General features: G+C 59.5%; 59 protein-coding genes and 1 pseudogene (1 of these 60 running past the window's edge). 31 read left to right on the forward strand and 29 right to left on the reverse strand.

The genetic code is table 11. The annotated features are described in order from the left end of the window. The 4 genes from ACQKP4_RS10015 to ACQKP4_RS10030 all read left to right on the forward strand — a co-directional run. Positions 1–678 (forward strand): ribonucleotide-diphosphate reductase subunit beta (locus tag ACQKP4_RS10015; protein WP_427632672.1); only part of this gene is annotated, 678 nt, incomplete at its 5' end. Between the two features lie 412 nt (positions 679–1,090). Beyond that, entirely contained in the window at positions 1,091–1,624 is a 534-nt protein-coding gene (locus ACQKP4_RS10020; RefSeq protein WP_427632674.1) for a BRO-N domain-containing protein, read from the forward strand. Between the two features lie 120 nt (positions 1,625–1,744). Then, on the forward strand, positions 1,745–2,458 hold the full coding sequence (locus ACQKP4_RS10025) for an HNH endonuclease (RefSeq protein ID WP_427632676.1): 714 nt from the start codon (positions 1,745–1,747) through the stop codon (positions 2,456–2,458). Between the two features lie 318 nt (positions 2,459–2,776). Further along, complete coding sequence (locus tag ACQKP4_RS10030) at positions 2,777–3,766, forward strand: hypothetical protein (RefSeq protein WP_427632678.1); 990 nt, start codon at positions 2,777–2,779, stop codon at positions 3,764–3,766. A gap of 6 nt (positions 3,767–3,772) precedes the next feature. On the opposite strand, the gene ACQKP4_RS10035 is transcribed toward ACQKP4_RS10030, so the two are convergent. Then, positions 3,773–4,588 (reverse strand): sulfite exporter TauE/SafE family protein, encoded by an 816-nt coding sequence (locus ACQKP4_RS10035; RefSeq protein ID WP_427632680.1) that lies wholly within the window; start codon positions 4,586–4,588, stop codon positions 3,773–3,775. Positions 4,589–4,700: 112 nt separating this feature from the next. Between ACQKP4_RS10035 and ACQKP4_RS10040 the strand changes: the two genes are divergently transcribed. The 3 genes from ACQKP4_RS10040 to ACQKP4_RS10050 all read left to right on the forward strand — a co-directional run bounded on the left by ACQKP4_RS10040 (position 4,701) and on the right by ACQKP4_RS10050 (position 6,115). Continuing rightward, positions 4,701–5,468 (forward strand): AraC family transcriptional regulator, encoded by a 768-nt coding sequence (locus ACQKP4_RS10040; RefSeq protein ID WP_427632682.1) that lies wholly within the window; start codon positions 4,701–4,703, stop codon positions 5,466–5,468. 93 nt (positions 5,469–5,561) lie between these two features. Beyond that, positions 5,562–5,879: a helix-turn-helix domain-containing protein gene (locus tag ACQKP4_RS10045; RefSeq protein ID WP_427632684.1), complete on the forward strand. Its 318-nt coding sequence runs from the start codon at positions 5,562–5,564 to the stop codon at positions 5,877–5,879. A gap of 11 nt (positions 5,880–5,890) precedes the next feature. Then, positions 5,891–6,115, forward strand: coding sequence for a hypothetical protein (locus tag ACQKP4_RS10050; RefSeq protein ID WP_427632686.1), 225 nt, complete (start codon positions 5,891–5,893; stop codon positions 6,113–6,115). Here the strand turns inward: ACQKP4_RS10050 and ACQKP4_RS10055 are convergent. Then, a complete protein-coding gene (locus ACQKP4_RS10055) occupies positions 6,103–7,161 on the reverse strand; it encodes an MBL fold metallo-hydrolase (RefSeq protein WP_427632687.1) in 1,059 nt (352 codons plus the stop codon). The genes ACQKP4_RS10050 and ACQKP4_RS10055 overlap by 13 nt on opposite strands. A 215-nt stretch (positions 7,162–7,376) precedes the next feature. On the opposite strand from ACQKP4_RS10055, the gene ACQKP4_RS10060 reads away from it, so the two are divergent. The 4 genes from ACQKP4_RS10060 (at position 7,377) to ACQKP4_RS10075 (ending at position 11,041) form a co-directional block, all read left to right on the forward strand. Then, positions 7,377–7,985, forward strand: a complete 609-nt coding sequence (locus ACQKP4_RS10060) for a TetR/AcrR family transcriptional regulator (RefSeq protein ID WP_427632689.1) — start codon at positions 7,377–7,379, stop codon at positions 7,983–7,985. Between the two features lie 374 nt (positions 7,986–8,359). After that, entirely contained in the window at positions 8,360–9,679 is a 1,320-nt protein-coding gene (locus ACQKP4_RS10065; RefSeq protein ID WP_427632690.1) for a methyl-accepting chemotaxis protein, read from the forward strand. A gap of 84 nt (positions 9,680–9,763) precedes the next feature. Next, the gene (locus ACQKP4_RS10070; protein WP_427632692.1) at positions 9,764–10,303 is read left to right on the forward strand and encodes a DUF1003 domain-containing protein; all 540 of its coding nucleotides are present in this window, start codon (positions 9,764–9,766) and stop codon (positions 10,301–10,303) included. 24 nt (positions 10,304–10,327) lie between these two features. Then, on the forward strand, positions 10,328–11,041 hold the full coding sequence (locus tag ACQKP4_RS10075) for a CTP synthase C-terminal region-related (seleno)protein (RefSeq protein ID WP_427632694.1): 714 nt from the start codon (positions 10,328–10,330) through the stop codon (positions 11,039–11,041). A 112-nt stretch (positions 11,042–11,153) separates the two neighbouring features. Here the strand turns inward: ACQKP4_RS10075 and ACQKP4_RS10080 are convergent, their stop codons facing one another. Beyond that, complete coding sequence (locus tag ACQKP4_RS10080) at positions 11,154–11,480, reverse strand: DUF2025 family protein (protein ID WP_427632696.1); 327 nt, start codon at positions 11,478–11,480, stop codon at positions 11,154–11,156. Between the two features lie 235 nt (positions 11,481–11,715). On the opposite strand from ACQKP4_RS10080, the gene ACQKP4_RS10085 reads away from it, so the two are divergent. The 3 genes from ACQKP4_RS10085 to ACQKP4_RS10095 all read left to right on the forward strand — a co-directional run bounded on the left by ACQKP4_RS10085 (position 11,716) and on the right by ACQKP4_RS10095 (position 14,651). After that, complete coding sequence (locus ACQKP4_RS10085; RefSeq protein WP_427632698.1) at positions 11,716–12,843, forward strand: glycerophosphodiester phosphodiesterase; 1,128 nt, start codon at positions 11,716–11,718, stop codon at positions 12,841–12,843. A 168-nt stretch (positions 12,844–13,011) separates the two neighbouring features. Further along, positions 13,012–13,317, forward strand: a complete 306-nt coding sequence (locus tag ACQKP4_RS10090; RefSeq protein ID WP_427632700.1) for a PepSY domain-containing protein — start codon at positions 13,012–13,014, stop codon at positions 13,315–13,317. A 155-nt stretch (positions 13,318–13,472) separates the two neighbouring features. Next, positions 13,473–14,651 carry a GAF domain-containing sensor histidine kinase gene (locus tag ACQKP4_RS10095; RefSeq protein WP_427632701.1) on the forward strand — a complete coding sequence of 393 codons (1,179 nt, stop codon included), beginning with the start codon at positions 13,473–13,475 and terminating at the stop codon, positions 14,649–14,651. Here the strand turns inward: ACQKP4_RS10095 and ACQKP4_RS10100 are convergent. Together ACQKP4_RS10100 and ACQKP4_RS10105 are read right to left on the reverse strand one after the other, a co-directional pair. Beyond that, on the reverse strand, positions 14,648–15,085 hold the full coding sequence (locus ACQKP4_RS10100) for a hypothetical protein (RefSeq protein WP_427632703.1): 438 nt from the start codon (positions 15,083–15,085) through the stop codon (positions 14,648–14,650). The genes ACQKP4_RS10095 and ACQKP4_RS10100 overlap by 4 nt on opposite strands. 110 nt (positions 15,086–15,195) lie before the next feature. Further along, positions 15,196–16,818, reverse strand: a complete 1,623-nt coding sequence (locus ACQKP4_RS10105) for a methyl-accepting chemotaxis protein (protein WP_427632705.1) — start codon at positions 16,816–16,818, stop codon at positions 15,196–15,198. A gap of 274 nt (positions 16,819–17,092) precedes the next feature. On the opposite strand from ACQKP4_RS10105, the gene ACQKP4_RS10110 reads away from it, so the two are divergent. Further along, the gene (locus ACQKP4_RS10110; RefSeq protein WP_427632707.1) at positions 17,093–18,115 is read left to right on the forward strand and encodes a transporter; all 1,023 of its coding nucleotides are present in this window, start codon (positions 17,093–17,095) and stop codon (positions 18,113–18,115) included. A 22-nt stretch (positions 18,116–18,137) separates the two neighbouring features. Here the strand turns inward: ACQKP4_RS10110 and ACQKP4_RS10115 are convergent, their stop codons facing one another. Beyond that, complete coding sequence (locus ACQKP4_RS10115; protein ID WP_427632709.1) at positions 18,138–18,500, reverse strand: hypothetical protein; 363 nt, start codon at positions 18,498–18,500, stop codon at positions 18,138–18,140. Positions 18,501–18,655: 155 nt separating this feature from the next. Here ACQKP4_RS10115 and ACQKP4_RS10120 point away from each other — a divergent pair, with 155 nt between their 5' ends. From ACQKP4_RS10120 to ACQKP4_RS10130, 3 genes are all read left to right on the forward strand, one after another. Beyond that, positions 18,656–20,272 carry an inorganic phosphate transporter gene (locus ACQKP4_RS10120; RefSeq protein WP_427632710.1) on the forward strand — a complete coding sequence of 539 codons (1,617 nt, stop codon included), beginning with the start codon at positions 18,656–18,658 and terminating at the stop codon, positions 20,270–20,272. Between the two features lie 251 nt (positions 20,273–20,523). Continuing rightward, positions 20,524–21,390, forward strand: a complete 867-nt coding sequence (locus ACQKP4_RS10125; protein ID WP_427632712.1) for a hypothetical protein — start codon at positions 20,524–20,526, stop codon at positions 21,388–21,390. After that, positions 21,387–22,109 (forward strand): TylF/MycF/NovP-related O-methyltransferase, encoded by a 723-nt coding sequence (locus ACQKP4_RS10130; protein WP_054044827.1) that lies wholly within the window; start codon positions 21,387–21,389, stop codon positions 22,107–22,109. Before ACQKP4_RS10125 ends, ACQKP4_RS10130 begins: the two co-directional genes overlap by 4 nt. 175 nt (positions 22,110–22,284) lie before the next feature. On the opposite strand, the gene ACQKP4_RS10135 is transcribed toward ACQKP4_RS10130, so the two are convergent. Then, the gene (locus tag ACQKP4_RS10135) at positions 22,285–22,722 is read right to left on the reverse strand and encodes a multidrug/biocide efflux PACE transporter (protein WP_427632714.1); all 438 of its coding nucleotides are present in this window, start codon (positions 22,720–22,722) and stop codon (positions 22,285–22,287) included. A 90-nt stretch (positions 22,723–22,812) separates the two neighbouring features. Here ACQKP4_RS10135 and ACQKP4_RS10140 point away from each other — a divergent pair, with 90 nt between their 5' ends. Then, entirely contained in the window at positions 22,813–23,667 is an 855-nt protein-coding gene (locus ACQKP4_RS10140; protein ID WP_427632716.1) for a LysR family transcriptional regulator, read from the forward strand. Between the two features lie 22 nt (positions 23,668–23,689). Here ACQKP4_RS10140 and ACQKP4_RS10145 read toward each other — a convergent pair whose 3' ends face one another. Further along, on the reverse strand, positions 23,690–24,532 hold the full coding sequence (locus tag ACQKP4_RS10145) for a LysR family transcriptional regulator (protein WP_427632717.1): 843 nt from the start codon (positions 24,530–24,532) through the stop codon (positions 23,690–23,692). A 111-nt stretch (positions 24,533–24,643) separates the two neighbouring features. Here ACQKP4_RS10145 and ACQKP4_RS10150 point away from each other — a divergent pair, with 111 nt between their 5' ends. Continuing rightward, complete coding sequence (locus ACQKP4_RS10150) at positions 24,644–25,369, forward strand: SDR family oxidoreductase (protein ID WP_427632718.1); 726 nt, start codon at positions 24,644–24,646, stop codon at positions 25,367–25,369. A 63-nt stretch (positions 25,370–25,432) separates the two neighbouring features. Here ACQKP4_RS10150 and ACQKP4_RS10155 read toward each other — a convergent pair whose 3' ends face one another. From ACQKP4_RS10155 to ACQKP4_RS10170, 4 genes are all read right to left on the reverse strand, one after another. Continuing rightward, positions 25,433–26,668, reverse strand: a complete 1,236-nt coding sequence (locus tag ACQKP4_RS10155) for an RNA polymerase sigma factor (protein WP_427632720.1) — start codon at positions 26,666–26,668, stop codon at positions 25,433–25,435. Next, on the reverse strand, positions 26,668–27,159 hold the full coding sequence (locus ACQKP4_RS10160) for an SRPBCC family protein (protein WP_427632722.1): 492 nt from the start codon (positions 27,157–27,159) through the stop codon (positions 26,668–26,670). The genes ACQKP4_RS10155 and ACQKP4_RS10160 overlap by 1 nt, the downstream gene beginning before the upstream one ends. 27 nt (positions 27,160–27,186) lie before the next feature. Then, on the reverse strand, positions 27,187–27,531 hold the full coding sequence (locus ACQKP4_RS10165) for a YciI family protein (protein ID WP_427632724.1): 345 nt from the start codon (positions 27,529–27,531) through the stop codon (positions 27,187–27,189). 79 nt (positions 27,532–27,610) lie between these two features. Next, complete coding sequence (locus ACQKP4_RS10170; RefSeq protein ID WP_427632726.1) at positions 27,611–28,036, reverse strand: YybH family protein; 426 nt, start codon at positions 28,034–28,036, stop codon at positions 27,611–27,613. A gap of 139 nt (positions 28,037–28,175) precedes the next feature. Between ACQKP4_RS10170 and ACQKP4_RS10175 the strand changes: the two genes are divergently transcribed. Further along, the gene (locus ACQKP4_RS10175; RefSeq protein WP_427632728.1) at positions 28,176–28,661 is read left to right on the forward strand and encodes a GNAT family N-acetyltransferase; all 486 of its coding nucleotides are present in this window, start codon (positions 28,176–28,178) and stop codon (positions 28,659–28,661) included. Between the two features lie 131 nt (positions 28,662–28,792). Here the strand turns inward: ACQKP4_RS10175 and ACQKP4_RS10180 are convergent, their stop codons facing one another. The 3 genes from ACQKP4_RS10180 to ACQKP4_RS10190 all read right to left on the reverse strand — a co-directional run bounded on the left by ACQKP4_RS10180 (position 28,793) and on the right by ACQKP4_RS10190 (position 30,814). Beyond that, positions 28,793–29,281, reverse strand: a complete 489-nt coding sequence (locus ACQKP4_RS10180) for a GNAT family N-acetyltransferase (RefSeq protein WP_427632730.1) — start codon at positions 29,279–29,281, stop codon at positions 28,793–28,795. A 316-nt stretch (positions 29,282–29,597) separates the two neighbouring features. Beyond that, positions 29,598–30,083, reverse strand: a complete 486-nt coding sequence (locus tag ACQKP4_RS10185; protein WP_427632732.1) for a GyrI-like domain-containing protein — start codon at positions 30,081–30,083, stop codon at positions 29,598–29,600. Between the two features lie 68 nt (positions 30,084–30,151). Continuing rightward, a complete protein-coding gene (locus ACQKP4_RS10190; RefSeq protein ID WP_427632734.1) occupies positions 30,152–30,814 on the reverse strand; it encodes a LysE family translocator in 663 nt (220 codons plus the stop codon). Between the two features lie 138 nt (positions 30,815–30,952). On the opposite strand from ACQKP4_RS10190, the gene alaC reads away from it, so the two are divergent. Continuing rightward, positions 30,953–32,164 (forward strand): alanine transaminase, encoded by a 1,212-nt coding sequence (gene alaC / locus ACQKP4_RS10195; protein ID WP_427632736.1) that lies wholly within the window; start codon positions 30,953–30,955, stop codon positions 32,162–32,164. A 169-nt stretch (positions 32,165–32,333) separates the two neighbouring features. On the opposite strand, the gene ACQKP4_RS10200 is transcribed toward alaC, so the two are convergent. Both ACQKP4_RS10200 and ACQKP4_RS10205 read right to left on the reverse strand, forming a co-directional pair. Then, positions 32,334–33,686: a GntP family permease gene (locus tag ACQKP4_RS10200; protein ID WP_427632738.1), complete on the reverse strand. Its 1,353-nt coding sequence runs from the start codon at positions 33,684–33,686 to the stop codon at positions 32,334–32,336. Between the two features lie 82 nt (positions 33,687–33,768). Next, the gene (locus ACQKP4_RS10205; protein ID WP_427632740.1) at positions 33,769–34,299 is read right to left on the reverse strand and encodes a gluconokinase; all 531 of its coding nucleotides are present in this window, start codon (positions 34,297–34,299) and stop codon (positions 33,769–33,771) included. A gap of 215 nt (positions 34,300–34,514) precedes the next feature. Between ACQKP4_RS10205 and ACQKP4_RS10210 the strand changes: the two genes are divergently transcribed. From ACQKP4_RS10210 to ACQKP4_RS10225, 4 genes are all read left to right on the forward strand, one after another. Further along, positions 34,515–35,546, forward strand: coding sequence for a LacI family DNA-binding transcriptional regulator (locus ACQKP4_RS10210; protein WP_427632742.1), 1,032 nt, complete (start codon positions 34,515–34,517; stop codon positions 35,544–35,546). Between the two features lie 153 nt (positions 35,547–35,699). Further along, positions 35,700–36,332: a glutathione S-transferase family protein gene (locus ACQKP4_RS10215; protein WP_427632744.1), complete on the forward strand. Its 633-nt coding sequence runs from the start codon at positions 35,700–35,702 to the stop codon at positions 36,330–36,332. Between the two features lie 141 nt (positions 36,333–36,473). After that, a complete protein-coding gene (locus ACQKP4_RS10220) occupies positions 36,474–37,898 on the forward strand; it encodes an MFS transporter (RefSeq protein ID WP_427632746.1) in 1,425 nt (474 codons plus the stop codon). Between the two features lie 149 nt (positions 37,899–38,047). After that, positions 38,048–38,608: a hypothetical protein gene (locus ACQKP4_RS10225; RefSeq protein ID WP_427632748.1), complete on the forward strand. Its 561-nt coding sequence runs from the start codon at positions 38,048–38,050 to the stop codon at positions 38,606–38,608. A gap of 156 nt (positions 38,609–38,764) precedes the next feature. Here the strand turns inward: ACQKP4_RS10225 and ACQKP4_RS10230 are convergent, their stop codons facing one another. From ACQKP4_RS10230 to ACQKP4_RS10255, 6 genes and pseudogenes are all read right to left on the reverse strand, one after another. Continuing rightward, positions 38,765–39,304 carry a methyl-accepting chemotaxis protein gene (locus ACQKP4_RS10230; protein ID WP_427632791.1) on the reverse strand — a complete coding sequence of 180 codons (540 nt, stop codon included), beginning with the start codon at positions 39,302–39,304 and terminating at the stop codon, positions 38,765–38,767. Positions 39,305–39,307: 3 nt separating this feature from the next. Continuing rightward, positions 39,308–40,084, reverse strand: a pseudogene (locus tag ACQKP4_RS10235) (PAS domain-containing protein); the annotation flags it as partial. Positions 40,085–40,745: 661 nt separating this feature from the next. Further along, positions 40,746–41,759, reverse strand: a complete 1,014-nt coding sequence (locus tag ACQKP4_RS10240) for an ABC transporter substrate-binding protein (RefSeq protein ID WP_427632750.1) — start codon at positions 41,757–41,759, stop codon at positions 40,746–40,748. After that, positions 41,756–42,289, reverse strand: a complete 534-nt coding sequence (locus ACQKP4_RS10245) for a sigma-70 family RNA polymerase sigma factor (RefSeq protein ID WP_427632752.1) — start codon at positions 42,287–42,289, stop codon at positions 41,756–41,758. The genes ACQKP4_RS10240 and ACQKP4_RS10245 overlap by 4 nt, the downstream gene beginning before the upstream one ends. Before the next feature lie 117 nt (positions 42,290–42,406). Next, complete coding sequence (locus ACQKP4_RS10250; protein WP_427632754.1) at positions 42,407–43,198, reverse strand: phosphate/phosphite/phosphonate ABC transporter substrate-binding protein; 792 nt, start codon at positions 43,196–43,198, stop codon at positions 42,407–42,409. Positions 43,199–43,244: 46 nt separating this feature from the next. Then, a complete protein-coding gene (locus ACQKP4_RS10255) occupies positions 43,245–44,186 on the reverse strand; it encodes a fatty acid desaturase (RefSeq protein WP_427632756.1) in 942 nt (313 codons plus the stop codon). A 337-nt stretch (positions 44,187–44,523) separates the two neighbouring features. Between ACQKP4_RS10255 and ACQKP4_RS10260 the strand changes: the two genes are divergently transcribed. After that, positions 44,524–44,961 carry a GNAT family N-acetyltransferase gene (locus ACQKP4_RS10260; protein WP_427632758.1) on the forward strand — a complete coding sequence of 146 codons (438 nt, stop codon included), beginning with the start codon at positions 44,524–44,526 and terminating at the stop codon, positions 44,959–44,961. A 60-nt stretch (positions 44,962–45,021) separates the two neighbouring features. Continuing rightward, complete coding sequence (locus tag ACQKP4_RS10265) at positions 45,022–45,843, forward strand: class I SAM-dependent methyltransferase (RefSeq protein ID WP_427632760.1); 822 nt, start codon at positions 45,022–45,024, stop codon at positions 45,841–45,843. A 151-nt stretch (positions 45,844–45,994) separates the two neighbouring features. Here ACQKP4_RS10265 and def read toward each other — a convergent pair whose 3' ends face one another. From def to ACQKP4_RS10280, 3 genes are all read right to left on the reverse strand, one after another. Next, positions 45,995–46,534: a peptide deformylase gene (def, locus tag ACQKP4_RS10270; RefSeq protein WP_427632762.1), complete on the reverse strand. Its 540-nt coding sequence runs from the start codon at positions 46,532–46,534 to the stop codon at positions 45,995–45,997. 2 nt (positions 46,535–46,536) lie between these two features. Then, the gene (locus ACQKP4_RS10275) at positions 46,537–47,487 is read right to left on the reverse strand and encodes a YihY/virulence factor BrkB family protein (RefSeq protein ID WP_427632764.1); all 951 of its coding nucleotides are present in this window, start codon (positions 47,485–47,487) and stop codon (positions 46,537–46,539) included. Positions 47,488–47,656: 169 nt separating this feature from the next. Beyond that, on the reverse strand, positions 47,657–47,848 hold the full coding sequence (locus ACQKP4_RS10280; protein WP_003227408.1) for a CsbD family protein: 192 nt from the start codon (positions 47,846–47,848) through the stop codon (positions 47,657–47,659). 200 nt (positions 47,849–48,048) lie between these two features. Here ACQKP4_RS10280 and ACQKP4_RS10285 point away from each other — a divergent pair, with 200 nt between their 5' ends. Then, positions 48,049–48,426 (forward strand): hypothetical protein, encoded by a 378-nt coding sequence (locus ACQKP4_RS10285; RefSeq protein ID WP_427632766.1) that lies wholly within the window; start codon positions 48,049–48,051, stop codon positions 48,424–48,426. A 170-nt stretch (positions 48,427–48,596) separates the two neighbouring features. Here the strand turns inward: ACQKP4_RS10285 and fadD1 are convergent, their stop codons facing one another. Together fadD1 and fadD2 are read right to left on the reverse strand one after the other, a co-directional pair. After that, positions 48,597–50,297 (reverse strand): long-chain-fatty-acid--CoA ligase FadD1, encoded by a 1,701-nt coding sequence (gene fadD1 / locus ACQKP4_RS10290; RefSeq protein WP_427632767.1) that lies wholly within the window; start codon positions 50,295–50,297, stop codon positions 48,597–48,599. A gap of 385 nt (positions 50,298–50,682) precedes the next feature. Continuing rightward, entirely contained in the window at positions 50,683–52,371 is a 1,689-nt protein-coding gene (fadD2, locus tag ACQKP4_RS10295) for a long-chain-fatty-acid--CoA ligase FadD2 (RefSeq protein ID WP_427632769.1), read from the reverse strand. A 245-nt stretch (positions 52,372–52,616) separates the two neighbouring features. On the opposite strand from fadD2, the gene ACQKP4_RS10300 reads away from it, so the two are divergent. Further along, positions 52,617–53,561, forward strand: a complete 945-nt coding sequence (locus tag ACQKP4_RS10300; protein WP_427632771.1) for a lysophospholipase — start codon at positions 52,617–52,619, stop codon at positions 53,559–53,561. A gap of 41 nt (positions 53,562–53,602) precedes the next feature. After that, a complete protein-coding gene (locus ACQKP4_RS10305) occupies positions 53,603–54,073 on the forward strand; it encodes a MaoC family dehydratase (RefSeq protein ID WP_008151121.1) in 471 nt (156 codons plus the stop codon). Positions 54,074–54,346: 273 nt separating this feature from the next. Here ACQKP4_RS10305 and ACQKP4_RS10310 read toward each other — a convergent pair whose 3' ends face one another. After that, positions 54,347–54,518, reverse strand: the end of a protein-coding gene (locus ACQKP4_RS10310; protein WP_427632773.1) for a PA2169 family four-helix-bundle protein. It continues 296 nt past the right edge of the window; only the last 172 of its 468 coding nucleotides appear in the window; its start codon lies off the right edge, out of view; it ends in the stop codon at positions 54,347–54,349.

Raw genomic sequence — 54,518 nt, forward strand, 5'->3', positions numbered from 1 at the left:
ATCCCTCATGATTACTATCTTAGATTCATTGATCCGGTCGCTTACGACGAGGTACTCGATTTTCACACAAAAGGTAATTTTCTGATTCATGAGGCCACCTGGGGCCTCAAATACACCCGTTCGATCTCCGATCCGAAGTTCGAAACCGGCACCGTCGAAACCGACAAAGAACTGCTGCGCAACCTGATCGCCTACTACTGCGTCCTGGAAGGCATCTTCTTCTACTGCGGCTTCACCCAGATCCTCTCCATGGGCCGCCGCAACAAAATGACCGGCGTCGCCGAGCAGTTCCAATACATCCTGCGCGACGAATCCATGCACCTGAACTTCGGCATCGACGTGATCAACCAGATCAAAATCGAAAACCCACACCTGTGGGATGCCGAGATGAAGGAAGAGGCTTCGCAGATGATTCTGCAAGGGACTCAGCTGGAGATTGAATACGCGCGTGACACCATGCCTCGTGGGGTGTTGGGGATGAATGCGGCGATGATGGAGGACTACCTCAAATTTATCGCTAACCGTCGTCTTTCGCAGATTGGGTTGAAGGAAGAGTATCCGGGGACTACGAATCCGTTCCCTTGGATGAGCGAGATTATGGACTTGAAGAAAGAGAAGAATTTCTTTGAGACGCGGGTTATTGAATACCAAACAGGCGGTGCGCTTAGCTGGGATTGATTTCCGAGTTCGCCGCGATTTAACGATTCCAATCTGAATCGACGAATCAAAAAAAGCCCCGATCTGATCGGGGCTTTTTTATTGGGCAATAAATATCCATTTTCCGTCCCTACGCCACAACGCAAAAGCTCCTACAGGACTTACAGAGGCTTCCACATTGATGCCCATCCAAAGCACCTCTAAGCTTCATTGCAGGTGCCTAAGAAACGCCCAACGTAGGAAGCTTGGCCAATCACACCGATGCGAAATCACCCTTGGGGGATTTGTCGTTGGAAGGTGGAGGGTTCGGCTCGTTGGGATTTCTTAGTCCACTCTACGTTGGGATCAGGCCCGCTAAATCTAAACGTAGAGGTAAAAATGGATATGACTGAACACAAACTGCACCGCCCGCTCGAGACTTCGGAGATCAGTGATGTCTGATCCCTTCGCTGCCACCGTATTTTCCCGCCATAACCTCGACCTTCATGCCCTACTTCTGGAAAACCAGCCATGGTTCTGCGCCCGCGATATGGGCCGCCTAATGGGTTTCCATTTGAGCGATCGCGTGGTGAGCAAACTAGACGAGGATCAGCGGCACACCCTTCTGATCGATTACCACGGTCAATCAGAGAAGCGACTGATGCTCAGCGAATCCGGCGTGTACGCATTGCTGGTCTATCACTACGCGCCTGGGAATCGCCTGTTGCGTGAATGGCTGACCCATCAAGTGGTCCCTGCCTTACGCGATGCGAAACATTCGAAGAACTCGGATCGGCCGATGTTGAGTTTGCTGGATTGGCCAGAAATGTCGTTAAGCCTGTTGCATTGGCAGGATGAGGGCTGGATTCGACTGCGGGACATGCCTTATCTGTTGCTCAATCGCACGCGTCGGCGAGTGCCGGTGGTTAAGCCTTGGTGGCGGAAGGTTGTGGAGGTGTTTCAGTCGTCAAAGCATTCCGTGGGTTAGTGTGGCGGCGCCTTTGTAGGACTGATCGAGCGAAACAGCGGCCTTTTCTGTAGGAATTTTCGTAGACAGTCGTAATGGCCACTCAGTATCGTCCGAGGGTTTTCAACCCTCGGCGATTGTATGGACACTGAAAAGAGCAACAGCGATTGGAGTGACGTGGAGATTCAGGCTGCGGTCGATGCCTATCTCAGCATGTTGTCCCGCGAACAAAGCGGTCAGAAAGTCGTTAAGACTGAAGAGAATCGCATCCTACGTGAAGGAGCCTTAGCCGGTCGGACTAAAGGGTCGGTTGAGTTTCGGATGCAGAACATCTCGACCGTACTAGTGGAACTGGGTCGAGATCGCATTGAAGGCTACAAACCCGCCAAGAATGTCGGTGCGAATGTTGCGCGCAGCATTCGTGAAGCGCTAAACGCGCCAAGCACTTTGACGCCCGAGGATTTCGCCCCGACGGCAGACGAGGCAACGCTGGAGCACCGAGCGGCCAAACTTGAGCGGCAACCGCTTAAAGACGAGCCGAAGGGGATTGAGCGGCCCGAGCAAACTCAGTCCAGCGGAAAGTCCTATGTTCGCGATCCTGAAGTGAGAGCGTGGGTTCGCCAGCAGGCTAACGGTAGATGCGAAGGTTGTGGCGAGCCTGCTCCGTTTGAAAAGGATGGCAGGCCGTTTCTTGAGGTCCATCACGTTAAGCATTTAGCGCAGGAAGGTTCGGATCGTCCGAGCAATGCCGTGGCGCTGTGCCCAAACTGTCATCGCCGTTGTCACCATTCGAGTGACCGGAATGAGTTCACAGCTTCGCTTTACAAGAAGGTGGAGCGGCTGGAAGCGGAATAGATGAGCCAAACTAAATCTGTGGCGAGGGGGTTTACCCCCGTTCGGCTGCGAAGCAGTCGCCAAGAGAACTCTTAGTTATATCTGGCATAACGCGTTTGCAGGTTTTGGGGCCGCTTCGCGACCCAACGGGGGTAAACCCCCTCGCCACAGATTCGAGCCTGGCTTGGTGGCTGTGTAGATGTTGGGAATCGCGAGCAAGCTCGCTCCCACAGGTTTGGCGTATTGCCACAGATTTTGCGGTATGTGGAAAACAGTCAGTGCAACCCGCCCCGCCTCCCGCTATTAATACCCTTCCCCACTCAAGGACCCGAGCCCGCCATGAAATTCGACCTCGCCTACTGCCGCAGCCTCGACGACAAGTTGTCGATCTATGACGTGCGCGATTTGAATTTCGACGAAACCATGGTCTTCGATTCCGCCAAGGAGCACTTCCAGTGCCCCAACGATGCTTGCCGCGCGGCATTCGATCCGGCGAATGTCCTGACAACCTTCAACGCCAAAAACGTGAATTACGTTCGCACCCCGCACTTCAAAAACACGCCGAGCACCCGACACGTTGCGGACTGCCCTTACGTCAGTCTCAAGACGCCGGCCTCAGGTGTAGACGCGGACGGTGCGGAAACGGATGACAGTCGCGAGGAACATTTCCCGTCGGAATTGCTGCTCACTCGGCGCGAGTATGTGCGTAAGCCATCGAGTCCGGACGCGGCGGCGGATGTCATGCGGGACGGGCCTAAGCCGATTTCAGCGGACAACCACTCAGAACAGGCGAGCCGCGAATCAGCGCCGGACAAGACCAGCGTCTTCGCCCACCCGGTAGAGTGCTTCGTGTCGAACTTCGAGGACAAGGACCTGCTCAAGCGCATGCCGCTGAAGGTTGGGGAGCACACGGCGCCTTATGGGTCGTTCTTCAAGAAGATTGAATACCTGACGGACAACAAGGGGCTGATTTACTGGGGCAAGATCAAGGAGATCAAGGATTACACACAGAGCTTTCGCATCGATTTCGAGCAGAAGGTCTGGTTTAAGCAAGCGGATGAGGCGAAGAAGAAGCCTTACTCTGTGAATGTTTATTTGAGCAAGAAATTGATCGAGAACTACCGCAAGCGCAAAGCGTTTCTGGAAGAGATCAAGCACGCCATCGACAGTGAGGCGCAGTTGTATTGCTTCTTTTATGGCGTGACGCCGGAGCTGAAGCAGGTGCCGAGCAAGAAAAACCCCGAGCAGACGTTCGGGGTGTTTAGCGCCAATATCGAAAACCTGGACCACTTCATTATTCGCGAGGCGCCGGGGTTGGCGGATAAGTGAAAGCGCTTAGCTCAGGCACAGACTCATCATCACCGACACCAGCAAACCGATATAAACCCGCGCATGCAGTTGATCCGGAATCCGTCCGATCCACGGCGTCGCCAGTCGTATTCCAACCACAGAACCCATGGTCAAAACGGCAAACGCCAATAGATCCACGTAACCGATAAACCACATCCCCAAATCAAATTCGGTGAACCTCGCCATTGTCATGTAAGTCAGCGTCCCGGCCACCGCCACCGGCAAGCTCAACGGATTAGCCATGGACGTCGCCTGGCTCATGCTCAACCCGCACCTTCGCAGCATCGGCACGGTCATGACGCTGCCGCCCACGCCGAGAAACGTGGCGATTGCTCCAATTCCTACTCCGCCACACGACGCTTCTACCCTGCCCAATCGCCGTGGGATTGCAGTGTCGGACGCTGTCAGAAAACCGCGTCGGAACAAGCAATCCGCAATGGTTACGCCCAGGTACGCGATGAAGGCACAACGAATCATGTCTCCACTTACCCGCATGGCGGCCACGGCGCCGACCATAGCGCCCAACCCGATGAACCCACCCAACGGCCACAGGTAATGGCGAATGAGATTGCCCGCGCGGTGGTGCTTTCCCGTGGCGACCAATGCGTTGACGATCATCACGCAGGTCGAAGTCGCCACGGCGATCTGCATCGCCGATTGGCCAATCGGGTCATCCGCGCCATGGCTGGCAGTGAGCATCCGGTAAAGCAATGGCACGACGACGAAACCGCCGCCGAAGCCGAACAACACCGTAGTGACGCCAGTCATGCAGCCGAAAAACACCAGCAAAAGATAAAACATCACGCATCGTCCATTGGTTGAGAGTGGTCGACGATAGAGCGATGCGGCTTGGCCTGCTTCAGCAAGTCAGCCAATAATGTTCGCGTTTACGCCAACTGCTGGAAGCCGCTCGATGCGCAATGTTTCGATCAATCTGCTGGATGACACGCCACGGCCCGTAGTGGCGATCGGAACGGATTATTCCCACGGCCATTTGTTGCCGTTTCATACACATCGGCGGGCGCAATTGCTGTACGGCGCCACCGGGGTGATGCAGGTCCGCACGCATGATGGCAATTGGGTGGTACCACCACAGCGGGCGGTGTGGATTCCGGCGGGGGTGGCGCATGAGGTGTTGATGCAGGGGGTGAGCACGCGCAGTTTGTACATCGAGCCCGATGCGGTTGATCTGGGGGCTCGCTGCCAGGTGATCAGTGTGTCGCCGTTGATGCGGCACTTGTTGATGGAGGCGGTGGAGATTCCGCTGACGTACGAAGAGACCGGGCGCGATGGTGTGCTGATCGACTTGCTCCTGCATGAAATGACCCGCAGCGCTCATCTGCCATTACATATTCCGTTGCCGGTGGAGTCGCGGTTGCTGGGGTTGTGTCAGACGTTTCTTCAACAACCAAACGCTCATCAATCGCCACAGCAATGGGCGGACCAATTGCACATCAGCCTGCGCACGTTCAATCGCCTGTTCCGCCAGCAAACCGACCTGAGTTTCAGCCAATGGCGGCAGCGCGCCTGCGTGGTCCTGGCCCTGGCGCGGTTGGCGGCGGGTACGCCGGTGACGCGCATCGCCCTCGATTTCGGTTATGACAGCCCCGCAGCATTCTCGACCATGTTTCGTCGTGTGCTGGGCCAACCACCGTCCGTCTGGATGCAGCCATCGAATTAGCAAAAATCAAAAATTGAGTTTGATCCGGGCCAAAAACAACTGTACAAAACAACAGTACTTTTTGGATTAGCACTCTCGAGCCCGGAGCACACCATGGCCTCTCTTGCGATGAAAATCACCCTGGAACGTATCGCCCTTTTCCAATTCACCCCGGCCCACTGCGCCCAGGCCCGAGCAATGCTGGGCTGGAGCGTGGAGGAGCTCTCCGAGGAATCGGGGGTCTCGGTGCAGGCCATCGAGCGATTCGAGGCCGAGCGCGACGTGCTGGATGTCACTCGGCTGACGTTGGCCTATCGGTTTGAATCGCAAGGTCTGGTGTTCTTCCCCGGGTTTGCGCCCGGTCGAGGGATGAATGTAAGAGGGTCCACGCCTAACCCGGTCGGGCGGGCGGATTTTGCGATGGTTGAGTGAGGGGTCAGCAGATGAATGGAATCGATGGGATGAGAGCCAGGGCCGGCTACCTGATGAAGATCGGGATGCTTCTGGACACGGGTCAATTGGGCAAGTCTGAAGCAGCGTACAAACTTGGGCTGTCGCCAGGGGAACTGGATGAAATTCTCGAAGGGAATTTCCGCGATTTGACGATAGCGAAGATTGCGGGTCGCTCCATGGCGAGCGGCCCGGCATCTGAGGGTCAAGCGTTCTGAGGCGCGCCCTGGTCGCTTTCGTTTTCCAGGCCCGACCACCAGGCACTGGCGCGCTGCGGGTATTTGACGTTGAACGCCTCGCCCATTTGCGGGGTGGTGATCGAGACGTTGCGTTCCCAGGCCAACGCCAGGATCCGGTCGAAGGGCTCGAACCAGGCGTGCATCGACAGGTCGAACGTGCCGTTGTGGATTGGCAGTAACCAGCGCCCCTTGAGATCGATGTGCGCTTGCAGGGTTTGTTCAGGCTGCATGTGAACGTGCGGCCACTCGACGTTGTAGGCGCCGGTTTCCATTAGCGTCAGGTCGAACGGGCCGTACTGTTCGCCGATGCGTTTGAAGCCATCGAAATAGCCGCTGTCGCCGCTGAAGAAGATCCGCGTGTCGCCGTCGATCATCACCCACGACGCCCAGAGCGTGCTGTTGCCGTCGAACAGGCCGCGACCGGAAAAGTGCTGTGAAGGCGTGGCGATGAACTGGATGCCGTCCACTTCGGTGCCCTGCCACCAATCCAGTTGGCGCACTTTACTGGCATCAACGCCCCACTTGATCAGGGTGTCGCCGACACCCAGCGGGGTCAGGAAGTATTTGGCCTTGTCCGCCAGCTTGAGCACCGCGTGGTAATCGAGGTGGTCGTAGTGATCGTGGGACAGGATCACCGCTTCAATCGGCGGCAATTCTTCGAGGCTGATCGGCGGCTGGTGGAAACGCTTGGGGCCGGCCCATTGCACGGGTGAAGCGCGCTCGGCGAAAACCGGGTCGGTGATCCAGAATTTGTCCCGCAGCTTCAGCAGCACGGTTGAATGGCCGAGGCGATAGACGCTGTGGTTCGGCGCGGCGATCAATGCCGCCTGGGTCAGGGCTTGCACCGGAACGGCAGCGGTCGGGCGAGTATTGCGTGGCTTGTTGAAGATCATGTTCCACATGATCCGCAGCATTTTACGAACGCCTTCGCGCTGTACGGGGGCATGGTTTCGAAAGTGCCCTTGTGCCTGACGTGAAGCTTCAGGCGTGGAGGCGGTGTCCGCAGGGGAAGTAGAAGTGGCCATGACTGAATGACTCCAGAAAAACCGCAAAGATTCCGGTTTTTCACGGTGGGACGATAAATGGCCAAAGCACGCACGCATCAGCCGGAGATTCTATTCTTCACGGTGCAGGGTTAACACAACATTACACTGCACAGTGTAGTTTCTAGGTTGCATCAAAGCCGATGACAAGTAAACTGCCGAGTGTAATTCTCCCTGCCCCTTGCCGAAGCGTATTTATGACAGCTCCACAGCGTCTCACCGACCGAAAACGCGAATCCATCATCCTGGCGGCGATTGCCGAATTCCGTGCCAACGGTTTCGACATCACCAGCATGGACAAGATTGCCGCCACTGCCGGCGTGTCGAAGCGCACGGTGTACAACCACTTTCCGAGCAAGGAAGAGTTGTTCGCCGAAATCCTCAATCAGTTGTGGGCGCGGGTGACAGCCGAACAGGAAACGCCTTACCGCCCTGACCTGCCGCTGCGCGACCAGATGCGCCCGGTGTTGCAGGCGAAGGTGCAAATACTGGGCGATAACAATTTTCTCGACCTGGCGCGGGTCGCCATTGCCGCCGCCATTCATTCCCCGGAAAGGGCTCAGAACATGGTGGCCCGCATGGGCGAACGTGAAGAAGGCCTGACCGCGTGGATTCGCGCTGCGCAGGCAGATGGCCGATTGAAACCGGTCGATTCCGAGTTTGCCGCGCAGCAAGTACAAGGGCTGATCAAGGCGTTTGCGTTCTGGCCGCAGATTTCCATGGGTCAGCCAGGCCTGTCGCCCGAGATGCAAAGCACGGTCGTTGAGTCGGCGCTGGATATGTTCCTGGCCTGCTATCAGCGTTAAACCCGTTGGCATAAATGACAACATCCAACGTTTGGGCGATGAACGGCAGCGGGTTAAATGCCTGCTGGGGATTTGTTTCAGGATGAATCCGAAAAGTTAGACAAACTGCATTTCTCAAAGCGCTAAAGTCGCTGCAACCGCAGTGCCCAGCGAGGCTGCGGTGGGCATACAACGCTTTTCCAACCGTTAAAACTTGTACAAACAGTCAAGAAAAGCCATCTCTTGTATAAGGTTATTAAGTTTTATATAAGTAACCCGCCACCCAGGGAATGCTGGCATTGAGCTACACGCCGAACGCATCCCTGTCTTCGGTCTGCAGACGCAGGAATAAGGACTGACTTCCCGTTTTTCCTAACTTCCAGAGCCTGACGACCATGCTATTCAACCGCGATAAATCCACGATCAAAGAGTTGCAACACACCCTCGCTTACCAAAACGGCCTGCTGGAAGCGATTGATCGCTCCATGGCGGTGATCGAGTTCGATCTGGATGGCGTCGTGCTGCGCGCCAATGACAACTTTCTCAAGACCATGGGTTATCAGCTCGAGCAAGTGCTGGGGCGAGCGCATCGTCAGTTCTGCTCGCCGCAGTTCGCCCGTAGCAGCCAGTACACAGAACTGTGGGCGCGGCTGAAAAACGGTCAATTTGAATCGGGCACGTTTGAACGGGTGAACAGCAAGGGCGAGCCGATCTGGCTGGAGGCCAGCTACAACCCGATCAAGGATGCGACCGGCCGAATCACCAAAGTGGTCAAGTACGCGATGGATGTGACGGCCAGAGTGCAAAAGGAAAGCGAAACCGCCGCCAAATTGCAGGCCATTGACCGAGCGATGGCGATGATCGAGTTCGATCTGGACGGCAGCATCCTCACCGCCAATCAGAACTTCCTGAACCGCATGGGCTACACCCTCGCCGAGCTCAAAGGTAAACATCACCGACTGTTTTGCACCGCCGAACTGGCCGACAGCAGCGCCTACCAGGATTTCTGGCGCCGACTCAATCAGGGCGAGTTTTTCCACGGCCAGTTCGAGCGCGTCGACAAGGCTGGGCGAACCGTGTGGCTGGAGGCCAACTACAACCCCGTGTACGACGCCGGTGGCCGGTTGTGCAAAGTGGTGAAGTTTGCCTCCGACGTGACGGAGCGGGTGGAGCAACACGAGCAGAATGCCCGCAGCGCCAGCGAGGCTTATCACATTTCGGTGGAGACCCGAAAAGTCGCCGAGCAAGGCACCCAGGTCATCCAGCAAGCGGCCAGCGAAATGCGTGAAATCGCGGCCAACATCGAGCAATCGTCGACCTTGATAGCGCAACTTGGCGAGCGCTCGGAACAGATCACCGCCATCGTGAACACCATCCGCGCCATTGCCGACCAGACCAACCTGTTGGCGCTGAACGCAGCGATTGAGGCGGCGCGGGCCGGCGAGCAGGGTCGTGGTTTTGCCGTGGTGGCCGATGAGGTGCGCCAACTGGCGGCGCGCACCAGCGGCTCGACCGCAGAAATTTCGACCATGATCGGGTTGATCCAGAGTGAAACCCGGCAGGCGATCAAGAGCATGGACGGCACCCGGGACCGGGCCGCAGAAGGCGTTGACCTGGCCAATCAGGCGGGCACGGTCATTCTGCAGATTCGTGACGGGGCGAGTAATGCGGTGCAGGCCGTGAGCATGTTCGCCAACGAGCGTACGCCGGGTTGATCGAAACCGTTCAACATTGATTCAGGGAGGTGTCGCCCTGGCGGGGCTATAGTGTCGGTCAGTCCCCGTCACCCCGAGTCCGTCATGACCACCTCGACCACTGACAAGAAAAAAGCCGCGCCTGTCGATCATCTGCGTTTTCATCGCCATCACGCGCATTTGGCGCCGACCTTCGGCAACGACAAATTTGCACTGCGCGCCGAAGCCTTTGCGCGGTTCTTCGGCACGCCCACTTTCCTCGGCGCCCAGACCCTGATTGTGGTGCTGTGGGTGTGTCTGAACGTTTTTGGCGTGGCCCACTTCGACATCTACCCGTTTATCCTGCTCAACCTGGCGTTCAGCCTGCAATCGGCTTACGCCGCGCCGTTGATTCTGCTGGCGCAGACGCGCCAGGCCGCGCGGGACAAAGCCCAGTCAGACGCCGATGCGCAACACCGCGAAGCCCTCGCCGTGGCCAACACCGAACGTCAGGCCCAGGCCGAGCTGAACACTACGCAACTGCTGGCGCTGCTGGAGCAAAACACCCGGCTCACGGAAATGACCAAGAGCCTGACCGAGCGCATCGAAAACCTCACCTCGGAAATGCATCAGCATTTTGTGCGCAAAGAACCGCCAAAAGCCTAAGCCTGCTAAACGTTGAGATCCCTCATGAAAAACCGCGCAATCCGTATTGCCCTGATCGGCGACTACGACCCGAAGATCACCGCCCACCAAGCCATCCCGGTCGCCCTCGGCTTGGCGGCCGAACAATTGAGCCTGGACGTGCAGTTCCACTGGCTGGCCACCGACCAGATCAACGCTGACACGCCGCTACAAGACTTCGACGGTTTATGGGGAGTGCCGGGCAGCCCTTATCGGGACATGGACGGTGCGCTACGAGCGATCCGTTTTGCGCGTGAACAGCAGCGCCCGTTTCTCGGCACTTGTGGCGGTTTTCAACATGCAGTGCTGGAGTTCGCCCGCAACGTATTGGGTTGGGCGGACGCGGAGCATGGCGAGACACACCCCGAGGCAGAACGAGCATTGCTCACGCCGTTGACCTGTTCATTGGTGGAAGCGGTCGGCGGCATTCACCTGGTTAAAGGCTCATTGATCGCCAAGGCGTACGAAAACACCGAGATTGTTGAAGGCTATCGCTGCCGTTACGGGGTGAATCCTGAGTTTGAAAGGGAGTTATTGACCCACCAGCTGTGCGCCGTCGGGCATGACTCAAACGGCGACTTGCGGGCGGTGGAGCTCAAGGGGCATCCGTTCTTTGTGGCCACGTTGTTTCAGCCGGAACGGGCGGCGCTGAAGGGGATTTTGCCGCCGCTGGTTCGGGCGTTCGTCGAGGCGTGTGCCAGAGGCCAGGAGAGTCGTTAGCTGTCAGGACGCCTTCGCGAGCAAGCCCGCTCCCACATTGGACCTGTGAACGACACAAAACCTTGTGGGAGCGGGCTTGCTCGCGAAGAGGCCGGCCCAATCACCGCAAAACTCAGCCCCGAACCAGACTCCGCACCGCCGCAATCTCCGGCACTTCCCGCTTGTTCATGTACACCCGCAACGGCTCGGTGATGTTGATCCGCTCGTCAATGTTCTGATTCATCAGCAATTGAATCAGCTCGCGCTTGAGCGTCATGGCCGGCGCCGGCCCGGGTGCCCAGACAAACTCGCTGAGCGCGATGATGCCGTCATCGGCCACGTCCATGCCGAACGCGTCTTCGCTGAAACGCACGATGTATTGTCCGGTTTTGCGATTGAGGCCGACGAAGCCTTTGAGTTGGTCGGCGGCCTGGCAGATAAGCTCGGAAGTGATGCGCATATAAACCTCACAAAAGGTCGAAACGACCGGTGATCGATGGTTTACACGCAAGGCGATACGACACGGGTTTCCCTCTGCCGGGGAAACTGCCGGACGCAAGAGTACTGCAAACAACGGCACAGTTGCGCTGAAAAAATCTGCTTTAAACACGTTTATGTCGGTCTGGCGATAGCGCTGGCGGCGCTCAGTTGTTAAAAGGGACGTCTTTGAAAATTCACTGCGAAAGGATCTCGACATGCCGGTTACCTTCACCAAAAGCGCCCTGCTGCTGAGCGTTCTGCTCGGCCTCGGCCAGGCACAGGCCGCCAGCGAACCCAGCCCGAGTGCGCTGGCCAACCATTTGGGCATCCCGCACCCGGCGGTGATCGCCCACCGTGGCGCCTCGTTCGATGCGCCGGAATCCACCGCCGCCGCCTACACGCTGGCCCGTGACCTGGGCGCCGACTACCTGGAAATGGATCTGCAACGCAGCAAGGACGGCGTGCTGTTTGCCCTGCACGACAACAACCTGCAACGCACCACCGACGTCGCCAGCAAGTTCCCGGAGCGCAAGGACAGCCCCGCCAACGAGTTCACCCTCGCCGAGCTGAAAACCCTCGATGCCGGCAGTTGGTTCAACACGGCTTACCCGGATCGCGCGCGCCCTTCCTACGTCGGGCTGAAAATTCTGACACTGGACGAAATCATCAACATCGCCCAGGGCAATCCGCTGCACAAGCCAGGCTTGTACATCGAGACCAAGGAGCCGAAGCAATTCCCCGGCATCGAGCGCGACCTCAAGGACAAGTTGCAAGACCGTGGCTGGCTCAGCCCCGCCGGTTCAAAACTGGCGAAGAGTGATCTGGCGGTCGGCCAGGGCAAAGGCAAAGTGGTACTGCAAACCTTCGAGAAGAGCAGCCTGGAATTGCTGCAAAAAGAAATGCCGCGCGTACCGAAAATTCTCTTGCTGTGGGTCGGCGAAGGCAGCATCGAGCCGCAATCCAAGGTGACGTTTGCCGAGTCCGGCGACAAGGACAAAGCCACCTACTACGCCGGGCTGGAGCCGAAGAGCAAAGCCGAATTCCAGCAATGGGTCGAGTACGCCAAGGCCCAAGGCGCGATCGGCACCGGCCCATCGGCCGCGCTGACCAAGGGCGGCGATCAGAGCTATTCGGATCTGGTGAAACCGTGGATGAACCAGTTCACCCACGATCAAGGCCTGTTGGTGCACGTCTACACCATCGACGACGCGGTGGATTACCAGAAAGTGACCGACGCCGGGGTCGACGGCATCTTCACCAACCGCGCCAGCGAATTGCTGAAGTTCTACAAGCGCCCGGCGGCGGGCACTGTCGCGCAATTGCTGCAGAACAACGGGTACTGATCGGTCGTTGCGCCGGCTGCTTCGCGAGCAGGCTGGCTCCCACAGGTTCAGCGCAAAACCTGTGGGTGCTCGCGAAGCTTTCACCCGCCCTGGGTGAATTAAGCGTGAGTTAAGTTGCCACAGATAATCTGGCACCACTTAAACGAATCACCCCAAGGAAAGAACCTCATGAAAACATTGACTGCCCTGTTCACCGCCGCTGCCCTGACCCTCACTGCTGGCCTGGCCCAGGCTGACGTTCGTGTCGACCAGATCCCTGAGCTGGTCAAGAGCGGCAAGATCAAGCCTCTGGAAGAAATGAACCAGGCGGCGTTGAAACTGCACCCAGGCGCGACCATTACCGATACCGACCTCGATAACCACTTCAATGGCTACGAGTACGAAGTGGAGCTGAAAACCGCTGACGGTAAAGAATTCGACGTGGACTTCGATGCCGCCACCGGCAAAGTCCTGAGCAACAAGCAAGACAAGTAATCACCCCGCAAAAAAAGCCGCACGATCTTCGGACCGTGCGGCTTTTTTGCGTTCAACGAGCAGACGAAACGCTTCAGCACTAAACCGTTAGCGCCAATACCGTTTCAGCCCGCTAGAATCCCTCCAAATCGACATTTACACAGAGATTGATCGAAATGGCGCAAACAGCGGCAGCAGATATAGCCACGATCGGTCGGATCAGCGCCGTACCTGCCATTCTCCAGGTGATCCGGGAAATGACCGGCCTGCGTTTTGCCGCAGTGGCCCGGGTCACCGAAGATTCGTGGACGGCCTGCGCCGTGCTTGATCAGCTGGATTTCGGCCTCAAGGTCGGCGGCGAACTCGACCTGGTCACCACGCTGTGCCATGAAATTCGCAGCGCCCATAAAACCGTGGTCATCGACAAGGCCAGTGAAGACCCGATTTACCACGACCACCACACGCCGCGCCTGTACAAGTTCGAAAGCTACATTTCGGTGCCGGTATTCCGCACCGACGGGCGTTTTTTCGGCACCATCTGCGCCCTCGATCCGAGCCCGAACGAACTCAAGGCCAGCCCGATCCAGACCACCATGGAATCCTTCGCCAGGGTGCTGTCGCTGCAGATCGAAGCCGAAGAGAACCTGCAGCAGACTGAAGCCGAGCTGATGCAGGAACGCGAAACTGCCGTACTGCGTGAACAATTCATCGCGGTGCTTGGTCACGACCTGCGCAACCCGCTGTTTGCGATCAACGCTTCGGCCGAAATGCTCCAGCGCAAATTCCCCAACCCGGCCAGCGACAAACTGGTGCGGCACATCCTGACCAGCGCCCGACGCGCCGCGCAACTGGTGGACGACGTGCTGGATTTTGCCCGTGGCCGGTTGGGCAATGGCATCCCGGTGAGCATTGCGCCCTGCCCCGACCTCAATGACGCGTTGCGGCATGTGATTTCAGAAATCCAGAGCGTGCACCCCGAGCGGCAGATTCGCGCTTCAATCGGCGACTTGCGCGGCGTGCATTGCGACCGCGAGCGCATTGCCCAGTTGCTGTCCAACCTGCTGGCCAATGCCATCGCCCACGGCGATCCCCAGGGTGACGTTGAAGTCACCGCGCTGGTGGATCAGGGCGCGTTGATGCTGGCGGTAAAAAACGACGGGCAAATCCCCGAGGACGTCTTGCCGCACCTGTTCCAGCCTTACTCGCGACCGACCCGCGATACGCCGCAGGCCGGTCTGGGGTTGGGCTTGTACATTGCCAGTCAGATTGCCCAGTCACACGGCGGTCGCTTGCACGTGGCATCCACCACGCAAAACAGCACGCTGTTTACGTTCAGCCTGCCCAAAACCGATTAAGCCGTGGTGCTGACCAGCGAACCCGAGGTGCTGGAATCGGAATCCTGCAACGCCTGCAACAACTCGGCGGTCGCCGTCTGCAACGACGCTGAGGTGCTCGCTATCTGCGACTGAGCGGCGGCGACATCGGCCGCTTTCGCATTAGCGTCTTCCTGCCTGGCCTGAGCCGCTTGCAGTTGCTGCTGTTGCTCCTGCATTTGCTTTTGCAGCTCGGCGATCTGCTTGCGCAGTTCTTTGACCGAATCCGATTCTTCACTGCTGCTGGAACTGCTGTCGCTCGACGCCGCCGCGCCACCGGCGGCTACTTTGCTGTCATCGGCAGGCGCAGCGGTGGTGGCCGCGACAGAGGTGTCTTCGGTCTTGTCGCTGATCGCGGTTTTGCTGGTGGGCGTGGCGAGGGTTTGGTTGATTGAAACGGAGGTGATGCTGACCATGGGAGTTATCCACTGTGGAGGTTGGGTATCTTCCTATCGACAGTGTTCAGCCCTGATTGAGATCGACTGTGTACCGACTCGGTAAGCGAACCGGTACACAGCCCTTTGCCTTACGCGCTCAAGCGCGCCGTCACTTCGTTCAACTGGCCCGACAACCCGTGCAGGTTGTGGCTGGCGGCCTCGGTGCGTTGCACGTTGTCCAGATTGGTACTGGCGATGCTGGTGATTTCGGTGAGGTTGCGCGAGATGTCTTCGGCGACCGACGTCTGCTCTTCAGCGGCGGTGGCGATCTGGCGGTTCATGTCGCGAATCGATTCCACGGCGTGGGTGATGCGCTCCAGCATCGCGCCGGCCTCGGTCACTTGCTGCACGCTTTCTTCGCTGCGCGACTGGCCGCTTTCAATCGCCTGGGCCGCATCCACCGCGCCGGTTTGCACGGTCTGAATAATCTGATTGATCTCGATGATCGACGCCGCCGTGCGCTGGGCCAGGCTGCGCACTTCATCGGCCACCACCGCAAAACCGCGCCCGGCTTCACCGGCACGAGCCGCTTCGATGGCCGCGTTGAGCGCCAGCAGGTTGGTCTGCTCGGCGATGCCGCGAATCACTTCCAGCACCTTGCCGATGCGGCCGCTGTCGGTTTCCAGTTGGCGAATGACCGTGGCGGTGTTGGCGATCTCGCCGCGCATCTGGGTGATGGTGTGGATGGTGCCCTGCATGACTTTTTCACCCTGCTGGGCGGATTGGTCGGCATCGTCGGCGGCACGTGCCGCGTCGGCCGCATGGCGTGCGACTTCCTGCGCGGTGGCGGACATTTCGTTCATCGCCGTGGCCACTTGATCGGTGCGGCTGAACTGTTCGGTGGTGCCGGTGGACATGAGGCTGGCAATCGAATTCAACTCGCCGCTGGCGCTGTCCAGGTCTTTGGCGCTGCGCTGCAAACGGCTGAAGGTTTCGGCGAGGAAATCACGCAGGGTGTTCGCTGCCGCCGCCAGTTTGCCCAGTTCATCCTGGCGGTTGCTGGTCACGCGTTCGGCGAATTTGCCCTGGCTCAATTGCGCGACGTATTCGATCAATGCGCGGATCGGCTCGACCAGTTTGCGGTTGACCAGCCACAGGCTCAGCAAGCCGATCAGCAAGCCCGAGGCGAGCATGACGAGGATGCCCAGCAACACGGTTTGGTCGGCACTGGCGTTGATCTGCGTCGATTGTTCACTGCCCTGTTTGCGCAGTTCGCTGACCAGTTCGCTCATCTGATCGCTGGTGGCCCGGTCCACGCCTTTGACCGCGCTGTCACCGGCCGTTGGGTCGGCACCCGCCGCCACGTAGGCATCACGGCCCTTCTGGTAGGCGGCGCCGAGCTGACGGTGTTCGTCACGCAGGCGTTCGATGCGGGTCTTGAGTTGCGGCTCGATACCTTTCTGCCCGGCCAATTCGCCGAGGATGCCCTGTACATCGCGCTGACGGTCTTCGAATTGCTTCCAGTATTTGTCGAGGTCTGCCGGCTGCTTGCCGCGCAGCAGAACGTTTTTCCACTCCTGCACCTGCACTTTGAATTGCAGGTTGGCTTCATCGATCAGTTGCGAGGTGTGCAACGGGCCATCGATCAGATTGGCGTAGCTCTGGACTCCGCTGGAAAGAAAGTGAAAGCAGGCCAGCGCGATCAGCAGCATGGCGACCAGGCTGCCGGTCAACAAGGCGAGGATTTGTGCTCTCAGGGATTTTTTCAGCATCGAGTGATACTCATGACAGGGGTGAGGCACGCCGGCCATGCGGCGTGAAAGGTGTCCCGACCTCCCTGTCTGCGACCATCGCCCAATAGACGAAGCCGCGCACGGTAACTTAAGTAAGATCGGCGAGCCAGAGCCGTTCTTGAGCGGGTTCCGACCGTCGGTAGCGCAATCGTTTGCGATTATTTTTCCGTCACAAAAATGTCATCGAGGCTTGCGATGATGCGGCTCGCGTGAACCTGTAACACCCGCGACAGGCGCCGCCAGAGCGACTTTCATGAACCACAGCATCGACCACAGCCATCGCGATCCGGACTTGTTCGGTCTGCTCTACGGGTTCAGTTTTCGCCCCGGTGAACGCGGGCGCGAGATCGATTCGGCCGAGGCGTTGCGTTGCCTGCAAGGGCCTGCCGACAGCGACGAATTCCTGTGGCTGCACCTCAACCTGGCGCACGCCGCGTGCGAGCGCTGGATGAAAAGCCATCTGCAACTGCCGGAGGAGTTTTTCGAAGCGCTGCACGAAGGTTCGCGCTCGACGCGTATCGAGCATGTCGATTCGGCGTTGCTGGCGGTGGTCAACGACGTGGTGTTCAACCTCAGCAGCATGGTCTCCTCCGATGTCTCGACGCTGTGGGTCTGCGCCCGTAGCCGTCTGATCATCAGCGCGCGCCTGCAACCGCTGCACTCGGTGGACAAGTTGCGTTCATCGGTGAAGGCCGGCGAATGCTTTCGTTCGCCGCTGGAATTGCTGGTGCATTTGCTGCGCGATCAGGGCGAAGTGCTGACGCAGATCGTGCGCAAAACCAGCCTCAGCGTCGATCAGATCGAAGATGAGTTGTTGTCGTCACGGCTGTCGACCAACCGCGCGGAATTGGGCGCCAATCGCCGGGTACTGGTGCGGTTGCAACGGCTGCTGGCGTTGGAGCCGGGTTCGTTGCTGCGCTTGCTCAATCGCCCGCCGCACTGGTTGCAGAAAGAGGATGTGAAGGAGCTGCGCAAATCCACCGAGGAGTTTGCGCTGATCATCAACGACCTGACCGCGCTCGGTGAGCGGATCAAGCTGTTGCAGGAAGAGATCGCCGCCAACCTCAACGAACAGAGCAACCGCACGCTGTTCACCCTGACGGTGGTGACGGTGCTGGCGCTGCCGATCAATATCATTGCCGGTTTCTTCGGCATGAACGTCGGCGGAGTGCCGCTTTCGGGCGACCCGGAAGGCTTCTGGATTCTGGTGGCGCTGGTGGTGACGTTTACCGTGATTGCCGGGCGCTGGGCGTTTCGCAAGCGGCAGGATTATTGATCCCGCCCAATCAGCATCAGGGTTACTGATCCACCCCAATCAGCATCAGGGTTACTGACCCACTCCAATCTTTGTGGCGAGGGGGCTTGCCCCCGTTGGGTTGCGAAGCGACCCCCGGCATTCTTCCAGTCACATCACACCAGCAGGTATTGCGCCTGCTTCGCAGTCGAACGGGGGCAAGCCCCCTCGCCACAGGTATCTCTTTCTTTACAGGTATCTCTTTCTCCACAGGTAATCCCTTTCTCCATAGGTAATCCCTTTCTCCACAGGTATCTCTTTCTCCACAGGTAATCCCTTTCTCCACAGGTATCTCTTTCTCCATAGGTAATCCCTTTCTCCACAGGTAATCCCTTTCTCCACAGGCAAGTCCCATCTCCACAAGCAACTCCCCTCTCCACAGGCAAGCCGCCCTCTCCACCGGTTGCAGCAGATTCTGATCAACGGATAAGCAAAAACCACAAACCCTGACCCAACGCAGTCTCTCTGTAACATTCTGCAACGATCATGACCGACACCCCTACCGCCTCAGGATTGTCCGTCATGGCTACTCCTTCCTACACCGCTCCCGCTCAGGCGCCCGCCAGCAGCGGCAAACCCCGGTTCGATAAAAAGCCCGGCGTGTTCACGCTGGTGATTTTCTTCGGCGTGCTGGCCATTGGGCTGCTATTCACGGCCTACAGCCTGATGCACGACATGCACGAACTCGGCACGGTGGTGACCACCTGGACCCCGTTTCTGCTGCTGGGCGTGGCGCTGCTGATCGCTTTGGGCTTTGAGTTCGTCAACGGTTTCCACGACACCGCCAACGCCGTGGCGACGGTGATTTACACCAACTCGATGCCGCCGAATTTCGCGGTGGCGTGGTCCGGTTTCTTCAATTTCCTCGGCGTGCTGCTCTCGAGTGGCGCGGTGGCGTTCGGCATCATCGCCCTGCTACCGGTGGAGCTGATTCTGCAAGTCGGTTCGTCCGCCGGGTTCGCGATGATCTTCGCCCTGTTGATCGCCGCGATCCTGTGGAACCTCGGCACCTGGTGGCTGGGGTTGCCGGCGTCGTCGTCGCACACCCTGATCGGCTCGATCATCGGCGTCGGCGTGGCCAATGCCCTGATGCACGGCCGCGATGGCACCAGCGGCGTGGACTGGGCGCAAGCGACCAAGATCGGTTATGCGTTGCTGCTGTCGCCGCTGGTCGGCTTCGGTTTTGCCGCGCTGTTGCTGCTGGCCTTGCGCGTATTCGTCAAGAATCGCGCGTTGTACAAGGCGCCGGAAGGCAACACGCCGCCACCGTGGTGGATTCGCGGCATGCTGATCGTGACCTGCACCGGCGTCTCGTTCGCCCACGGCTCCAACGACGGCCAGAAAGGCATGGGCCTGATCATGTTGATTCTGGTCGGCACCTTGCCGATGGCCTACGCGCTGAACCGCACAATGCCGGCCGATCAGGCGTTGCAGTTCGCCGCCGTCGCCGAAGTCACCCAGCAAGCGCTGGTGAAAGCGTCGCCGCAGCCGTCGCCGGCCGACCCGCGCCCGGTGTTGTCCGAGTATGTGCGCAGCAAGGAAGCCACGCCGCAACTGGTCCCGGCGCTCGCCGCGCTCACGGGCAGCATCGGTGCGCAGGTCAAGGGTTACGGCTCGCTGTCGAAAGTGCCGGCCGAGGCCGTGGGCAACGTGCGCAATGACATGTACCTGACCAGCGAAACCATTCGCCTGATGGACAAGAACAAAGTCGGCAACTTCGACGCCGACACCAGCGGCAAGCTGCAACTGTTCAAGCAGCAGATCGACAACTCGACGCGGTTCATTCCGCTGTGGGTGAAGATCGCGGTGGCGATTGCCCTCGGGCTGGGCACCATGGTCGGTTGGAAACGGATCGTGGTGACGGTCGGCGAGAAGATCGGCAAGACCCACCTGACCTACGCCCAAGGCGCCTCGGCGGAAACCGTCGCGATGCTGACCATCGGCGCGGCCGACATGTTTGGGCTGCCGGTGTCGACCACCCATGTGTTGTCGTCGGGTGTGGCCGGGACCATGGTCGCCAACGGTGGCGGGTTGCAGATGAAGACCATCCGCAACCTGCTGATGGCCTGGGTGCTGACCTTGCCGGCGGCGATTTTGTTGTCGGGCAGCCTGTACTGGCTGTTCACCAAACTGTTCTAACCCCAACACATCCCCCCTGTGGGAGCGGGCTTGCTCGCGAAAGCGCTGTGTCAGGCAACATTGATATCGACTGACACGCCGCCTCCGCGAGCAAGCCCGCTCCCACAGGGGGATTTTTTTGCCTGGGGAAAGCATTTCGTCGCAAATTCAGGGGATTGCGCTTTTATTGATCCACCACCCGCCTGATTGCACTTCAGTTTGCTAACGTGTGGCCGACTCTTAAGAGACTCGATGCATTCAGGAGTGGAATCGTGAATCTGTACATCAATCAGCTGCAACACAAAGCTGACTTCAAAGAAGCCATCTACGCCGGCGACATTTTCCTGAACACTCAGTTGCGCGCCGCCAAAGAGCTGTGTGCGTTCGCTCAGGAAAGCATCACCGCCGCGTTCGACGGCGAAACCAATCACCAGGCGCTGCACACGCTGATGCCGGTGGAAGAATTCGTGGTACTGGTGACGCGCCTCAAGGGCCAGTTCACCAACAGCCTGCGCGCCAAGGAGTTGATCCTGTCGTTCATCGACGAGATCGGCGTCGACCCGCGTGACTACATTTTCGACGTGCCGCGCATTCGCGTGGTGCCGAACTATGACTACCTGCACGCCGGTGTCAGCTACGCCTACAAACCGCATCGCGACACGTGGTACGGCAGTGTCGATTGCCAGATCAACACCTGGATGCCGGTGCACACCATCCGCCCCGACCAGACGATGATGATCAACGCCGGCTACTTCGACGTGCCGGTGAAGAACACCTCCAGCGAATGGAGCCTCAACGACTGGATCAGCAACCAGCGGCACAAGGCCAAGGACAACCTCAAAGAGGAAGTCCGCGTGCACCCGGTGCCGATGGAGGCGATCAACACCGCGTCCGAAGTGCGCATTGCCGGCAACACCGGCGAGATGCTGATTTTCTCCGGTTCGCACCTGCACGGCACGGTCGCCAACCACACCGAACAAACCCGCTTCAGCGTGGATTTTCGCCTGATGCACCTCGACGACCTCAAGCACAAGCGCGGCGCGATCAACGTCGACAGCGCCTGCCCTGACGTCGGCGCCGGTTTCAAAGACTATTTCCACGCCCACGACTTCTCGAATTTCCAAGGAATACAGCAATGACCAAGCGTCGCATCACGCCTGCCGAGGCCCAGTACAACGAAACCCGTGCCAACGTCCTGAAACGGGTCGATGCCGAGTACGTGGCCGACGCGCCGTTCGTCTTCGCCAACCGCATCGGCGTGACCGCTGCGCTGTCGCGCATGGAGCTGTTCAAGAAAGTCGCTGAAGTACCGGGCGCGATCATCGAGTGCGGCGTGTACAAGGGCAACTCGCTGATGCTGTACATGCACTTGTCGATGATTCTGGAACCGTACGCGATCAACCGTTCGATCGTCGGCTTCGACACTTTCGAAGGCTTCCAGAGCATCGACAAGAAAGAAGACCCGGCTGACGTCAACGAGACCATGTTCTCCGACACCGACCAGTCGCTGATCCAGGACATGATCGACGCCAACGACCTGCTGCGCCCGGTCAACCGCATCCCGCGTTGCGAGCTGGTGAAAGGCGACATCGTCAAGACCGTGCCGGAGTGGGTCAAGACCCGTCCGGACCTGGTCGTGGCCATGCTGATCCTCGATACCGACCTGTACGAATCGACCAAAGTGGCGCTGGAAACCTTCCTGCCGTACATGCCCAAAGGCGCGGTGGTGGTGCTGGACGAAGTCGCCTACCGCAACTTCCCGGGCGAAACCAAAGCCCTGCGCGAAGTGCTGGACCTGAACAAGATCGAACTGAAACGCTTGCCGTTCGATTCGTGCGTGGGCTACTTCCACGTTTGATGCATAAGCCTGCTCTTCCCCTCGGACAGAGCAGGCAGTGAAACAAAACCATCTCCCAATGTGGGAGCGGGCTTGCTCGCGAAAGCGGTATATCAGCCAACGATGATGTCGACTGGAATACCGCTTTCGCGAGCAAGCCCGCTCCCACATTTTGATTGTGTGATGCGGTCTCTCGTCATCCCGAGACAGCCTGGCGCATGACCACCCGCTTGCGCACCACGTCGTACACCCAGTGATAAACATAGGTGTAGGGCAGGAAAAACAACAACACCCCCGCGTCCAGCAGAAACGCCTGCCACAGGCTGACGTTCAGCCACCAGGCAATCAGCGGCACACCGACCGCGACCAGCCCGCCTTCAAACAGCAGCGCATGGACCACCCGGACCCAGGCGTTGTGCGCAATCTCGAAACGCTTGAGCACACGGTCGAACAGGCCGTTGAACACGACGTTCCAGGCCAAGGCCAGCGCCGCAATGAGCACCGTGACGACGCCCATTTCAAGCATCGGTTTGTCCATGATCCACGCCAGCAGCGGCGTACAGATCAGGATGGCCAGCAGTTCGAAACCGATGGCCTGGAAAATACGTTCAGTAATGGATTTGTTGACGCTCATGGTCAGGCTCCGTTGAGTGACTGTGGTTGCCATGATCCAGCCTCGCACCGATACTTCCTAACCATTAACCATCGATCAAGGCGATAGTTCATGGCGTCTCAAGAAGTGTTGCAGGCATTTGTGCAGGCGGCGACGCAAGGCTCGTTTTCGGCGGCGGCACGCAAACTCGGGCGCAGCCAATCGACGATCAGTGCGGCGGTGGCCAGCCTGGAGATTGATCTGAACCTGACGTTGTTCGACCGCAGCAGCCGCAAGCCGAGCCTGACCCCGGCCGGGTACGTGATGCTGCAACGGGCCGAGGAGATTCTGGCGGCGACCAGCCGCCTGGAGATGAGCGCCAGCCAGTTGTCGCAAGGGGTCGAGCCGAAGCTGACGGTGGCGATTTCCGATACCTATCAATCCGACCGCTTCGAAGCGGCGCTCAGTGCGTTCGAGCAGCGTTACCCGGACCTGGAACTCGAATGCCTGATCGCCGAATGCGATGACTTGATTGCGCTGCTGCAAAGCGGTCGGGCACATGTGGCCTTTGCCGAAATGCAAGCGGTGTACCCACCGGATCTGGTCAGTTCGACGGTTGAGGAAAAAACCGAGATTGCTTTGTTTGTCTCGCGCGAGCATCCGCTGGCGAACCTGAATGGCATTGATCAAGACATGCTGCAACAGCATCGGGAGCTGCGGCTGGCGACCATCGTCAACCCGTATGACAGCCGCGCCAAAGGTCGCGTCTGGTCGGCGCCCAGTTACTTGATGCTGCTGGAAATGGCCCAGGGCGGGTTTGGCTGGGCGCCATTGCCGCGCTGGCTGGTGGACCGCTTTGATAGCGGCACGCTGGTGGAATTGACAGTGCGCGGCTGGCCGAAACCGGTGTTTGTCGATGCGCTGTGGTCACGGCTGCATCCACCGGGGCCGGCAGGGAGTTGGTTGCTCAGCAAAATGTTGGAGTAGCGATGTGCCTGCCCGAGCAGGCTCAAGCCGCCGCCATCGCCATCGGCCGATTCACTTGAAAATACTCATACAAACCCCGCAGCGTCGGCAACTCCAGCGCCTGCGCCGCATAACACAGGCCCACCCGCCGCGTCGGTGCCGGCAGGTGCAACGCCCGCGTCACCACGCGTTCATGGCCATTGACCAACGACTGCGGCAACATCGCCACGCCCACCCCGGCCGCGACCATGTGCAGCGCCTGTTTCAACGAGCCGGCATGCCCCGCCACCGCTTGCGGCGAGCGCCCGTACAACGCCATCAAGCGCTGATGCGACGGATGCTGCGGGCAGGTAATCCAGTCATCAATCGGCGTCCACGCGGGCCCCGCCTCACCCTTGGCCATCGGGTGCTTGAGAGGCAGCGCCATCACATAGGGTTCTTCCCACAGCGGCAGGAACAATTCGTCCTCGCAGCACATTTCTTCCACCGCCAGACGCGCATCGCCGTGACAGCCTTCTTCCAGGGTCAGTAACAAATTGGGCAGCGCCTGATGCGCCATGCGCAAGAACGCCTCGATCTGACTGTCGGCGATGTCGCCTTCGATGCCCAAGGTCAGCGGCGCACGGTTTTCCCGGCCACGAAACAGTTGGGCCAAGGCATCGGCTTCAGCCACCATCCGCCGCGCCTGCGGGTACAACACCCGCGCCTCGTCGCTGACATCGACGCCGCGTGGTTGACGAACAAACAGCGTGGCGCCCAGCTCTTCTTCGAGTTGCTTGATGGTCACGGACAACGTTGGCTGACTGATGAACAGCCGCTGCGCCGCCGCCGTGATGTTGCGCTCCTCGAACACCGCGAGGAAGGCTTTGAGATGACGGATATCCATAGGAAATTCCGATAGCAGACAGAGAAATAAGGCATTTTTCAGCCTGTGCGGCGCAAAATATACTCCGCCGCACGTTTAGTTATTTGTTTTTCTTATTTCAGGAGTCTAGCCATGAGCAAGCCATTGATCATCATCACCGGGGCCAGTTCCGGCATTGGCGAAGCGACTGCGCGCCTGCTGAGCGCGGCCGGCCATCCACTGTTGCTGCTGGCCCGTCGGGTTGATCGCCTGCACGCACTGGAGCTGCCCGACACCCTCAGCCGTGGCGTCGACATCACTGACCGCACCGCGCTGCTGGCCGCTGTAGCCGAGGCTGAAGCGAAGTTCGGCCCGGCGGATGCGCTGATCAACAACGCCGGCGTGATGCTGCTGGGCGAGATGACCAAGCAGGACCCGGCGCAGTGGGACCAGATGCTCGACGTCAACGTGAAGGGTTTGCTCAACGGTGTGCACGCCGTGGTGGCAGGCATGGTCGAGCGCAAACGCGGCACGATCATCAACGTCAGCTCGGTGGCGGGTCGCAAGACCTTCCCGAATCATGTGGCCTATGTCGGGACCAAATTCGCGGTGCACGGTTTGTCGGAAAACCTGCGCGAAGAACTGTCGCCGCATAACGTGCGGGTGATCACGATTGCGCCGGGCGCGACCGAAACCGAATTGCTCAGCCACACCACCGATGATGCGATCAAGACCGGCTATCAGGCCTGGAAACAGGACATGGGCGGCACGGTATTGAGCGCCGACGATGTGGCGTCGGCGATTGGCTATGCGTATCAGCAACCGCAGAATGTGTGCATTCGCGAAATCGTATTGGCGGCTACTCGCCAGCAAAGCTGATCCGCAACCGCTGGTCCTTCGGACCTTTCGTCGCAACGCCGACGAAAGGTCCGAGAAATTACCTCAATTCAACGCCTTGATCCGAGCCTCAAGAAACCGCCGCTCCGGCTCTTGCCGGGTCAACTCCAGTGACCGCTCATACGCCGCGCGCGCCTCTTCTACCCTGCCCAACTGCCGACAAAAATCCGCCCGCGCCGAATGCGCCAAGTGGTAATCGAGCAAATCCCCCCGCGCCAGAATGCCTTCAACCAGCACCAGCCCCGCCAACGGCCCATCGCGCCGAGAGATCGCCGCCGCTCGGTTCAACTCGATCACCGGCGAAGGCACGGCCGCCAGCAGCACGTCATATAAACCCACGATTTGCAGCCAGTCGGTTTCCGCCGCCGAAGGCGCTTCGGCATGCACCGCCGCAATCGCCGCTTGCAGGCCATACGGCCCGATCTGCCCGGTGGTCAGCGCCGCTTCAACCAGCGCACACCCTTCGGCGATCATCGCGGCGTCCCACAACGAGCGGTCCTGTTCATCCAGCACGATCAACTCACCTTGCGCCGAGGTGCGCGCCGGACGCCGCGACTCATGCAACAGTATCAACGCCAGCAGGCCGATCACTTCCGATTCCGGCAACAATTCCATCAACAGACGCCCGAGCCGAATCGCTTCGCGCGTCAGGTCTTCGCGGGTCACTTCAGCACCGACGGAGGCCGAGTAACCTTCGTTGAACACCAGGTAAATCACGCGCAATACGCTGTCGAGACGCTCGGGCAATTCGGCGAGTGTCGGTACTTGATAGGGGATTTTCGCATCACGGATCTTCGCCTTCGCCCGCACGATCCGCTGGGCGATGGCGGCCGGCGCCGAGAGGAACGCCCGGGCGATTTCTTCCGTGGTCAGGTCGCAGACTTCGCGCAGGGTCAGCGGCACTTGCGCGTCAGCCGCCAGCGCCGGGTGGCAACAGGTGAAGATCAGCCGCAAGCGATCGTCTTCCACGTCTTCGTCACTCCAGTCGGCTTGCTCCAGCGCCTCCAGTTGCGCGATCAACAGCGGTCGCGAGGCGGCAAACCGCGCGCGCCGACGCAACACATCGATGGCTTTGAAACGCCCGGTGGACACCAGCCAGGTGCGCGGATTGTCCGGCACACCGTCGCGCTGCCAGCGCTCGACCGCGACGAAAAAGGCTTCGTGCAAGGCCTCCTCCGCAAGGTCGAAATCCCCCAGCAAGCGAATCAGCGTCGCCAGAATCCGCCGCGACTCTTCGCGGTAAACCTGCTCGACCCGCGCCTTGACCGACTCGCCGGGCATCAGTCCGGCATGCCTGCGGTCACCAGCGTCACCAAACGCTCCAGACTCTGCCCCCAGCCATCGTGAAACCCCATGGCCTCGTGCGCCTGGCGATCTTCTTCGTTCCAGTGCATGGCGCGGGCGGTGTAAAGGGTTTTGCCGTCGCGGTCTTCGAGTGTCACTTCGGCCGACATGAACGGTTTGCCCGAGGGGATCCAGCCGGGAACAAAGGCGTCGGTAAACACCAGCCGCTCAGGCGCGACGATTTCCAGAAACACGCCCATGGTTGGGTACTCGCTGCCGTCCGGCGCGCGCATCAGGGTGCGAAACTGGCCGCCGACCCACAGGTCCATTTCGCATTCCGGGGTGGTCATGCCGTGCGGCCCCCACCACTGGGCGAGCAACGCAGGCTCGGTCCAGGCGCGGAAGATTTTCTGGCGGGGCGCGTCGATCAGGCGGCTGATCGACAACTCGAACGGGGCAGGCTTTCGTTGCAGGGTTTGCGGGCTCATAACGGAACTCCTGTTTGTATTTTTTATTCAGGGATTCAACTGCCGAACGGGGCGTACCTCGACACACCCGACCCGGGCCGCCGGAATGTTGCCGGCAACCTGGATCGCTTCATTGAGGTCTTTGGCATCGATCAGGTAGAAACCGGCCAACTGCTCCTTGGTTTCAGCGAACGGGCCGTCGGTGATCGACATCTTGCCGTTGCGCATCCGCACGGTGGTGGCGGTCTGCACCGACTCCAGCGCTTCGGCCGCGAGCATGCGGCCGCCGCTCTGGATCGCGTCGGCATACGCCATGCACTCGGCATCGTTCGGGCTCTCGGGCAGCGAATGCAGCTCGTGTTCGTTGCTGTAGACCAGGCATAGGTATTTCATGGGGCACTCCGTGATCGGCTGATCAACTATGGCTGCAGATTGACGCGTTCGCGATATTCCCGACGAATCGGCCCGGCGCTCAGGGTTGAAGTTCGAACAAAGCGCTGCCGCTTTGCATGTCGAACGGCGCCGACCAATGCTCGTGAACGATGCGCCACAGCCCCGCGTCACGCCGATAGCACGCGGTACCGCGCATCCAGCAGGCCTGGGTTTCGCCCTGCTCGTTGGTGCCGCCGCAATGGGCCAGCCAATGGGCGAAGGCGACGTGTTCGCCGGCTTCGATTTTTACCTGGTCGAAGTCGAACAGGTGCGGCCCCGGGCACATTTCCATGCATTCGAGCCAATGCGCGCGGTAGGCGGGCTTGCCCTTGAATTGCAACGCCTTGACCGCGTCGAAGGAGACGATGTCATCGGCGTACAAGGTCATGACTTTTTCCACGTCCTTGGCCATCACGGCCTGGCGATAGGTGTCGATCAGGGTCTGGATTTCGTTTTGAGCGGTCATGGGCAACTCCGTATTTTTTGTTGTAAGACACCCTTAGTCGTCTGGCGAAACGCCCAATCGACAGCCGAAATAAAAATAATCCCGGCACGCAAACTCGCTAGAATCCGAAGCTCATTTTTTTTGGAAAAAGGACACTCCAGTGACAGCCCGACTCGTGCCTTACGACAGCCTAAACGCGCGCCAGCGCCAGCAGGTCGAGGCTATCGAAGTTCATCAGGAACAAATCAAATTCAGCGGCGACATCCACGGCGCGTTGCACTCCCTGCTGTCCAGACCCGGCCCCGGCGTCAAAGGATTTGCCTTGCTGGCTGAAGAAATCCCCGTGGCCTTCCTGCTGCTCAAACGCCCGCCGGTGTTGCCGGACTGGGCCGACGAGCACAGCGCCACGTTGCATGCCCTGCAAGTCGATCAGCGCGCTCAGGGCAAGGGGTTTGGCAAGGCCTGCCTGCAAGCGCTACCCGAGGTGGCGCGTGAGGCGTTTCCGGAAATCAAAGCGCTGGAGTTGTCGGTGGATGCGGACAATGAAGTGGCCATCGCGCTCTACGCCAAATTCGGCTGGGTCGACAGTGGCGAGGCCTACAAGGGCCGGATCGGTTATGAACGGCGCATGAGCCTGATTTTTTGATCAACGTGGTAGCGGACTTGCTGCGGGCGGCGTTCCGACGAATGCGGTTGCACATTCAACAGAGAGGCTGACTGGCACTCGGTCTTCGCGAGCAAGCCCGCTCCCACAAGGGTTCTGCGGTGTTTCAGGATTTACAGTTCGAGCACCATCTCATGCCACGCCATCCCGCCATGGTCGGAGTCTGAAGGTTTGATGTAAGCGAACCCGAAACCGGCATACAGCGGGATGTGCCGCTCCTTGCACATCAAATGAATGGTCGCCTTGCCCTGCCCGTGCATCCGCTCGATGAATTCGCCCATCAAACGCTTCGCCAGGCCCTGCCCCTGATAATCCGGATGCACCACCACCGACATGATCACCACGTGCGGGCCGGCCGGGTCGTGGCCGATCAGTTCCTTGAAGGCTTCGTCGGACATCTCGACCTCAAACGCCGCGCCGGAATTGATGAAACCGGCGACGACGCCGTCCACCTCGGCCACGATGAAGCCCTCGGGCCAGGTGGCGATGCGGGTGGCGATTTTTTCGCGGGTGGCGGCTTCGTCGCCTTCGTAGGCCACGGTTTCGATGGCGAAGCAGCGGTCCAGGTCAGACGGTTGGACGTTGCGAATGACAGGGTTCATGGCAGCTCGAAATCAGTGAAAAGAAGGCCGGCGATCATAAATTAATAAGCTGTTCATATCGATCACCGCCGGGGCCGTAAAGCCTGCGTATAGGCGCTGTCATTGCGCGAGTGTTCGGTTTATTGATGGGCCTGTCTCTGGCCATCCATAGGGGGAACACACCATGAGCAGCGTTCAGATCGGCCTTCTTATGCTGTTGGGCATCAGCACGTTCGGCTTTGTCACGTTGTCCATCGACCTGTTGCGGGCGCGACGGATGAAGCAGGGAAAATGAGAGTCGAGAGGCGGACCGGCGCTCCGCCTCTCGCCTGGGTCATCAGGCTTTGATCGGCAGCCAGATTTCCAGCTTGCCGGTGTTGAGCTTCGGGTTGAAGTCTTCGCTATAGCGCTCGAACTCCGGCGCATCCGCGAGCTCTCGCCCGGACTGCGGCAGCCAGGTTTTCCAGATGTACTGAAACACCTCGGGCAACTGGTCCAGCGTGCCCTTGTGCTCGAACACCGCGTAGTGCTGGGGTTGAATTTCGACCCAACGGTAGGTTTCGGGCAGGTCGTCGAGTTTGTCGATCTCGACCCCGGCGATGTATTCGAATTCGCCTTTGCCATCCGGATTGCAGCAGATGCCGTAGGTCATTTCGTTCTTTTGCCCAGGAATCTTGCCGATATGGGGGATGAATTTCTCCCACAGCAGCGGTATTCCCTGGTTCGTCTCTTGGGTAAACCGGCCACCCAGCCCCGCAATCAGCAGGAAGTGTCCGTTTTCGAAGCGTGGTTCGGCCAGTTTCAAGCGTGATTGTTCATCCATGACTCAACTCCTGAGACGAAAAAAGTGGGTTCGGCTGGGAGTATAGAAGCCAAACCCGATCCGCAACATTACAGCGTGTGCAACGGCTCCAAAGCGCCTGTACCGACAAACTCGTTGTAGCCGGAAAGGATCACGTAGACCGCGAAATAGCAGAAGATCGCCGCCGATGCCATGTAGGAATAGCGCAGCAACTTGTCGCCCAGCAACTTGCCGCCATGGCTCGCGGCAAAGCACAGACCGGCGCTCCAGAGCAGACCGGCGAAGAAGAAACCACTGAGAAACAATGCCGAGCTGACCGGGCCGGCAGCACCGGAGCGCGCGATCAAGGTGCCGCCGACTGCCGCGAACCAGAGAATGGCGCTGGGCGAGGACATGGCGAGGAATATGCCGCGAAAGAACTCTTTGCGGTGCGAGTTTTGGCCGACTTCGGCGGTCTGCGCCAACACCGCTTCATGATGAATCGCCGAATAGATCATCTTCGCCGCAAAGTAGATGAGCAACGCCGAACCGCCAATCCACAGCACCCAGCGCACGGTTTCGTATTGCAGCAACACGGTCATGCCGGCCAGCGCCAACACCGCGTAGATCAAGTCGCCGACACAGGTGCCCAGCCCCAGCGCAAAGCCCTGGAAATAGCCGCGTTGCATGGCCAATGTGATCATCGCGATATTGGCCACGCCGATATCCAGGCACAACGAAAGGCTCAGCAAGAAGCCGCTGCTAAATTCCATCAACCGATTTCCTTCGGAAAAATTTGTTTACACACTGGCTGGACAGTTTGCCATACCACCCCTTACATTCCGCAACAGGCCACCGCAGTGGCCAGCGTCGCTCGGACGGTTCCGGGCGCTTACGTTTCCGAGGCAACAATGGCCGAACAAGGTTCGCCGCGCCGCTTTGCGCGCATAGATCGACTCCCCCCCTACGTGTTCAACATCACGGCCGAGCTGAAAATGGCCGCCCGTCGCCGTGGCGAAGACATCATCGACTTGAGCATGGGCAACCCCGACGGCCCGACGCCGCCGCACATTGTCGAGAAACTGGTCACCGTCGCCCAACGCGAAGACACCCACGGCTACTCCACGTCCAGAGGCATTCCGCGTCTGCGCCGGGCGATTTCCAACTGGTACAAGGAGCGCTACGAGGTCGATATCGACCCGGAGACCGAAGCCATTGTCACCATCGGTTCCAAGGAAGGCCTGGCGCATTTGATGCTGGCCACCCTGGACCAGGGCGACACCGTACTGGTGCCGAACCCGAGCTACCCGATTCACATCTACGGTGCCGTGATTGCCGGCGCCCAGGTGCGGTCGGTGCCGCTGGTTCCGGGCGTGGATTTCTTCGCTGAACTGGAACGGGCGATTCGCGGCTCGATCCCGAAACCGAAAATGATGATTCTCGGCTTTCCGTCCAACCCGACCGCGCAATGCGTGGAGCTGGATTTCTTCGAGCGGGTCATCGCCCTCGCCAAGCAATACGACGTGCTGGTGGTGCACGATCTGGCCTACGCCGACATCGTCTACGACGGCTGGAAAGCCCCGTCGATCATGCAGGTGCCGGGCGCCAAGGACATTGCGGTGGAGTTTTTCACCTTATCCAAGAGCTACAACATGGCGGGCTGGCGCATCGGTTTCATGGTCGGCAACGCCGAGCTGGTCAATGCCCTGGCGCGGATCAAGAGTTACCACGACTACGGCACGTTCACCCCGCTGCAAGTCGCGGCGATTGCGGCGCTGGAAGGCGATCAGCAGTGCGTGAAAGATATCGCCGAGCAGTATCGGCAGCGCCGCAACGTGCTGGTCAAAGGCCTGCATGAACTGGGCTGGATGGTCGAAAATCCAAAAGCGTCGATGTACGTCTGGGCCAAAATCCCTGAGGCGTATGCGCATTTGGGGTCGCTGGAGTTCGCCAAGAAGCTGCTGGCCGAGGCCAAGGTCTGCGTCTCGCCGGGGGTAGGGTTTGGGGAATATGGCGATGATCACGTGCGCTTCGCGCTGATCGAAAACCAGGACCGGATTCGTCAGGCCGTGCGCGGGATTCGCGGAATGTTTCGCGCGGATGGGTTGGTCAGCAAGTCTTAACGCCTGACTCATAACCGTGTGGGAGCGGGCTTGCTCGCGAAAGCGGTTTGACAGTCAACATCGTCGTTGAATGTCAGGCACCCTTCGCGAGCAAGCCCGCTCCCACATTGATTTTTTCACCCACAAAAAAAACCGCATCGCTGCGGTTTTTTTGTGTCTGCGGTGTTGCTTAAACCACCAGCGACAGCAGCAGGATGAAGCCCAGCGCCACCACGGACAGGATGGTTTCCATCGCAGTCCAGGTCTTGAAGGTTTCCGCCACGGTCATGTTGAAGTACTGCTTCACCAGCCAGAAACCCGCGTCGTTGACGTGCGACAAGACCAGCGAACCGGCACCGGTGGCCAGCACCAGCAGCTCGCGGTTGACCCCTGGAATCATCCCCACCACCGGCACCACAATGCCCGCGCCAGTAATGGTCGCCACGGTGGCCGAACCGGTCGCCACACGAATCACCGCCGCCACCAGCCACGCCAGCAAAATCGGCGAGATCTGCGCGTTCACCGCCATGTGGCCGATCACGTCACCCACACCGCTGGTGACCAGCATCTGTTTGAAGCCACCACCGGCACCGATGATCAGGATGATCGCGGCGGTCGGCGCGAGGCTCGCGTCGAGCAATTTGAGAATGCGCTTGGAGTCGATGCCCTGACGATGACCGAAGGTGTACAGCGACAGCAGCAACGCCAGCAGCAGCGCCGAGATCGGGTGGCCGATCAGATCCATGAAGGTGCGGAAGAAGTTGCCGTCCGGCAATGCCACATCGGCGAACGTCTTGAGCAGCATCAGGAATACCGGCAACAGCACGGTAATCAAGGTGATGCCAAAGCTCGGCAGATTAGTCGCTTCAGGCTCGCGAGCCAGTTGATCGACCAGTTCCTGATTGGCATGACCCGGAATGTACTTGGCAATGAACGTACCGAAAATCGGCCCGGCAATGATGGCCGTCGGCAGTGCGACGATCAGGCCGTACAGAATGGTTTTACCGATGTCGGCACCGAACACGCCGATGGCCAGCAACGGGCCCGGGTGTGGCGGCACCAGGCCGTGCACCGCCGACAGGCCGGCCAGCAGCGGGATACCGATCTTGATGATCGACACGCCGGTGCGGCGCGCCACGATGAACACCAGCGGGATCAGCAGCACGAAGCCGATTTCGAAGAACAGCGGAATGCCGACCAGGAAGGCCGCGAACATCATCGCCCACTGCACCTTGTCCTTGCCGAACGCGCGAATCAGCGTCTGGGCGATCTGATCCGCCCCACCCGATTCGGCCATCATTTTGCCGAGCATGGTGCCCAGCGCGAGGATGATCCCGACAAAACCGAGCACGCCACCGAAGCCGTCCTGGAACGCCTTGATGATGGTGCCGATCGGCATGCCGGAGGTCAGGCCGAGGAAGGCTGCGGCGATGATCAGGGCAATGAACGGGTGCAGTTTGAACTTGGTGATCAGGACGATGAGTCCGATCACCGTGACCACTGCGTCTAGCAGCAGGAACGACTCGTGGGACATGCCAAACATTAGGGGTGTCTCCTGGTTGTTGTTGTTATTAAAGCGGGTAATTCGCCTGCCATCAGGACAGCGCTATCTTTTTCAGCAAAACTCATTTGGCGTGCAGGCCATGCGCCAGCCACCAGACGTGCGCCTGCTGCGCCAATTGGTCGACGCTGTGGTTGGACGCGTCCAGAGCCAGGGTCAGGGGCTCGCCAACCGGGGATTCAAGGGTTGCGAACTGGCTGTCGATCAACGTGGACGGCATGAAGTGCCCCGGCCGGTGCGACACGCGCTCGGCGGCGACTTCCGGGGTCAACTCGAGGAATACGAAGCCCAAGCCCGGCAAGGCACTGCGCAACACTTCGCGGTAACTGTGTTTGAGGGCCGAGCAGGTCAGCACCGGGCGTTCGCCGGTGGCGTCGACGCGGCGCAGTTCATCGCACAGGCTGTCCAGCCAGCCGGCACGGTCGTCGTCGTTCAGGGGAATACCCGCGCTCATCTTTTCGATATTGGCGGCGGGGTGGAAAGTATCGCCTTCAATGGCGGTTGCGCCGCTGAGCGCACACAGGGCTTCGCTGACGCAAGTTTTGCCACAACCGGCAACACCCATGATGACCAGGGCGGTGATGGGATGATTCATGTAACACCTCAGCGCGCAGACAGCGCTACCTTTGTCAGCTGTGACACTGGAACAAAAGCAGAAGTTGCCGACGCCTTCTTGTCATTTTTGTGGGTTGCAGCATGTTCGTTCCCAACGCCGAAAAGCGAGGTTCAGGCAAAACTCGCTTACGCATTTGCAGCTGCTTCGGGACAGCGCTACCTTAGTGCCTTGAATTTTGTTTGGCAAGCCGCCCGATGACCGCCCCTAAAAACGATAAAAATACCCGAACCACTGGACGCCCCACCCTTAATGAAGTTGCCCGACTGGCCGGCGTCAGTCCGATTACCGCCTCCCGCGCGTTGCGTGGCGTCAGCACCGTGGCCACCGAACTGGCGGAAAAAGTCCAGAAAGCCGCCCTTGAACTCAACTACGTGGTCAACCCCGCCGCCCGCGCGCTGGCCTCGGCGCAGAGCCATTCCGTGGTGGTGCTGGTGCCGTCGCTGTCCAACCTGTTGTTCATCGACACGCTGGAAGCCATTCACCAGGTGCTGCGCCCCAAGGGCTTCGAAGTGCTGATCGGCAACTTCCATTACTCGCGCGATGAAGAAGAAAACCTGCTGCGCAACTACATGGCCTATCAGCCTCGCGGCTTGCTGCTGACCGGTTTCGACCGCACCGAAAGTTCGCGACGGATGATCGAGGCCAGCAACATCCCGTGCGTGTACATGATGGAACTGGACAGCGCGGCCGGCGTGAATTGCGTGGGTTTCTCGCAACTGGCGGCCGGCGAAACAGCGGCGCAGCATTTGTTGTCGCGCGGACGAAAACGCCTGGCCTACATCGGAGCGCAACTGGATCAACGCACCTTGCTGCGCGGCGAAGGTTTCCGCAAAGCCTTGCAGCAGGCCGGATTGTACGACCCGGCCCTGGAAGTGCTGACCCCACGCGCCTCTTCCGTCGGACTGGGCGGTGAGTTGTTTCTGCAATTGCTGGCCAGCCATCCCGATGTCGATGCGATTTTCTTCGGCAACGACGACCTGGCCCAGGGCGCTTTGCTCGAAGCCATGCGCTGCGGGATCAAAATCCCCGAACAAGTGGCGATCCTCGGCTTCAACGACCTGCCGGCCTCGGCGCACATGGTGCCGCGCCTGAGCAGCATCAACACACCCCGCGAGGCGATTGGCCGACGTTCGGCGGAGTTGATGTTGACCTTGCTCGCAGGGAATTCGGTGGGCAAACCGGTGCAGGACATGGGGTTTGAATTAAGAATCCGGGAAAGCACCTGATCCCTGTGCAAGCTCGCTCCCACAGGAATCATCATCAGCGCCCCATCAACTCGACAAACGCCACCCCGCCCGTAAAGCGGCCCGGCGCCCATGCCGTGGGTTTTCAACTAACCTTAAATTCCTGACGCGACGAATCGCTAACGGAGTAGCTCAATGGAACATGCACTGAAAATTCTCGGTAAGGCGTCGTCCATCAACGTCAGAAAAGTCCTGTGGACCTGCGATGAACTGGGCGTTTCCTACGAGCGTGAAGACTGGGGCAGCGGCTATGCGTCCACTCACACGCCGGAATTTCTCCGGCTCAACCCCAACGCGCAGGTGCCGGTGATCATCGACGACGCCGGCGTGTTGTGGGAATCCAACACCATCTGCCGCTACCTTGCGGCCAGGCACCAAAACACCGACCTGCTGCCACACGAACCGGCCGCGCGTGCTCGCGTGGAGCAGTGGATGGATTGGCAAGCCACCGAACTCAATCGGTCCTGGGGCTATGCGTTTACCGCGCTGGTGCGCAAAGACCCGGAATGCCAGGACCCGCACCGGATTGCCGTGGGCGTGCGCGGCTGGAACCAGAAAATGGCGATCCTCGAACACCAACTCCTGGCGACCAAGGCCTACGTCGCCGGGCCGCGATTCACCCTGGCTGACATCGTGCTCGGGCTGTCAGTCAACCGCTGGCTGATGACGCCGATGGAGCGTCCCGATTACCCGGCCATCGACGAATACTTCCAGCGCCTGGCGCAACGTCCGGGCTTTTTGAAACACGGCTGCAACGGCCTGCCTTGAGCGGCTCGCGGCACAAATCAGCAAAATGTAAGCGTTCATTGCAATAATTGGCTAAATCCCGGCACTGACACGCCGAGATTCACAATCCTTTATTTCCGATAGCCGGCTAAGCTTCTCCATCAATAAGAATTGGATCAGCCCATGCCTGTTCACACTCCCGCCGTCACTCAAGCGGGCGGTATCGACCCCGTCCGCGCCGCACAGATTTCCGCCCGTATTGACCGACTTCCAGCCGTTTCGACGATCTGGCGCGTGGTCGCGCTGCTGTCGATTGGCGGTTTCTTCGAACTCTATGACTTGTTCCAGACGGCCTACATCAGTCCTGGCCTGATCCGCGACGGTATCTTCGCCACCGGCAGTCAGGGGGTGTTCGGTTTCTCTGATCAGGCTGCGTTCGCGTCGGCAACGTTTCTCGGGCTGTTCCTCGGTGCCAGTCTGCTGAGCCCGTTGGCTGACCGCTTCGGCCGCCGCGCAATATTTACCTTCGCCCTGATCTGGTACACCGTCGCGACGGTGGCGATGGGCGTGCAGAGCTCAGCGCTGGGCATTATCTGCATGCGTTTTCTGGTGGGCATCGGGCTCGGGATCGAACTGGTGACCATTGACGCCTACCTCTCGGAACTGGTGCCCAAACGCATGCGCAGTTCGGCGTTTGCCTTCGCGTTTTTCGTGCAGTTTCTGTCGGTGCCGGCGGTGGCGTTGATGTCGTGGTGGCTGGTACCGCAAGCGCCATTCGGTGTCTCCGGCTGGCGTTGGGTGGTGTTGGCGAGTGCGGTGTTTGCGCTGTTTATCTGGTGGCTGCGCAAACGCCTGCCCGAGTCGCCGCGCTGGTTGGCGCAACACGGTCGATTCGACGAAGCGAGCCAGATTCTCGACAGCATCGAGGCCCGTTGCGTGAAGGATCAAGGCAAGCCGCTGGATGCGCCGGAACCCGCCGAAGTCGACGTGCAAGGCCCCGGGCGCTTTGCCGACATCTGGCAGCCGCCGTATCGCCGTCGAGCCCTGATGCTGATTGTGTTTCATGTATTCCAGGCCATCGGTTTCTTCGGCTTCGGCAACTGGTTGCCGGCGCTGCTGTCCGGGCAAGGCGTGAGCGTCACCCACAGCTTGATGTACGCGTTCATCATCACCCTCGCCTACCCGCTCGGGCCGCTGCTGTTCGTGAGGTTCGCCAACCGCTTCGAGAACAAATGGCAGATCGTCGGTTCGGCATTGGGCGCCATGACCTTCGGCACGTTGTTCGCCCTGCAAACCAGCGCCTTCGGCCTGATTTTCTGCGGGGTGATGATCACCTTCTGCAACGCCTGGCTGAGCTTCGCTTATCACTCGTATCAAAGTGAACTGTTCCCCACCAACATCCGTGCCCGGGCGGTGGGTTTCTGCTATTCGTTCAGTCGCTTGTCGACGGTATTCAGCAGTTTGCTGATCGGGATTTTCCTCGAGCATTTCGGCACGCCCGGCGTATTGGCGTTCATTGTCAGCAGCATGTTGATCGTGATGATCACCATCGGCGGGTTCGGGCCACGCACGCGCAACCTGGCACTGGAAAACATCGCGCATCGCTGAGGGTCGGCGGACCACTGCCGCCCAGCGGCAAGCGTTGACCGCCGCGCCCGCCGCCGCTGTCTGCCGGAGCCCGTAAACCCGGGCTGTGGGCGGCGGCACGCTAATTGCTCCCGACCTGTGGTCAGCCATTACCCACAGGTCTATCCATCATGCTGGTCAGTGCAAAACAACTGGAAATGATGCCCCTGCCCAAGCGGCCCGGCGATGATCCAACCACCGACGCCGCCGCCGGTTTGCAGAGCGGCATCCAGGGCACGATGTTGCAGGTGTTGCAGAGCAACGCCCAGGCGCAAAACTCCCAGGCCACCGCCATGGTTCAGTCGTCTGCCACCCAACTGGCGACGCAACAAGTCAGTGAAGCCAGCCGCATCAGTGACAACGTCGACGAAGCCTTCGCCAAAACCCGCGTGGCACTGCAAGCGAGCGATGCCTCGACCACGGCCAAGTCCACCGACAGCGCCGCGATGACCGACTTCAAGGACTACATGAGCAAAACGCCTGAACAGCGTCTGCGCGACAGTATTTTGAAAGAGATGGGCATTACCGAAGAAGACCTCAAAGCCATGCCGCCGGAGAAACAGCAAGCGGTCGCTCAAGAGATTGCCGATCGCATGCAAGACAAGTTGAAACTGGCCCAGGCCGAGAAAGACAGCGACGCGACCGGGAAGGCAACGCCGCAAGTGGTCGACAAGTTTCTGGCGACGCTTTAACCGCGCCGGAACTCACCGCGTCTGTGGGAGCGAGCTTGCTAGCGATAGCGGCGTAACGTTCAACATCAATGTTGAATGACGTGCCGCCATCGCGAGCAAGCTCGCTCCCACAGGGTTTTTCAGCTTTGCTGGCTGACGTCACGCTGGTGGCAGCTATCAGTTGAGCTGCAACGTCGAGTTGAACTGGCTGATGGCATCCACCACATGCCGCGACCCTTGTTGAATCTCCAGAATCACCTCCCCTGCCTCGTTCGCCAGTTCCACCCCAAGCCCGGTTCGGCTCAAACTCGACTGCATGCTCGACACCGCGCTTAACGACAAATCGTGGTTCCTGCGCACCACTTCGACAATCTCCAGCGTTGCCTGGCTGGTGCGGGCCGCCAGGCTGCGCACTTCATCGGCCACGACGGCAAACCCGCGCCCGTGTTCCCCCGCCCGCGCGGCTTCGATCGCGGCATTGAGTGCCAGCAAGTTGGTCTGATCGGCAATGCCGCGAATGGTCTGGACGATGGTGCCGATGATGTCGGACTGTTTGCTGACCGCATCGATACTGAGCGCGGCTTCGTTCAAATCCCGGGAAATGTCCTGAATGATCTGCACGGTTTGCTGCACGACCTGGGAACCCTTTTGCGCACAGGCGTCGTTTTGTACCGAGGTGCTGTGAGCCGACTCCGCCGCTGTTTGCAGGGTCGTCACCTGGTTCGTGATATCGCTGGCGAACTTGACCACTTTGTACAAGCGGCCCTTGGCGTCGAACAGTGGGTTGTAGGAGGCTTCGAGAAACACCGTATGGCCGTATTTGTCTTTGCGCTCGAAACGGTGCGAGTGATATTCGCCGCGATTGAGCGACGCCCAAAATGCTCGGTACGCTTGCGAATCAGCTTCGCCGCGATGGCAAAACAGGCTGTGATGCTGGCCAACGACTTCGTTCAGCGAGTAGTGCATGGTCTTCAGGAAGTTTTCATTGGCGGTGATGACATTGCCTTCCGGGGTGAATTCGATCACCGCCATCGAACGGCCAATCGCCGCGAGCATGCTTTCGTTTTGATGCTCCTTGTTCACTTTATCGGTAATGTCCGTGGCGACTTTGATGATGCTTTTAACTTGGCGATCAGGGCCAAACACCGGCATGTAGTTGGCTTCCAGCCAAATCTCCTTACCGCTCTTGTTCAGCCGCAAAAAGGTGCCGCTGACCGGCTCGCCACGAGCCAAATCGCGCCACAACTTGCCGTAGGCGTCGCTTCGATGAAACGCCTCTTCGCAAAAGATCCGATGATGTTTGCCGCGAACTTCTTCAGCGCTGTAACCCATGGTGCTGCAAAAGTTGTCGTTGGCATCGATCACGACACCGTCGGGGCTGAACTCGATCATCGCCATCGAACGGCTGACGGCGGCCAACTTGGCGTTGGCTTCGGTCAACGCACAACTGAATCGTTCGATTTCCAGCAGGTCAGCCTTGTGATGTAGGTTAAACATGGTCGTATCACCCTAAGCGCGGTCTTTTGATTGATGAAAGTTCTTTGGTCTTTCAACGTATCCACCACTACGTTCCTTGGAACAGGCACACGCAGTCCTCCACAGGAGGAAATGTCAGGTGATAAATGATGTTCAATCGGAGGGTCCATGCAGCGACACTCTTATCAAGACATCCTTCTCTTGATAGCCCGGGCCCGGGCCAAACCTGATGCTTTCAGTAAGTAAATCCTTTACCGGACCGCTCCCTTTTGTTCATTGAAGGTGCCTTGCGTTGCGCACTCTTGCGACGTATACGGCGGCGTTCAGCTGACAGCCGACATCGTTGGTCACGAGTCAGCATAGCCAGCCCGGATCGGTACGCAAGGCCACTAGTCGGCCAGTATTGCGGACAAAAACGGTTCAGCGGGCAGGTTGGGCAAATGCGTGAGCGGCTGCGGGAGGGGTTTTCCCTGGCACCACGACCAAGGCAAATTCGCGTCGGCTGGCAGGGCTTCGGTGTGGTTTTAACAGCGTCGGGCCAGCGTGCGGCGTTGGCTTTGGATCTCGTGCGGACTCAAGACCAATCGCGAGCAAGCCCGCTCCCACAGGGAACCAAGCCATGTGGCAGATCCCATGTGGGAGCGGGCTTGCTCGCGAAAGCTATCGACGCGGCACTACAAAATCACAAACTTGCACTTACTTTTGCAGCCGCATCACTCGTCACCCAGCCCTTCCATATCTGCGGCTGATCGCGCAAGAACGCCTCGGCCACTTGCCTCGGTGGCTGCCGTTTCTCACTCATCTGCCCCAGCGTCTGGTTCAGCAGCTCAATCGGCAGATCGACCTTTTCAAAGAACGCGACCAAATCCGGATACTGCGCCTTGAACGGCGCGGACACGCCAATCGCCAGTCTGGCCGGCATCGAGCGGGCGCCTTTGGGATTCGGGTTGTTGGCATCGGCCAGGGTTTTCCAGGCCTCGGCATCGAACGGTGGCTCGTCGAGCTTTACCAGTTTGAAACGACCCAATAACGGCGTTGGCGACCAGTAGTAGAACAGCACCGGTTTGCCGCGACGGATCGACGATGCCACCTCGGCATCCAGCGCCGCGCCGGAGCCGGTGCGGAAGTTCACATAGCTGGCGGTCAGGTCATGGGCCTTGAGTTTCTGGCTGTTGACGATTTCCGAAGTCCAGCCGGTCGGGCTGTTGAGGAAGCGGCCACGGGTCGGGTCTTCCGGGTCGCGGAACACGTCCTTGTAGCGCGCCAGATCAGCCACGGATTTCAGCTCCGGCGCCAAGGGTTTGATGCCGCGCTCCGGGTCGCCCTTGATCACGTATTCCGGCACCCACCAGCCCTCGGTCGCGCCTTTTACCGTGTCGCCCAAACCGAAGACTTTGCCCTCGGCAGACGCCTTGACCCACGCCGGGCTGCGTCCGGCCCACTCCTCGCCGATCACCTGGATGTCGTTTTTGGCCAGCGCGGCTTCGAGGCTGACGGTGCTGCCGGGCAAGGTATCGGTCGGGTAGCCGTAACCTTTCTCGACGATCAAGCGCAGGATTTCGGTGATCAGGCTGCCGCTCTCCCACGTGATGTCACCGAACTGGATCGGCGCGGTTTTTTCCGCCGCCGGCACGTGGCTGGCCACGAGGCTCAAGGCCAGCAGCGAACTGCCGAGCAGGGTTTTGATGGATTTCATGCAGACCTCTGGTGCAAGGATTCATTGGCACTGTGCGCGGTGCACAACGCATGGGAGCGGGTCATGTAGACGCTGACCGAGCGCTGGGAAATGCCCAGCTCGGCGGCGATTTGCGGGTACGTCAGGCCGTCGACGCGAGACAACAGGAAGGTCGCGCGAACCTTGCCCGGCAGGCGGTCAAGGGTTCGCTCGAGGCGCTTCAAGGTTTGCGACAAGTGCGCCAACTCTTCCGGCGAAGGCCCGGCAACAAGGTCGGCCTTGCACAACTGTTCGAGGTGCTGGCGTTCCAGGTCGCGGCGACGCCAGAGCTGAAAAATCAGGCGCCGGGCGATGGTGGTGAGCAAGGCGCGCGGCTCGCGAATCGGCGTGGGGCCGGGTGATTCGAGCAGCTGCACGAAGGTTTCGGCGGCGATGTCTTCGACGCTGGCACTGGCCCCGAGGTACCGGCGCAAGCGTGCGCACAGCCAAGGGTAATGGGCGCGGAACATTCCGCCCACGTCGTTGCGATGGGACAGGTCGGTGCCGGACATAGAGGCTCCAGGTGATAGGGCTCGCTGAATGTCCGGTGATCCGGTGGCGCGATCCTAACAAGGAGCCTTATTCGTTAAAAATACTTAAAAGGCATTTTTATATTCGATTAGGTAATTTCAACGCAGTTGTCCGTAACCGAGCGTTGCCGCGTCTTGCTGATAGTCGAGCAGCACTCGATAGTCGCTCTCGCTGGCCGGCAGCACCTGTTTCAGCCCAAGCGTTTCGGCCACGTCAGGCAGTTCGATCAAGGTCTGGTTCATGATCTGCCGAAGATGCGCGACCTGTTCATCGTTAATGCCCGTGGACGCGATGTACGGCAACGTCGGACTGAATGCACTGCGGGCCACAAGGCGCAGGCCTGTGACTTCTGCTACGGCATGTCGCGCCAGATAGGCGAAGGTCACGCTGTCGATGGCCGCCAGGTCTGCTTGATCCTCACGCAACCAGCGCAGGCTCTCGCGGTGGCTGCCGCTGCTGCCGACCGTGGCAAAGAACCGCCCGTTGCGATGCAGCGGCGCCAGTCGGTGGCGCAACAGGTTCATGCCGCTGTTGGAGTCTTCGGCATTGATCACGCCGCGACTGCCGCGAAAGTCGGGCAAGGTCTGGCGGCGATCATCGGCGCGGCACAGCAACAGGCTGCAATGGGTGCCGCCATGGCTTTCCGGCAGCTCGTAACACGGCCGACCGATGAGGCGCACCTGACCGCGCAACGCCGTCATCAACGGGTAGCCGCAGGTTTGGCTGAGCAGCAGTTGCGGCGAGCGCCAGAGGTCCGTCAACGACAAGCCATCGGCAGCAAGGCGATGGCTGCCGAACCGCTCGACAATGCGCGTCAGCCAGCGCTCGTTGGCCTGCCGGATCGGTTCGGGGGCGACGTACATCAAGAGTTCTGCGAAGTGTCGGGTCATCGAAATCTCTCATACAACCATTGCCACTGTGGGCGCGCAGTCACCCTCAATGGAACGGGTGCCTGGGGCTATCGATCGCCTTGATGCCATTGCGGCGCCACAACTGGCCATAACCCTGCACCAGAAACCCGCCGCTGCGCGCCAGCCATTGCTCGCGGCGCGCCTGATAGGCGTGGGGCAAGTCGTACCAGGCGAGGCCCGGCAAGTCGTGATGCACCAAGTGAAAATTGAGGTTCAGGAACAGCCAGCGCCATGGCCACGCCGCTTCGTTGAGCACGCTGCGTTGCTCGGGCGCGGCGCGGGGACGGTGCTCATAGTAGGAGCGAATCATCGCAATCGACAGCGCCGGCACGCTGATCAACAGCAGGTAATGCCACACCGGCAACACGCTGTAGCGCGCGATGAACGTCAGCATCAACAACGTCAGTGCGCCGTGGGTCAGCCACATTCGCCAGGCGTGGCGGTCACCTGCTGTCATTTTCAGCCGTTCTTCGTTCGCCAATGCCGCCAGCGCCAACGGCGCGCCGAGCAGAAACCGCCCGATCACGGTTTTATTCAGCCAGTGCAGGCCGCGCACCCACAACGAACTGCCGCGCCACCGCTCGGCCGTCAGGTAACGGCTTTCCGGATCGCGACCGGGGATCGTCAGGTCTTCATCGCGGTGGTGCTGCAAATGGCTGTCGCGATAAAGGGTGTAGGGATACCACACGGCGAACGGCGCATAACCCAGCATTTTGTTCAGCCGCAGCCAACGCGTGGGATGCCCGTGCAGCAGTTCGTGTTGCACCGACAACCACAGCACCACCAGCGGAATCAGCAGCACCGTGCTCCACCAAAGCCCCAGCCGATCACTCGCCAGCACCAGGCCGAACCAGCCCGCGTACACGCCGATCAGCAGCAACCAGGTGGGCCACTCGGTGCGGGCGGTCCATCGTTGGCGCAGGGTTTCGATTTCTTGTCGGTGCGCAGTATCGAAGTAATGAGGCATGGCGTTGCTCAGATCGGGACCAATCTCCGTCTGTGCAATGACGCGGTGATTTCTTGCAGATTATTTGGTTATGTCGTTAGACGTGCAGCAGGAGCCCGATTGCCGGGCTCCCTTGACGCGGGATCAATGACCGAACACATCCACCTTCTTGGCCTTCTTGTCCGCGCGCTTTTCATCGGCGGTTTTCGCCGGTTTTTTCTTCGCTGCTTTCTTTGAATCCATGCCTTTGGCCATGATACGTACTCCACTCATACGGGATGTGAGATCAGGTATACACCTATCGCCCAGCGCGTGTTCTTTTATAATCGCCCGCTTTGCGCACCGACAGACGACGACCATGCCCAACACCCAGTACACCTTGCTCGACGAGCCTTTGTGGCCGCTGATGAACAAGTTTTATCGCGCTCACCAATCGTCGATGAAAGCCGTGCGCGACGCTCAATTGTGGGTCGCACGCCGCCAGGACATCGTCGCGGCACTGTGCCTGCGGCCGGTCGCGGACGGGCATTGGCTGACGGGATTGTTCGTCGACCCGGCGTGTCGCGGTCAGGGGATTGCGGCGACGTTGATCGCCCAGGCCGTGCGGCAGGTCGAAGGCCCGGTGTGGCTGTTTTGTCATCCGGAACTGCGCGGTTTTTATGAGCGCTGCGGTTTCAGCTTCGACCCGGCACTGCCCTATTCGATGGCTGAGCGCCTGAGCCGTTACGCACGCAGCAAACCGATGATCGCCATGGGCTTAGAACCGTTGGCAAGGTCGTCCAACGATAATGTGTGATCGGCCGCCGATCGCTGCGTGCTAGCCTCGGGGTCGACTTCGACTTCCCCGGAATGCTTCATGAAACCTGCTCTCCTCGCCTTGACGTTGACCGCTCTGCTCGCCCCTGCGCTCAGTCAGGCGGCCGACACCCCATCCGTCTCCCCCGAGCAATACGCCAAGGTGCTCAAAGGCACGTGGCGCGTGCCGGAAAACGTGGCACGCGACGGTTACCGACATCCGCAGCAGAGCTTGCAGTTTTTTCGCTTGGCGCCGACGCAAACGGTGATTGAAATCACCCCCGGCAACGGTTGGTACAGCGAACTGCTGGCGCCGCTGCTCAAGGACCATGGGCACTATGTGGCAGCGGTCCAGGCGCCGACAGTCAGTGATTACGCGCGCAAGAGTGAAGAAAAGCTCAAGAGCAAATTCGCCGCCGACCCCGCGCAGTACGCCAAGGCGCAGGTGCTGGAATTCGATCCGACAGCCCCGGCGCTGGGCCAACCCGGTTCGGCGGACACGGTGCTGACCTTTCGCAACGTGCATAACTGGGTACTGGCCGACACGGCCCCGCTGATGTTCGAGGCGTTTTTCAAGGTGCTGAAACCGGGTGGTGTGCTCGGCGTGGTCGATCACCGCGCGAAGGACGGCGCCTCGCTGGAAGACATCAAGCACAGCGGTTACCTGACCACCGATTACGTGGTGAAACTGGCGACCGATGCGGGGTTCAAGCTTGAGGACCAAAGCGAGGTCAATGCCAATCCGAAGGACACCAAGGATTACCCGGAAGGCGTCTGGACGTTGCCGCCCGCACTGACGTTGGGCGACAAGGACAAGGCGAAGTATCTGGCGATTGGCGAGTCTGATCGGATGACGTTGCGGTTCGTCAAGCCCGTGAAATAACCACAACTCAATTATTGTGGGAGCGGGCTTGCTCGCGAAAGCGGAGTGTCATTCAACAACGATGTTGTCTGACACGCCGCTTTCGTCGGAACGCCGCCCGGACCAAGCCCCGCTCCCACATTAGATTTCCCGTATTAGATACAGACTGGTTTCAATCGTCGGCGTTAGGATCCATGTCCGGGAACATGACTTCGGTAAAGCCGAATTTGCTGAAGTCGGTAATCCGCGACGGGTACAACCGGCCGATCAGGTGATCGCATTCATGCTGCACCACCCGCGCATGAAACCCTGAGGCAACGCGCACAATCGGCTGGCCCTTGGGGTCAAAACCTTCGTAGCGAATCTGCTGATAACGATCCACCGCGCCACGCAAACCGGGCACGGACAGGCACCCTTCAAACCCCTCTTCCAGCACCGGGCTCAACGGCGTGATCAATGGATTGATCAGAATCGTCTGCGGTACGGCTTCGGCGTCCGGATAACGTTCGCTGTGCTCGAACCCGAAAATCACCAACTGCAAATCGACGCCGATCTGCGGCGCCGCGAGGCCGACACCACCGACGCTTTCCATGGTCTGGAACATGTCGTCGATCAGTTGCCACAGCTGCGGGCTGTCGAACATCTCGGCCGGCACCGGCGGGGCAATACGCAGCAGGCGTTCGTCGCCCATTTTCAGAATGTAACGGATCATCTTCAGACTTCGTCAGTGGTCGGCTTGATCGAGTGGTCCCGACCCAGTCCCGAAATGTGGTGTTTGTGTTCGCGATCGTGCTCGCCCGGCACTTTCTCGCCGGGGTCCTTGCCCTCACTCGACATGTGTTCGATCACCGCATTCATTTCCGCGCCCAGCAACAGCACCGCAGCGGAAATGTAGAAGTACAGCAACAGGACGATGATCGCGCCGATACTGCCATACATGGCGTTGTAGTTGGCGAAGGTCTTGACGTAAAACGCGAACCCCAAGGACGCAATGATCCACACCACCACCGCCAGCACCGAGCCGGGCGTGATGAAGCGGAACTCCTGCCTGACGTCCGGCATCACGTAATAAATCAGCGCCACGGCCACCATCATCAGGATCACGATCACCGGCCAGCGGGCGATGGTCCACACCGTGACGATGAAGTCTTCGAGCCCGACCTGCGCGGCGATCCAGCCCATCACTTGCGGCCCGAGCACCATCAGCGCGGCAGCGACCAGCAACATCCCGGCGATACCGACGGTGTAGATAATCGACAGCGGAAAGCGCTTCCACAGCGGGCGGCCCTCAACCACGTCATACGCGGCGTTCATCGCGCTCATCATCAGGCGCACGCCGGCCGAGGCGGTGTACAGCGCGATAACGATACCGACCGACAGCAAGCCGCCCTTGGATTGCTGGAGCTGATCGATGACCGGGTTGACCTGTTCCAGCGCCTGAGGCGGCAGCACCAGTTCCGATTGCAGGCGCAGCCAGGAGAAGAAGTCCGGCAGGTGCAGGAAACCGATCAGCGCAATGAGGAAAAGAATGAAGGGAAACAGCGAGAACAACATCTGATAGGCCAGCGCCGAGGCATAGGTCGACATCTCGTCGTCGACGAACTCGGTGACGGTGCGCACCATCACGCGGTGGATGGGCAGGCCTTTCATGTCCGGGAAAATCATTAGCGTCTCCTTTCGCCGCAAAATGGTTGAAGTCGAGGCGACTCAGGGGCCGTTTTTACATCAAAGTAGCCTACTTGGCGACTTTGAAACAATTTCCATGCTCAAGTTCAGGCTGACACAAAAACGGCCATCCGCGGATGGCCGTTTCTGTTGCACATCAAAGGCCGGATCAAGCCTTGTCGACGCCTTTCTTGATCGCGTCCTTGGCTTTGCCCACTGCTTGTTGAGCTTCGCCTTTCTTTTCCTGCACTTTGCCCTCGGCTTGCAGTTTGGTGTTGTCAGTGGCTTTGCCAACGCCTTGCTTGACGTTGCCGACCGCTTCGTTAGCCATGCCTTTTACTTTATCGCCAGTGCTGCTCATGGTGTTTCTCCTGCGAACAAATCAATGAGAAAAGTAGTTACACAAAGATTGACCGGAGGCGTTTGCAGGGAGTTTCATTTATTTTCATCGGGCCTTTTCGTCGATTGCGGCAGGTTGGGCTTTATGTTTGCCGAGCAACCCCCGAGAATGCGCAACGTATTCAGGCCATGGCGCTGAAGATCCAATCCCGTAGGAATGTTATGAAACTCGATAAAAAGCAGGCCATTGCCCGCAGAAACCTGGAACTCGGCGGTGCTGTGCTTGGCGTCAACAACTGCCATTTCACCGAATTGAACCGCAACCGCAACATCTGGTGGTTCGATATCCCGGTGGCGCGCCTGGCCGTGGGTCAATACGAATGGGTTCACCTGCTGATGCACACGCCGGACACCGACGAACTGCTGCATCTGAAGGTGCCGACGGTGTTCCTGCGCGAAAAGCTTGAAGGCCTGGTGGTGCGCAATGAAGGCAAGCGCAAAGCGGCGTTGAGCCTGGAACTGAGCGCGGACAAGGACTCGTACCTGCAGGACATGCGCCCGGCGGGCACCAACGTCAACTTCGCGCCGTTTCGCCTGTAACAGCCATAGCCAAAAGCTTCTCGAGCAAGCCCGCTCCCACAAATTGACCGCATCCTGCCCGCAAGAATGCGCTCAACAGTGGGAGCGGGCTTGCTCGCGAAGGGCACCTGACAGGCAATCAAAATCTGCCAGGCCAAAAAAAGCCCCGCATCTGCGGGGCTTTTTGTTTGTTACGCGCTGACTTTTTTTGCCGCGATTTTCTTCAGTTCTTCGTCGCGCAATTCGCGACGCAGGATCTTGCCGACGTTGGTGGTCGGCAGCGCGTCGCGGAACTCGACCGCACGCGGCACCTTGTAACCCGTGACGTTCGCACGCATGTGCTCCATCACTTGCTCTTTGGTCAGGTTCACGCCCGGTTTGGCGACGATGAAGATCTTGATCGCCTCGCCCGACTTCTCGTCCGGCACACCGATGGCCGCACATTGCAGCACACCGGGCAGCGTCGCGAGCACGTCTTCCAGTTCGTTGGGATACACGTTGAAGCCGGACACCAGAATCATGTCTTTCTTGCGATCGACAATGCGCATGTAGCCATCCGGCTGGATCAGCGCGATGTCACCGGTCTTCAACCAGCCTTCGCTGTCGAGCATTTCGTCGGTGGCTTCCTGACGCTGCCAGTAGCCCTTCATTACCTGCGGACCTTTCACACACAGCTCGCCGATTTCGCCCAGCGGCTGTTCAACGCCGGCATCGTCGATGATTTTGCACAGGGTCGAGGGCACGGGAATGCCGATGGTGCCGATCTGAATGTTCTGAATCGGGTTCACCGTCGCTACCGGGCTGGTTTCGGTCATGCCGTAACCTTCGCAGATGGCGCAACCGGTGACCGCTTTCCAGCGCTCGGCCGCCGCCAGTTGCAGGGCCATGCCGCCGGACAGGGTGACTTTGAGCGCCGAGAAATCCAGCTTGCGGAAGCCTTCGTTATTGCACAGCGCCACAAACAAGGTGTTGAGGCCGACGAAACCGCTGAACTTCCACTTCGACAGTTCCTTGACCATCGCCGGCAAGTCGCGCGGGTTGCTGATCAGGATGTTGTGGTTGCCGATCAGCATCATCGCCATGCAATGAAAGGTGAAGGCATAGATGTGGTACAGCGGCAGCGGCGTGATCAGGATTTCGCAACCTTCGTTGAGGTTGGAGCCCATCAACGCCTTGCACTGCAACATGTTGGCGACGAGGTTGCGGTGGGTCAGCATCGCGCCCTTGGCCACGCCGGTGGTGCCGCCGGTGTATTGCAGAACGGCAACGTCGCCGCTGGCCGGGCTGGCTTCCGCCACTGGCTGGCCGTGACCCTTGCTCAATACGTCGTTGAACTTGACGGCTTTTGGCAAGTGATACGCCGGGACCATCTTCTTCACGTATTTGATGACGCTGTTGATCAGCAGCCGTTTGAGCGGTGGCAGCAGGTCGGCCACTTCGGTGACGATCACGTGTTTGACGCCGGTTTTAGGCACCACGGTCTCGGCCAGATGCGCCATGTTGGCCAGGCAGACCAGGGCTTTGGCACCGGAATCGTTGAATTGGTGTTCCATTTCCCGCGCGGTGTACAGCGGGTTGGTGTTGACCACGATCAGACCGGCGCGAATGGCACCGAAGACGGCGACCGGGTACTGCAACACGTTGGGCAGTTGCACGGCGATTCGATCGCCCGGTTGCAAGTCGGTATGCTGTTGCAGGTACGCGGCAAAGGCACCGGACAATTCGTACAGTTCACCGTAGGTGAGCGTCTTGCCCAGGTTGCTGAATGCCGGTTTGTCGGCGAAGCGTTGGCAGGATTGCTTCAACACTGCCTGAATATTCGGGTACTCGTCTGGATTGATGTCGGCAGCAATCCCGGCAGGGTACTTATCCTTCCAAAAGTCTTCGATCATGGAAGCCCACTCCTCAGCAACGCGAATTCATCACCGCATTTGATGCGATTATTATTGGTGTGTGTTTTTTGTGGTGAGTCTGGCTTTTATACAGGCCGAGAAGTCACAAAGCGCGCCGAGAGTAGCAGCTTTGCCAAGGGTCGACCAGAGCCAAAAACGGCCTCTACGGTCACATTAGTGACTCAAGACTTTGCAGCGGTCATTTTAGAGCAAAAATCCTATACCGCAGTGAAACCCTTGTAAAACCGGGGCTTTCAGCCCGTTAAAAGCGTCGCGGGCAAGCCTCGCTCCTTCAGGTCAGCATCGTTCACAAACGAGTGAAAGACGCGAAACCTGTGGGAGCGTGACTTGCCCGCGATCCGCGCGACGCGCGGCCATTCAACGATTACGCGATATCGCGCAACTCCCGCCGCAAGATCTTGCCCACCGGCGTCATCGGCAACGACTCACGCAACACGATGTGTTTCGGCACTTTGTACGCCGTGAAGTTTTCCTTGCAGTAGGCCTTCAGTTCTTCAAGGCTGACCCCCGATTCGCGCGCCACCACAAACAATTTCACCGCCTCGCCCGAGCGCTCGTCCGGCACGCCGATCACCGCGCAGTTGGCGACTTTCGGGTGGGCCATCACCACGTCTTCGATCTCGTTGGGGTACACGTTGAAACCGGAGACGATGATCATGTCTTTCTTGCGGTCGACGATGCGCACAAAACCGTCCGGGTCGATCACCGCAACGTCGCCCGACTTGAACCAGCCCTCGTCGTCGAGCACTTCGGCGGTGGCTTCAGGTTTCTGCCAGTAGCCCTTCATGACCTGCGGGCCCTTGATGCACAACTCGCCCCGCTCGCCCAGCGGTTGCTCGACACCGTCGTCATTGATGACTTTCAACGTGGTGCCGGGCACCGGCAAGCCGACCGTACCGATCCGCGATTGTTGGCCATACGGGTTGGTACAGGCCACCGGTGAGGTTTCGGTCAGACCGTAACCCTCGGTGATACGGCAACCGGTGAGTTGCTCCCAACGCTCGGCGGTGGCCTTGACCAGCGCGGTGCCGCCGGAGTTGGTCAGTTTGAGGCTGGAGAAATCCAGGGTCTTGAAGTCCGGGTGGTCCATCAGCGCGACAAACAACGTGTTGAGCCCCAGCAACGCCGAGAACCGCCAGTTTTTCAGCTCCTTGATGAAGCCCTTGATGTCGCGCGGATTGGTGATCAGCACGTTGTGGTTGCCGGTCACCATCATGCACATGCAATTCGCCGTGAACGCATAGATGTGATACAGCGGCAGTGGCGCGATCATCACCTCCTGCCCTTCGCGCAACAGTGGCTGACCGTCATCGCCGAACTGCGCGAGACACGCCCGCGCCTGCTGCATGTTTGCCACCAGGTTGCCGTGGGTCAGCATCGCGCCCTTGGCCAGGCCGGTGGTGCCGCCGGTGTATTGCAACACGGCGATGTCGTCGAGGCTGACTTTCAGCGGCTTGACGCCCAGGCCCCGGCCCATGCGCAGCGCGCTCTTGAAGGAAATGGCCTGCGGCAAGGCGTAGTCCGGGACCATTTTCTTGACCTTGCTGACCAGGGTGTTGACCAGCCAGCCTTTGGCGGCGGGCATCAAGTCACCCATTTTCGCTTCGATCAGGTATTGAATATCGGTGTCAGGCAGCACTTCCTGAACCTTCTGCCCGAACATGTTCAGGTACACCAGCGCCCGGACCCCGGAATCCTTGAACTGGTGGCGCATCTCCCGCGCGGTGTACAGCGGGTTGGTGTTGACCACAATCAGCCCGGCGCGCAGCGCACCGAACACGGCAATCGGGTATTGCAGGACGTTGGGCATCTGCACCGCGATGCGATCCCCCGGCACCAGGTCGGTGTGGGTTTGCAGGTAACCGGCGAACGCCAGGCTCTGACGTTCCAGTTCGGCGTAGGTCAGGGTTACGCCCATGTTGCTGAATGCCGGGCGGTCAGCAAATTTCTTGCAGGAACGTTCGAACACCTCGATCACCGACTTAAAGGCCCCAAGATCGATGTCCAGGGGCACGCCGGCCGGGCGTTTGTCATTCCAGAAATCAGGTTGCATTGTTCTTGTCCTCTTTACCTGAACCTATCCGGGGCCGCTGTTCTGTCCTTCCTTAAAACAAAAGCGAAGAGCGGGGCTTCACGGACACTAGCAGTTATGGCGAATCAGGCAAATACGGCCAGCAGCGTCATTGACCGTGTGAATCTTCCTGCCGTGGCGCGACCTGATCAGACGGCGCGCGCGGGATGCGCTATACAATGCAACCCACGCCCATGCCACATGCAGCCCAATGCAAAGGAATCGCCATGATCCACGACACCTTCTGGCTGACCGCGAGTGATCGCAGCCGCCTCTTCGTCAACCAGTGGCTGCCCGCCTCGCCTTTGAAAGCCGTAATTCTGCTGGCCCATGGCATGGCTGAACACAGCGGTCGCTACGCCCGACTGGCGCAAACATTTTGTGAACAGGGTTACGGCGTTTACGCACCGGACCTGCGTGGACACGGCAAAACGGCCGAAAACGGCACCCTCGGGCATTTCGCCGACAACGATGGCTGGGGCAAAGTCGTCGGTGATCTGGCCAGCCTCAACCAACATATCGGCCAGCAACATCCCGGCGTGCCAATCGTCTTGCTCGGTCACAGCATGGGCAGCTATATCGCCCAGGCGTATCTGTTGCATCACAGCGCCAGCCTGCACGGCGCGGTGCTCAGCGGCTCCAACTTCCAGCCCGTGGCGCTTTATCGCGCGGCGCGGCAGATCGCTCGGCTGGAACGACTGCGACAGGGGCCGAAGGGGCGCAGCGCCCTGATCGAATGGCTGTCGTTCGGCTCCTTCAACAAGAAATTCAAACCGGCGCGCACGCGGTTCGACTGGCTCAGTCGCGACCCGGCCGAAGTCGATCTCTACGCCAACGACCCGCTCTGCGGTTTTCGCTGCACCAATCAGCTGTGGATCGATTTGCTCGGCGGCTTGCAGCAAATCAGCAAAGCGTCCAATCTCGCGCAGATCGATCCGGGCCTGCCCCTGCTGGTGATTGGCGGCGAATGTGATCCGGTGAGCGAAGGCAAACGTCTGAACGATCTGGCCGACGCGTTACGCGAAGCCGGAAGCCAGAGCCTGCAACTGACGATCTACCCGCAGGCGCGGCACGAACTGTTCAACGAAAGCAACCGCGATGAAGTGATCCGCGATGTGCTGAGCTGGATCGACCAGGCGCTGAGCCACCGTCGGCCCGCCCGAACCGAATAGTTTTTTGTGGATTTTTTAATTCGTCACAGGAATCGAGACAGATGACCCAGGTTACCAACACCCCTTACGAAGCCCTCGAAGTCGGCCAGACCGCCAGCTACAGCAAGACCGTCGAAGAGCGCGACATTCAACTGTTCGCCGCCATGTCCGGTGACCACAACCCGGTGCACCTGGACGCCGAGTTCGCCGCCGGCACCATGTTCAAGGAACGCATCGCCCACGGCATGTTCAGCGGTGCGCTGATCAGTGCGGCAGTGGCGTGCGAGCTGCCTGGGCCCGGAACCATTTATATCGGCCAGCAGATGAGCTTCCAGAAACCGGTGAAGATCGGTGACACCCTGACCGTGCGCCTGGAAATCCTCGAAAAACTGCCGAAGTTTCGCGTGCGCATCGCCACTCGCGTGTTCAACCAGCGTGACGAGTTGGTGGTGGATGGCGAAGCGGAAATTCTGGCACCGCGCAAACAGCAGACCGTAACGCTGCCAACCTTGCCGGCGATCAGCATCGGCTGACGCACCGCTCCCCTGTGGTGAGGGGGCTTGCCCCTGTGGTGAGGGGCTTGCGTGGTGAGGGGGCTTGCGTGGTGAGGGGGCTTGCCCCCGTTGGACGCAAAGCGTCCCAAATCGGCAACCCAGTCATCTCAGGCACAAAGATTGGGCGGGGGCTTCACGACTGCTACGTGACTAAGCGCAAGCAAGTTCCCTCACCACAGTGATCAGCCGCGCCAAACGGCGCGCATAAAAAACGCCAGATCGACTGGCGTTTTTTTTACCGGCTACGAACGCTTACGAGCGTGCGCGAGCCTGGTTACGCAGGGCTTTGACCTGATCGTGGTTGCGTTGCACGCCGTGGTACTGACTCTCAACCAGATCACGAATGCCCACCAGGTTGTGCTTGTCGATTTTCTCGAGGGCTGCTTTATAAGCCTTCAACGCGTGGTCTTCACCCCGTTCGGCT

This window comes from Pseudomonas sp. NPDC086278, assembly GCF_050280905.1.
Lineage (GTDB): Bacteria > Pseudomonadota > Gammaproteobacteria > Pseudomonadales > Pseudomonadaceae > Aquipseudomonas.

Bases quoted from the DNA above. Each gene is read 5' to 3' on its own strand.
- ACQKP4_RS10020 (WP_427632674.1), top strand. From the start codon at position 1,091: ATGTCTGATCCCTTCGCTGCCACCGTATTTTCCCGCCATAACCTCGAC.
- ACQKP4_RS10025 (WP_427632676.1), top strand. From the start codon at position 1,745: ATGGACACTGAAAAGAGCAACAGCGATTGGAGTGACGTGGAGATTCAG.
- ACQKP4_RS10030 (WP_427632678.1), top strand. From the start codon at position 2,777: ATGAAATTCGACCTCGCCTACTGCCGCAGCCTCGACGACAAGTTGTCG.
- ACQKP4_RS10035 (WP_427632680.1), bottom strand. From the start codon at position 4,588: ATGTTTTATCTTTTGCTGGTGTTTTTCGGCTGCATGACTGGCGTCACT.
- ACQKP4_RS10040 (WP_427632682.1), top strand. From the start codon at position 4,701: ATGCGCAATGTTTCGATCAATCTGCTGGATGACACGCCACGGCCCGTA.
- ACQKP4_RS10045 (WP_427632684.1), top strand. From the start codon at position 5,562: ATGGCCTCTCTTGCGATGAAAATCACCCTGGAACGTATCGCCCTTTTC.
- ACQKP4_RS10050 (WP_427632686.1), top strand. From the start codon at position 5,891: ATGAATGGAATCGATGGGATGAGAGCCAGGGCCGGCTACCTGATGAAG.
- ACQKP4_RS10055 (WP_427632687.1), bottom strand. From the start codon at position 7,161: ATGGCCACTTCTACTTCCCCTGCGGACACCGCCTCCACGCCTGAAGCT.
- ACQKP4_RS10060 (WP_427632689.1), top strand. From the start codon at position 7,377: ATGACAGCTCCACAGCGTCTCACCGACCGAAAACGCGAATCCATCATC.
- ACQKP4_RS10065 (WP_427632690.1), top strand. From the start codon at position 8,360: ATGCTATTCAACCGCGATAAATCCACGATCAAAGAGTTGCAACACACC.
- ACQKP4_RS10070 (WP_427632692.1), top strand. From the start codon at position 9,764: ATGACCACCTCGACCACTGACAAGAAAAAAGCCGCGCCTGTCGATCAT.
- ACQKP4_RS10075 (WP_427632694.1), top strand. From the start codon at position 10,328: ATGAAAAACCGCGCAATCCGTATTGCCCTGATCGGCGACTACGACCCG.
- ACQKP4_RS10080 (WP_427632696.1), bottom strand. From the start codon at position 11,480: ATGCGCATCACTTCCGAGCTTATCTGCCAGGCCGCCGACCAACTCAAA.
- ACQKP4_RS10085 (WP_427632698.1), top strand. From the start codon at position 11,716: ATGCCGGTTACCTTCACCAAAAGCGCCCTGCTGCTGAGCGTTCTGCTC.
- ACQKP4_RS10090 (WP_427632700.1), top strand. From the start codon at position 13,012: ATGAAAACATTGACTGCCCTGTTCACCGCCGCTGCCCTGACCCTCACT.
- ACQKP4_RS10095 (WP_427632701.1), top strand. From the start codon at position 13,473: ATGGCGCAAACAGCGGCAGCAGATATAGCCACGATCGGTCGGATCAGC.
- ACQKP4_RS10100 (WP_427632703.1), bottom strand. From the start codon at position 15,085: ATGGTCAGCATCACCTCCGTTTCAATCAACCAAACCCTCGCCACGCCC.
- ACQKP4_RS10105 (WP_427632705.1), bottom strand. From the start codon at position 16,818: ATGCTGAAAAAATCCCTGAGAGCACAAATCCTCGCCTTGTTGACCGGC.
- ACQKP4_RS10110 (WP_427632707.1), top strand. From the start codon at position 17,093: ATGAACCACAGCATCGACCACAGCCATCGCGATCCGGACTTGTTCGGT.
- ACQKP4_RS10120 (WP_427632710.1), top strand. From the start codon at position 18,656: ATGGCTACTCCTTCCTACACCGCTCCCGCTCAGGCGCCCGCCAGCAGC.
- ACQKP4_RS10130 (WP_054044827.1), top strand. From the start codon at position 21,387: ATGACCAAGCGTCGCATCACGCCTGCCGAGGCCCAGTACAACGAAACC.
- ACQKP4_RS10135 (WP_427632714.1), bottom strand. From the start codon at position 22,722: ATGAGCGTCAACAAATCCATTACTGAACGTATTTTCCAGGCCATCGGT.
- ACQKP4_RS10140 (WP_427632716.1), top strand. From the start codon at position 22,813: ATGGCGTCTCAAGAAGTGTTGCAGGCATTTGTGCAGGCGGCGACGCAA.
- ACQKP4_RS10145 (WP_427632717.1), bottom strand. From the start codon at position 24,532: ATGGATATCCGTCATCTCAAAGCCTTCCTCGCGGTGTTCGAGGAGCGC.
- ACQKP4_RS10150 (WP_427632718.1), top strand. From the start codon at position 24,644: ATGAGCAAGCCATTGATCATCATCACCGGGGCCAGTTCCGGCATTGGC.
- ACQKP4_RS10155 (WP_427632720.1), bottom strand. From the start codon at position 26,668: ATGCCCGGCGAGTCGGTCAAGGCGCGGGTCGAGCAGGTTTACCGCGAA.
- ACQKP4_RS10160 (WP_427632722.1), bottom strand. From the start codon at position 27,159: ATGAGCCCGCAAACCCTGCAACGAAAGCCTGCCCCGTTCGAGTTGTCG.
- ACQKP4_RS10165 (WP_427632724.1), bottom strand. From the start codon at position 27,531: ATGAAATACCTATGCCTGGTCTACAGCAACGAACACGAGCTGCATTCG.
- ACQKP4_RS10170 (WP_427632726.1), bottom strand. From the start codon at position 28,036: ATGACCGCTCAAAACGAAATCCAGACCCTGATCGACACCTATCGCCAG.
- ACQKP4_RS10180 (WP_427632730.1), bottom strand. From the start codon at position 29,281: ATGAACCCTGTCATTCGCAACGTCCAACCGTCTGACCTGGACCGCTGC.
- ACQKP4_RS10185 (WP_427632732.1), bottom strand. From the start codon at position 30,083: ATGGATGAACAATCACGCTTGAAACTGGCCGAACCACGCTTCGAAAAC.
- ACQKP4_RS10190 (WP_427632734.1), bottom strand. From the start codon at position 30,814: ATGGAATTTAGCAGCGGCTTCTTGCTGAGCCTTTCGTTGTGCCTGGAT.
- alaC (WP_427632736.1), top strand. From the start codon at position 30,953: ATGGCCGAACAAGGTTCGCCGCGCCGCTTTGCGCGCATAGATCGACTC.
- ACQKP4_RS10200 (WP_427632738.1), bottom strand. From the start codon at position 33,686: ATGTTTGGCATGTCCCACGAGTCGTTCCTGCTGCTAGACGCAGTGGTC.
- ACQKP4_RS10205 (WP_427632740.1), bottom strand. From the start codon at position 34,299: ATGAATCATCCCATCACCGCCCTGGTCATCATGGGTGTTGCCGGTTGT.
- ACQKP4_RS10210 (WP_427632742.1), top strand. From the start codon at position 34,515: ATGACCGCCCCTAAAAACGATAAAAATACCCGAACCACTGGACGCCCC.
- ACQKP4_RS10215 (WP_427632744.1), top strand. From the start codon at position 35,700: ATGGAACATGCACTGAAAATTCTCGGTAAGGCGTCGTCCATCAACGTC.
- ACQKP4_RS10220 (WP_427632746.1), top strand. From the start codon at position 36,474: ATGCCTGTTCACACTCCCGCCGTCACTCAAGCGGGCGGTATCGACCCC.
- ACQKP4_RS10225 (WP_427632748.1), top strand. From the start codon at position 38,048: ATGCTGGTCAGTGCAAAACAACTGGAAATGATGCCCCTGCCCAAGCGG.
- ACQKP4_RS10240 (WP_427632750.1), bottom strand. From the start codon at position 41,759: ATGAAATCCATCAAAACCCTGCTCGGCAGTTCGCTGCTGGCCTTGAGC.
- ACQKP4_RS10245 (WP_427632752.1), bottom strand. From the start codon at position 42,289: ATGTCCGGCACCGACCTGTCCCATCGCAACGACGTGGGCGGAATGTTC.
- ACQKP4_RS10250 (WP_427632754.1), bottom strand. From the start codon at position 43,198: ATGACCCGACACTTCGCAGAACTCTTGATGTACGTCGCCCCCGAACCG.
- ACQKP4_RS10255 (WP_427632756.1), bottom strand. From the start codon at position 44,186: ATGCCTCATTACTTCGATACTGCGCACCGACAAGAAATCGAAACCCTG.
- ACQKP4_RS10260 (WP_427632758.1), top strand. From the start codon at position 44,524: ATGCCCAACACCCAGTACACCTTGCTCGACGAGCCTTTGTGGCCGCTG.
- ACQKP4_RS10265 (WP_427632760.1), top strand. From the start codon at position 45,022: ATGAAACCTGCTCTCCTCGCCTTGACGTTGACCGCTCTGCTCGCCCCT.
- def (WP_427632762.1), bottom strand. From the start codon at position 46,534: ATGATCCGTTACATTCTGAAAATGGGCGACGAACGCCTGCTGCGTATT.
- ACQKP4_RS10275 (WP_427632764.1), bottom strand. From the start codon at position 47,487: ATGATTTTCCCGGACATGAAAGGCCTGCCCATCCACCGCGTGATGGTG.
- ACQKP4_RS10280 (WP_003227408.1), bottom strand. From the start codon at position 47,848: ATGAGCAGCACTGGCGATAAAGTAAAAGGCATGGCTAACGAAGCGGTC.
- ACQKP4_RS10285 (WP_427632766.1), top strand. From the start codon at position 48,049: ATGAAACTCGATAAAAAGCAGGCCATTGCCCGCAGAAACCTGGAACTC.
- fadD1 (WP_427632767.1), bottom strand. From the start codon at position 50,297: ATGATCGAAGACTTTTGGAAGGATAAGTACCCTGCCGGGATTGCTGCC.
- fadD2 (WP_427632769.1), bottom strand. From the start codon at position 52,371: ATGCAACCTGATTTCTGGAATGACAAACGCCCGGCCGGCGTGCCCCTG.
- ACQKP4_RS10300 (WP_427632771.1), top strand. From the start codon at position 52,617: ATGATCCACGACACCTTCTGGCTGACCGCGAGTGATCGCAGCCGCCTC.
- ACQKP4_RS10305 (WP_008151121.1), top strand. From the start codon at position 53,603: ATGACCCAGGTTACCAACACCCCTTACGAAGCCCTCGAAGTCGGCCAG.